Source organism: Pseudomonas sp. CFBP 13711 (assembly GCF_014842265.1).
In the GTDB taxonomy this organism is placed as follows: domain Bacteria; phylum Pseudomonadota; class Gammaproteobacteria; order Pseudomonadales; family Pseudomonadaceae; genus Aquipseudomonas.
This window is the reverse complement of the sequence record NZ_JACYVI010000013.1, coordinates 114,006-171,676: the sequence shown is the minus strand read 5'-3', so window position 1 is coordinate 171,676 and position 57,671 is coordinate 114,006. Positions and strand designations below refer to the sequence as shown.

General features: G+C 60.6%; 44 protein-coding genes, 3 tRNA genes and 1 pseudogene (2 of these 48 cut by a window edge). 29 read left to right on the top strand and 19 right to left on the bottom strand.

Translation table 11 applies throughout. The features are described 5' to 3' along the window. From IFT47_RS22145 to IFT47_RS22135, 3 genes are all read left to right on the top strand, one after another. Positions 1-936 carry the 3' portion of an efflux transporter outer membrane subunit gene (locus IFT47_RS22145; protein ID WP_192174115.1) on the top strand. The gene continues 561 nt to the left of window position 1, outside the view, so only the last 936 of its 1,497 coding nucleotides appear in the window; its start codon lies off the left edge, out of view; it ends in the stop codon at positions 934-936. 10 nt (positions 937-946) lie between these two features. Then, on the top strand, positions 947-2,212 hold the full coding sequence (locus IFT47_RS22140; protein ID WP_192174114.1) for an efflux RND transporter periplasmic adaptor subunit: 1,266 nt from the start codon (positions 947-949) through the stop codon (positions 2,210-2,212). Positions 2,213-2,281: 69 nt separating this feature from the next. Then, positions 2,282-3,814 carry a DHA2 family efflux MFS transporter permease subunit gene (locus IFT47_RS22135; protein WP_192174113.1) on the top strand — a complete coding sequence of 511 codons (1,533 nt, stop codon included), beginning with the start codon at positions 2,282-2,284 and terminating at the stop codon, positions 3,812-3,814. A gap of 197 nt (positions 3,815-4,011) precedes the next feature. Here IFT47_RS22135 and IFT47_RS22130 read toward each other — a convergent pair whose 3' ends face one another. Next, the gene (locus IFT47_RS22130) at positions 4,012-4,737 is read right to left on the bottom strand and encodes a UDP-2,3-diacylglucosamine diphosphatase (protein ID WP_192174112.1); all 726 of its coding nucleotides are present in this window, start codon (positions 4,735-4,737) and stop codon (positions 4,012-4,014) included. Further along, positions 4,734-5,237, bottom strand: coding sequence for a peptidylprolyl isomerase (locus tag IFT47_RS22125; RefSeq protein ID WP_192174111.1), 504 nt, complete (start codon positions 5,235-5,237; stop codon positions 4,734-4,736). Before IFT47_RS22125 ends, IFT47_RS22130 begins: the two co-directional genes overlap by 4 nt. 275 nt (positions 5,238-5,512) lie before the next feature. Here IFT47_RS22125 and IFT47_RS22120 point away from each other — a divergent pair, with 275 nt between their 5' ends. Continuing rightward, positions 5,513-7,210, top strand: a complete 1,698-nt coding sequence (locus IFT47_RS22120) for a glutamine--tRNA ligase/YqeY domain fusion protein (protein ID WP_192174110.1) — start codon at positions 5,513-5,515, stop codon at positions 7,208-7,210. Positions 7,211-7,220: 10 nt separating this feature from the next. Further along, a complete protein-coding gene (gene cysS / locus IFT47_RS22115) occupies positions 7,221-8,603 on the top strand; it encodes a cysteine--tRNA ligase (protein WP_192174109.1) in 1,383 nt (460 codons plus the stop codon). Between the two features lie 253 nt (positions 8,604-8,856). Here cysS and IFT47_RS22110 read toward each other — a convergent pair whose 3' ends face one another. From IFT47_RS22110 to IFT47_RS22100, 3 genes are all read right to left on the bottom strand, one after another. Next, the gene (locus tag IFT47_RS22110; RefSeq protein ID WP_074892086.1) at positions 8,857-9,234 is read right to left on the bottom strand and encodes a type II toxin-antitoxin system VapC family toxin; all 378 of its coding nucleotides are present in this window, start codon (positions 9,232-9,234) and stop codon (positions 8,857-8,859) included. Then, positions 9,231-9,470 (bottom strand): type II toxin-antitoxin system Phd/YefM family antitoxin, encoded by a 240-nt coding sequence (locus IFT47_RS22105; protein ID WP_065986546.1) that lies wholly within the window; start codon positions 9,468-9,470, stop codon positions 9,231-9,233. Before IFT47_RS22105 ends, IFT47_RS22110 begins: the two co-directional genes overlap by 4 nt. A 170-nt stretch (positions 9,471-9,640) precedes the next feature. After that, complete coding sequence (locus tag IFT47_RS22100) at positions 9,641-11,503, bottom strand: sigma-54-dependent Fis family transcriptional regulator (protein ID WP_192174108.1); 1,863 nt, start codon at positions 11,501-11,503, stop codon at positions 9,641-9,643. A 355-nt stretch (positions 11,504-11,858) separates the two neighbouring features. On the opposite strand from IFT47_RS22100, the gene IFT47_RS22095 reads away from it, so the two are divergent. From IFT47_RS22095 to IFT47_RS22070, 6 genes are read left to right on the top strand one after another with little or no spacing between them, the layout of a single operon-like run. Then, entirely contained in the window at positions 11,859-12,953 is a 1,095-nt protein-coding gene (locus IFT47_RS22095; RefSeq protein WP_192174107.1) for an ABC transporter ATP-binding protein, read from the top strand. Further along, complete coding sequence (locus IFT47_RS22090) at positions 12,953-14,083, top strand: ABC transporter ATP-binding protein (RefSeq protein WP_192174106.1); 1,131 nt, start codon at positions 12,953-12,955, stop codon at positions 14,081-14,083. Before IFT47_RS22095 ends, IFT47_RS22090 begins: the two co-directional genes overlap by 1 nt. Further along, the gene (locus tag IFT47_RS22085; protein WP_122537610.1) at positions 14,076-14,942 is read left to right on the top strand and encodes a carbohydrate ABC transporter permease; all 867 of its coding nucleotides are present in this window, start codon (positions 14,076-14,078) and stop codon (positions 14,940-14,942) included. The genes IFT47_RS22090 and IFT47_RS22085 overlap by 8 nt, the downstream gene beginning before the upstream one ends. Before the next feature lie 27 nt (positions 14,943-14,969). Then, positions 14,970-15,770: a carbohydrate ABC transporter permease gene (locus IFT47_RS22080; RefSeq protein ID WP_074892149.1), complete on the top strand. Its 801-nt coding sequence runs from the start codon at positions 14,970-14,972 to the stop codon at positions 15,768-15,770. An 11-nt stretch (positions 15,771-15,781) separates the two neighbouring features. Then, positions 15,782-16,054, top strand: a complete 273-nt coding sequence (locus IFT47_RS22075; RefSeq protein ID WP_065986436.1) for a DUF2160 domain-containing protein — start codon at positions 15,782-15,784, stop codon at positions 16,052-16,054. Positions 16,055-16,113: 59 nt separating this feature from the next. After that, positions 16,114-17,919, top strand: a complete 1,806-nt coding sequence (locus IFT47_RS22070; RefSeq protein ID WP_192174105.1) for an ABC transporter substrate-binding protein — start codon at positions 16,114-16,116, stop codon at positions 17,917-17,919. A 90-nt stretch (positions 17,920-18,009) separates the two neighbouring features. Here the strand turns inward: IFT47_RS22070 and folD are convergent, their stop codons facing one another. After that, on the bottom strand, positions 18,010-18,864 hold the full coding sequence (gene folD, locus IFT47_RS22065) for a bifunctional methylenetetrahydrofolate dehydrogenase/methenyltetrahydrofolate cyclohydrolase FolD (protein WP_133776580.1): 855 nt from the start codon (positions 18,862-18,864) through the stop codon (positions 18,010-18,012). A 310-nt stretch (positions 18,865-19,174) separates the two neighbouring features. Here folD and IFT47_RS22060 point away from each other — a divergent pair. From IFT47_RS22060 to IFT47_RS22020, 9 genes are all read left to right on the top strand, one after another. After that, positions 19,175-19,251, top strand: a tRNA-Arg gene (locus IFT47_RS22060). Between the two features lie 58 nt (positions 19,252-19,309). Then, positions 19,310-19,385 (top strand) — tRNA-His (locus IFT47_RS22055). A gap of 56 nt (positions 19,386-19,441) precedes the next feature. Next, a tRNA-Leu gene (locus IFT47_RS22050) sits at positions 19,442-19,526 on the top strand. Between the two features lie 369 nt (positions 19,527-19,895). Next, on the top strand, positions 19,896-21,206 hold the full coding sequence (gene tig, locus IFT47_RS22045) for a trigger factor (RefSeq protein WP_192174104.1): 1,311 nt from the start codon (positions 19,896-19,898) through the stop codon (positions 21,204-21,206). A gap of 91 nt (positions 21,207-21,297) precedes the next feature. Further along, positions 21,298-21,939 (top strand): ATP-dependent Clp endopeptidase proteolytic subunit ClpP, encoded by a 642-nt coding sequence (clpP, locus tag IFT47_RS22040; protein WP_122537614.1) that lies wholly within the window; start codon positions 21,298-21,300, stop codon positions 21,937-21,939. Between the two features lie 115 nt (positions 21,940-22,054). Next, the gene (gene clpX / locus IFT47_RS22035; RefSeq protein ID WP_037013640.1) at positions 22,055-23,338 is read left to right on the top strand and encodes an ATP-dependent Clp protease ATP-binding subunit ClpX; all 1,284 of its coding nucleotides are present in this window, start codon (positions 22,055-22,057) and stop codon (positions 23,336-23,338) included. 201 nt (positions 23,339-23,539) lie between these two features. Further along, positions 23,540-25,936, top strand: a complete 2,397-nt coding sequence (lon, locus tag IFT47_RS22030) for an endopeptidase La (RefSeq protein WP_192174103.1) — start codon at positions 23,540-23,542, stop codon at positions 25,934-25,936. 121 nt (positions 25,937-26,057) lie between these two features. Beyond that, positions 26,058-26,345: an HU family DNA-binding protein gene (locus IFT47_RS22025; protein WP_272631174.1), complete on the top strand. Its 288-nt coding sequence runs from the start codon at positions 26,058-26,060 to the stop codon at positions 26,343-26,345. 239 nt (positions 26,346-26,584) lie between these two features. Continuing rightward, positions 26,585-28,459 carry a SurA N-terminal domain-containing protein gene (locus IFT47_RS22020; RefSeq protein WP_192174102.1) on the top strand — a complete coding sequence of 625 codons (1,875 nt, stop codon included), beginning with the start codon at positions 26,585-26,587 and terminating at the stop codon, positions 28,457-28,459. Between the two features lie 238 nt (positions 28,460-28,697). Here the strand turns inward: IFT47_RS22020 and fabI are convergent, their stop codons facing one another. The 9 genes and pseudogenes from fabI to gloB form a co-directional block, all read right to left on the bottom strand. Then, positions 28,698-29,492: an enoyl-ACP reductase FabI gene (gene fabI, locus IFT47_RS22015; RefSeq protein WP_037013635.1), complete on the bottom strand. Its 795-nt coding sequence runs from the start codon at positions 29,490-29,492 to the stop codon at positions 28,698-28,700. Positions 29,493-29,511: 19 nt separating this feature from the next. Continuing rightward, the gene (locus IFT47_RS22010) at positions 29,512-31,122 is read right to left on the bottom strand and encodes an ABC transporter ATP-binding protein (protein ID WP_192174101.1); all 1,611 of its coding nucleotides are present in this window, start codon (positions 31,120-31,122) and stop codon (positions 29,512-29,514) included. Position 31,123: 1 nt separating this feature from the next. Further along, on the bottom strand, positions 31,124-32,143 hold the full coding sequence (locus IFT47_RS22005; protein WP_074891214.1) for an ABC transporter permease: 1,020 nt from the start codon (positions 32,141-32,143) through the stop codon (positions 31,124-31,126). 1 nt (position 32,144) lies between these two features. After that, positions 32,145-33,218, bottom strand: a complete 1,074-nt coding sequence (locus IFT47_RS22000; protein WP_122624745.1) for a microcin C ABC transporter permease YejB — start codon at positions 33,216-33,218, stop codon at positions 32,145-32,147. 1 nt (position 33,219) lies between these two features. Continuing rightward, positions 33,220-35,115: an extracellular solute-binding protein gene (locus IFT47_RS21995; protein WP_192174100.1), complete on the bottom strand. Its 1,896-nt coding sequence runs from the start codon at positions 35,113-35,115 to the stop codon at positions 33,220-33,222. Then, a complete protein-coding gene (locus tag IFT47_RS21990) occupies positions 35,112-36,941 on the bottom strand; it encodes an extracellular solute-binding protein (protein ID WP_192174099.1) in 1,830 nt (609 codons plus the stop codon). The genes IFT47_RS21995 and IFT47_RS21990 overlap by 4 nt, the downstream gene beginning before the upstream one ends. A gap of 146 nt (positions 36,942-37,087) precedes the next feature. Continuing rightward, positions 37,088-38,524: a lytic transglycosylase gene (locus IFT47_RS21985; RefSeq protein WP_407073254.1), complete on the bottom strand. Its 1,437-nt coding sequence runs from the start codon at positions 38,522-38,524 to the stop codon at positions 37,088-37,090. A gap of 68 nt (positions 38,525-38,592) precedes the next feature. Next, positions 38,593-38,701 (bottom strand): annotated as a pseudogene (locus IFT47_RS28290) (lytic transglycosylase domain-containing protein); the annotation flags it as partial. A 99-nt stretch (positions 38,702-38,800) separates the two neighbouring features. Then, positions 38,801-39,580, bottom strand: coding sequence for a hydroxyacylglutathione hydrolase (gloB, locus tag IFT47_RS21980; RefSeq protein ID WP_192174097.1), 780 nt, complete (start codon positions 39,578-39,580; stop codon positions 38,801-38,803). 99 nt (positions 39,581-39,679) lie between these two features. Here gloB and IFT47_RS21975 point away from each other — a divergent pair, with 99 nt between their 5' ends. From IFT47_RS21975 to IFT47_RS21960, 4 genes are all read left to right on the top strand, one after another. Beyond that, positions 39,680-40,438 carry a class I SAM-dependent methyltransferase gene (locus tag IFT47_RS21975; protein ID WP_065986459.1) on the top strand — a complete coding sequence of 253 codons (759 nt, stop codon included), beginning with the start codon at positions 39,680-39,682 and terminating at the stop codon, positions 40,436-40,438. Between the two features lie 46 nt (positions 40,439-40,484). Next, a complete protein-coding gene (gene rnhA / locus IFT47_RS21970; RefSeq protein WP_192174096.1) occupies positions 40,485-40,937 on the top strand; it encodes a ribonuclease HI in 453 nt (150 codons plus the stop codon). A gap of 258 nt (positions 40,938-41,195) precedes the next feature. Then, positions 41,196-41,942: a DNA polymerase III subunit epsilon gene (gene dnaQ, locus IFT47_RS21965; RefSeq protein WP_192174125.1), complete on the top strand. Its 747-nt coding sequence runs from the start codon at positions 41,196-41,198 to the stop codon at positions 41,940-41,942. Positions 41,943-42,033: 91 nt separating this feature from the next. After that, positions 42,034-42,600 (top strand): GNAT family N-acetyltransferase, encoded by a 567-nt coding sequence (locus tag IFT47_RS21960; RefSeq protein WP_192174095.1) that lies wholly within the window; start codon positions 42,034-42,036, stop codon positions 42,598-42,600. 81 nt (positions 42,601-42,681) lie between these two features. Here IFT47_RS21960 and IFT47_RS21955 read toward each other — a convergent pair whose 3' ends face one another. Continuing rightward, on the bottom strand, positions 42,682-42,894 hold the full coding sequence (locus IFT47_RS21955; RefSeq protein WP_192174094.1) for a hypothetical protein: 213 nt from the start codon (positions 42,892-42,894) through the stop codon (positions 42,682-42,684). Between the two features lie 331 nt (positions 42,895-43,225). On the opposite strand from IFT47_RS21955, the gene IFT47_RS21950 reads away from it, so the two are divergent. After that, positions 43,226-43,789, top strand: a complete 564-nt coding sequence (locus IFT47_RS21950) for an NADPH-dependent FMN reductase (protein ID WP_192174093.1) — start codon at positions 43,226-43,228, stop codon at positions 43,787-43,789. A 227-nt stretch (positions 43,790-44,016) separates the two neighbouring features. Then, positions 44,017-49,314 carry a dermonecrotic toxin domain-containing protein gene (locus IFT47_RS21945; RefSeq protein ID WP_192176543.1) on the top strand — a complete coding sequence of 1,766 codons (5,298 nt, stop codon included), beginning with the start codon at positions 44,017-44,019 and terminating at the stop codon, positions 49,312-49,314. Positions 49,315-49,371: 57 nt separating this feature from the next. On the opposite strand, the gene IFT47_RS21940 is transcribed toward IFT47_RS21945, so the two are convergent. The 3 genes from IFT47_RS21940 to egtB form a co-directional block, all read right to left on the bottom strand. Continuing rightward, positions 49,372-50,523, bottom strand: a complete 1,152-nt coding sequence (locus IFT47_RS21940; protein WP_192176542.1) for an acyl-CoA dehydrogenase family protein — start codon at positions 50,521-50,523, stop codon at positions 49,372-49,374. Between the two features lie 3 nt (positions 50,524-50,526). After that, positions 50,527-51,624: an enoyl-CoA hydratase/isomerase family protein gene (locus IFT47_RS21935; protein ID WP_192174091.1), complete on the bottom strand. Its 1,098-nt coding sequence runs from the start codon at positions 51,622-51,624 to the stop codon at positions 50,527-50,529. A gap of 358 nt (positions 51,625-51,982) precedes the next feature. Further along, positions 51,983-54,130, bottom strand: a complete 2,148-nt coding sequence (egtB, locus tag IFT47_RS21930) for an ergothioneine biosynthesis protein EgtB (protein WP_192174090.1) — start codon at positions 54,128-54,130, stop codon at positions 51,983-51,985. Between the two features lie 459 nt (positions 54,131-54,589). Between egtB and IFT47_RS21925 the strand changes: the two genes are divergently transcribed. The 3 genes from IFT47_RS21925 to IFT47_RS21915 form a co-directional block, all read left to right on the top strand. Next, positions 54,590-55,762 (top strand): XdhC family protein, encoded by a 1,173-nt coding sequence (locus IFT47_RS21925; protein WP_192174089.1) that lies wholly within the window; start codon positions 54,590-54,592, stop codon positions 55,760-55,762. 94 nt (positions 55,763-55,856) lie between these two features. After that, a complete protein-coding gene (locus IFT47_RS21920; protein ID WP_192174088.1) occupies positions 55,857-57,536 on the top strand; it encodes an MFS transporter in 1,680 nt (559 codons plus the stop codon). A 119-nt stretch (positions 57,537-57,655) separates the two neighbouring features. Further along, on the top strand, positions 57,656-57,671 hold the 5' portion of the coding sequence (locus IFT47_RS21915) for an HlyD family secretion protein (RefSeq protein WP_244656017.1). Its footprint extends 1,100 nt past the window's final position; 16 of the gene's 1,116 nt are visible here — the first part of the coding sequence; it begins with the start codon at positions 57,656-57,658; the stop codon falls past the right edge of the window.

Below are 57,671 nucleotides of genomic sequence, written 5' to 3'. Positions count from 1 at the left end.
GCCCGCGCTTACAGCGACCTGGGCCAGGCCTACATCGTCCGTGACCTGGCGGCTGAAGACCTCAAGCGCACGAGTCAATTGCTTGACCTGGGATCGCGGCGCTTCAAGTCGGGCATCGACAGCGAGTACCAGTACGAGCAGACACAGAGCCTGGAAGCCAACTCCCGCGAGTCGTTGGCAGACGCGGAAAAAAGCCTGCGCAGCGCCAAGATTCAGCTGGCCGTGCTGATGGGCAAAGGCCCGGACCGCGGCGAACAACTGAGCCGGCCTGCGGTGCTGCAGCCTGCTGTCGTGGCCCTGCCTTCGGTGGTGCCTGCGGAATTGCTGGGCCGTCGCCCGGATCTGGTGGCCGCGCGCTGGCGGGTTGAGGCGGCGAGCAAGAACATCGACGTCAGCAAGACCAACTTCTACCCGAACCTCAACCTGAGCGCGTCGGCAGGGGTGGAGTCGCTGCTGGGTGATGCGATGTTCGGCTCGGCCAGTCGCTTCTTCAACGTCGCGCCGACGGTGTCGCTGCCGATCTTCGACGGCGGCCGTCGCCGTGCCGATCTGGATGCGCGGGACGCCGACTATGACCTCGCCGTGGCGCAGTACAACAAGACGCTGGTCCGGGCGCTGGGGGATGTCAGCGATGGCATCGGTCAGTTGCGCGACATCCGCCGTCAGATCGAAGCGCGCCAGCAGGCGACCGACGTGATTCAGAAATCCTACGACACCGTCGTTCAGCGCTACTCCTCGGGGATCGGCAACTACCTGGACGTACTGAGCGTCGAGCAACAACTGCTGCAATCGCAACGCCAACAGGCTGATCTCAACGCGGAACGAATCGATCTTTCGATCCAGTTGATGCAGGCCCTCGGGGGAGGCTTCGAAGACAGCAAGCCCGGCGACAACGCCGCCCCGGTCGTCCCGTCAACTGCTTCGCTGACTCATTAAGGTAATCGTCATGGCCGCTGCCACTACCGACAACAACGCTACAAACGAAGAAAAGGACGTCAACGCCTCCGCGCCTGACAAGGCCGCTGACAAGGGCGCCGAGCAGACCAAACCGACCAAGAACCCGCGCAAGCGCAAGCTGCTGTTGCTCGGCCTGCTGCTGGTCGTGGTGCTTGGCGTGCTTGGCGTCTGGGCCTGGTACGAAATGTACGGTCGCTGGAGCGAGAGCACCGACGATGCCTATGTAAACGGCAACGTCGTGGAGATCACCCCGCAAGTCACCGGCACCGTGGTCAGCATCGGCGCCGACGACGGCGATCTGGTCCGCGAGGGGCAGGTGCTGGTGCAGTTCGACCCGAATGATGCCGAAGTGGCGCTGCAAAGTGCCGAAGCCAATCTGGCAAAAGTAGTGCGTCAGGTGCGTGGTCTGTACAGCAACGTCGATGGCATGAAAGCGCAACTGGCGGCCCAGCGCGCCGAAGTGCAGAAGGCCCAGGACAACTACAACCGTCGTCGCAGTCTGGCGGCGGGCGGGGCGATTTCCCAGGAAGAGCTGTCCCACGCCAAGGATGACCTGACCAGCGCGCAGAATGCGTTGGCCAACATCCATCAGCAGCTGGCGACCAGTACCGCGCTGGTGGATGACACCCAGGTGTCCTCGCATCCGGACGTCAAATCGGCGGCCGCGCAACTGCGTCAGGCCTACCTGAGCAACGCGCGCAGCACGCTGATCGCGCCGGTCACCGGTTACGTCGCCAAGCGCACCGTGCAGCTGGGCCAGCGGGTTCAACCGGGCACTGCGCTGATGGCCGTGATTCCCCTCGACCAGCTGTGGATCGACGCCAACTTCAAGGAAACCCAGCTCGGCCAGATGCGCATCGGCCAGCCGGTGGACATCGAAGCCGACCTGTATGGCGGCGACGTCAAATACAGCGGCACCGTGGACAGCGTCGGCGCCGGTACCGGCAGTGCGTTTGCATTGTTGCCCGCACAGAACGCCACCGGTAACTGGATCAAGATCGTCCAGCGTATTCCGGTGCGGATTCACATCAACGCCGACGAGCTGGCCAAGCATCCGCTGCGCATCGGCCTGTCGACCACCGTTGACGTGAACCTGCACGACCAGAGCGGTCCGGTGCTGGCGCAGCAACCGCCGAAGCAGCCGCTGTTCACCACCGATGTCTACGCCAAACAACTGGCCGACGCCGACACGATGATTGCCCGCGTGATCCACGAGAACAGCGCGTCAACCAGCGGCAAGACGGCCCAGCGCTGATTCGCCAATCCATCTGCCTCGGCCTGCATCTGCCGGCCGGGGTGATCTTCGAGTGTCAAAGGATTCGCGATGAGTACTAACGCTCCCGCTTCTTTTACGCCGCCAAGCCTGTTGCTGACTACCATCGGCCTGTCGCTGGCGACTTTCATGCAAGTGCTCGACACGACCATCGCCAACGTGGCCTTGCCGACCATCTCCGGCAACCTCGGCGTGAGCTCGGAGCAGGGCACGTGGGTCATCACCTCCTTCGCGGTCAGTAACGCCATCGCGCTGCCGCTGACCGGCTGGCTGAGCCGGCGCTTCGGCGAGGTGAAGCTGTTTCTGTGGGCCACGCTGCTGTTTGTCACCGCCTCGTTTCTCTGTGGCATTTCCACCTCGATGCCTGAGCTGGTGGGCTTTCGAGTGTTGCAGGGCATGGTTGCCGGGCCGTTGTACCCGATGACGCAAACGCTGCTGATCGCCGTTTATCCCCCTGCGAAACGGGGGATGGCATTGGCATTGCTGGCGATGGTGACGGTCGTGGCGCCGATTGCCGGGCCGATTCTCGGCGGCTGGATCACCGACAGTTACAGCTGGCCGTGGATCTTCTTCATCAACGTGCCGATCGGACTGTTCGCGGCGTTCGTCGTGCGTCAGCAGATGGCTACCCGGCCGGTCAGCACCAGTCGCCAGCCCATGGATTACGTGGGTCTGATTACGCTGATCATCGGCGTGGGCGCGCTGCAGATCGTGCTCGACAAAGGCAATGACCTGGACTGGTTCGAGTCGAACTTCATCATTATCGGCTCGGTGATTTCGGCGATTGGCCTGGCGGCATTTGTCATCTGGGAAATGACGGATGATCACCCGGTGGTCAACCTGCGGCTGTTTGCGTTTCGCAACTTTCGCTACGGGACGATCTGCCTGGTAGCGGGCTACGCGGGGTTCTTCGGGATCAACCTGATTCTGCCCCAGTGGCTGCAAACGCAGATGGGTTACACGGCGACCTATGCAGGGCTGGCGGTGGCGCCACTCGGGGTGCTGCCAGTATTGATGTCGCCCTTCGTGGGACGTTATGCGCATAAATTCGACTTGCGCCTGCTCGCCGGCCTCGCGTTTCTGGGGATTGGCCTGAGTTGCTTCATGCGAGCAAGTTTCACCAGTCAGGTGGATTTCGAGCACATCGCCCTGGTGCAGTTGTTCATGGGTGCAGGCATTGCGCTGTTCTTCATGCCGACCTTGAGCATCCTGCTTTCCGACCTGCCGCCGTCGCAGATCGCCGACGGCTCGGGGCTGGCGACCTTCCTGCGTAACCTCGGTGGCAGCTTCGCGGCCTCCTTGACTACGTGGATCTGGATCCGCCGCGCCGATCAGCACCACGCCTATCTGAGCGAAAGCGTGAACGCCTACGAGCCGACGACGCGACATGTGCTGGAGACCCTGGGTGGGGCGAGCAATCAGGCGTATGCACAGCTCGATTCGATGGTCACCAGCCAGGCGTACATGATGTCCACGGTGGACTACTTCTACATGATGGGCTGGGTGTTCCTGTCGCTGATCCTGATCATCTGGCTGGCCAAACCGCCGTTTACCGCGAAGGCGGCGCCTGGGGGAGGGCATTGATTGACGCCGCGCTGTCGGCGTCAAACACAATACTTGTGGGAGTGAGCTTGCTCACGAAGAGGCCGGGACATTCAGCCACTTTCTCTGATGTCAGAAAGTAAGCCTTCGCGAGCAAGGTGGAGCGCCACCCCGGTCGCTCCCACAGGTTCTGCGTTCGACGATCATCGGTGTTCACTTCTGACGCACCGGTGATCTGGTCAGGCCTCAAACGCAAACGACTCCAGATGAAAGCCCGACTCATCGATCCGCAGCAACCATCCCTCGCGATCCCAATCCCCCAGCACGATGCGCTGCGCCATGGTCTCACCCAGTTGAAGGTCGTGAACCGCAGGCCGATGGGTGTGACCATGAATCAGCGTCTTCACGCCAGACTCCTTCATCACCCGTGGCACTTCGTCCGGCGTGACGTCGACAATGTCGCTGGCCTTCATCCGCGTCTGCGCACGGCTTTCGCTGCGTAGCTTGCGCGCCAGCTTGTGCCGTGTGCTCAACGGCAGATGCCGCAGCACCCACAGCGTCAGCGGATGGCGCAGGTAACGGCGCATACGCATGTAGGCTTCGTCCCGAGTACACAGGCTGTCGCCGTGCATCAGCAGCACCGGTTCGCCGTTGAAATTCACGACGCTCGGGTCCTTGAGCAGCGTGCAGCCCGCCGCTTTGCAAAACCCCTGGCCGATCATGAAGTCGCGATTGCCGTGCATCAGGAACACCCGCGTGCCGCTGTCGCTCAGTGCCCGCAGCGCCTGGCAAATCGAGCGCTGAAAGGGCGACATGGCGTCATCGCCGATCCAGGCTTCGAAGAAATCCCCAAGGATGTACAGCGATTCAGCCGCGCGCGCGCGCCCATTCAGCAGACCGAGAAACGCCCGGGTAATGTCCGGGCGTCCTTCTTCCAGGTGCAGATCGGAGATCAGCAATATCACTCAATGATCTCGGCTTTCTCGATGATCACGTCTTCGGCTGGCACGTCCTGGTGACCGGCCTTGGACGTGGTGGCGACGCCCTTGATCTTGTCGACCACATCAGTGCCTTCGACGACGTCAGCGAACACGGCGTAACCCCAACCCTGCACGGTCTTGGCGCTGTGATTGAGGAAGCTGTTGTCGGCGACGTTGATGAAGAACTGCGCCGAGGCTGAATGGGGCTCCATGGTGCGGGCCATGGCCACTGAGTACTTCTTGTTCGGCAGGCCGTTGTCGGCTTCGTTCTGGATGCTCGGGCGCTTGTCTTTCTTCTCTTTCATGCCAGGCTCGAAGCCGCCGCCCTGGATCATGAAATTGCCGATCACGCGGTGAAACACGGTGTTTTCGTAGTGGCCGGCTTTGACGTATTCGATGAAGTTGGCGACAGTCAGCGGCGCCTTTTCTGCGTTAAGTTGCAGAACGATTTCACCGTGATTGGTGGTCAGCTTTACTTTCGACATGGTCAGCTCGCTCTTTGAAGTCGCAATGGGAGGCAGTGATCGCGGCAGTCGGCCATCGGAATGCGCGGCCAGTCCTGCGGATTCACCCCAGGCGCGCAGTTTACAGAGGGTAGCCGTTGCGCGGGTAGTTGCGATTGAGCTGCAGGTTCCGACGCTGACCGGGCGCCCATCTCGGCAGTTTTGTCACAGCGCGCTGTCAGGGGCTTGACAGCTTCGGCTATGATAGGCGCTTTGATTTAACCGGCCTTCCTGGCCGCGACCCGTACAAGGATCCTATGAGCAAGCCCACTCAAGATGCCGCTGCGAATTCCAAGGCAGGCCCAGCCATTCCAACCAACTTCCTGCGCCCCATCGTGCAGGCTGACCTGGATTCGGGCAAGCACACCCAGATCGTGACCCGCTTCCCGCCGGAGCCCAATGGCTACCTGCACATCGGTCATGCCAAGTCGATTTGCGTCAACTTTGGTCTGGCTCAGGAATTCGGCGGCGTCACGCATCTGCGCTTCGACGACACCAACCCGGCGAAGGAAGACCAGGAATACATCGACGCCATTGAAGCCGATGTCAAATGGCTGGGCTTCGAGTGGTCCGGCGAAGTGCGTTATGCCTCGCAGTACTTCGACCAGCTGTACGCCTGGGCGGTCCATCTGATCGAAACGGGCAAGGCCTACGTCGATGACCTGACCCCCGAGCAGGCTCGCGAATACCGCGGCACCCTGACCGAACCGGGCAAGAACAGCCCGTTCCGCGATCGCAGCGTCGAAGAAAACCTCGACCTGTTCAGCCGCATGAAGGCCGGCGAGTTCGAAGACGGCGCCCGCGTCCTGCGCGCCAAGATCGACATGGCTTCGCCGAACATGAACCTGCGCGATCCGATCCTCTACCGCATTCGTCACGCCCATCACCACCAGACCGGTGACAAGTGGTGCATCTACCCGATCTACGATTTCACCCACGGTCAATCGGACGCCATCGAAGGCATCACCCATTCGATCTGCACCCTGGAATTCGAGAGCCATCGCCCGCTCTACGAGTGGTTCCTCGATAACCTGCCGGTGCCGTGCAAGCCGCGCCAGTACGAGTTCTCGCGTCTGAACCTGAACTACACCATCACCAGCAAGCGCAAGCTTAAGCAACTGGTCGATGAAAAGCACGTGCACGGCTGGGACGACCCGCGCATGTCGACGCTGTCGGGCTTCCGCCGTCGCGGTTACACCCCGGCGTCGATCCGCAATTTCTGCGAAATGATCGGCACCAACCGTTCCGACGGCGTGGTCGATTTCGGCATGCTGGAATTCAGCATCCGTCAGGACCTGGACCACAACGCCCCGCGCGCCATGTGCGTGCTGCGTCCATTGAAAGTCGTGATCACCAATTACCCGGAAGGCCAGGTTGACCACCTCGAACTGCCGCGCCATCCGCAGAAGGAAGAGCTCGGCGTGCGCAAGCTGCCGTTTTCCCGCGAGATCTACATCGACCGTGACGACTTCATGGAAGAGCCGCCGAAGGGCTATAAGCGCCTGGAGCCGAACGGTGAAGTGCGCCTGCGTGGCAGCTACGTGATTCGCGCCGACGAAGCGATCAAGGACGCCGACGGCAACATCGTCGAGCTGCGTTGCTCCTACGACCCGGAAACCCTGGGCAAGAACCCTGAAGGCCGCAAGGTCAAAGGCGTTGTGCACTGGGTACCGGCAGCCGAAAGCATCGAATGCGAAGTGCGTTTGTACGACCGTCTGTTCCTGTCGGCAAACCCTGAGAAGGCAGAAGAGGGCAAGACCTTCCTGGACAACATCAACCCAGGCTCCCTGCAGGTGTTGACCGGTTGTCGCGCTGAACCGTCGTTGGCTGACGCTCAGCCGGAAGACCGTTTCCAGTTCGAACGCGAAGGCTATTTCTGCGCGGATCTGAAGGACTCGAAACCCGGTCATCCGGTCTTTAACCGGACTGTGACGCTCCGCGATTCGTGGAGCTAAGGTAGGCAACGTGCTTTCTATCTACAACACGCTCAGCAAGAGCAAAGAAGTCTTCAAACCGCTGGATGGCAACAAGGTGCGCATGTACGTCTGCGGGATGACCGTGTACGACTACTGCCACCTGGGCCACGGCCGCAGCATGGTGGCGTTCGACGTGGTTACCCGCTGGCTGCGTTTCAGCGGCTACGACCTGACCTACGTGCGCAACATCACCGACATCGACGACAAGATCATCAACCGCGCCCGTGAAAACGGTGAAGCGTTCGATGCCCTGACCGCGCGCATGATCGACGCGATGCACGAGGACGAAGCGCGCCTGAACATCCTCAAGCCGGACATGGAGCCGCGCGCCACCGATTACATCGGCGGCATGCACGACATGATCCAGCGCCTGATCGACAAGGGCTATGCCTACGCACCGGGCAATGGCGACGTGTACTACCGCGTCGGCAAATTCCTCGGCTACGGCAAGCTGTCGCGCAAGAAAATCGAAGACCTGCGCATCGGTGCCCGGATCGAAGTCGATGAGGCCAAGGACGACCCGCTGGATTTCGTGCTGTGGAAAGGCGTCAAGCCGGGCGAACCGAGCTGGGAATCGCCGTGGGGCGCCGGGCGTCCGGGCTGGCACATCGAATGCTCGGTGATGTCCACCTGCTGCCTGGGTGAGACCTTCGACATTCATGGTGGCGGTAGCGATCTGGAATTCCCGCACCACGAAAACGAGATTGCCCAGAGCGAAGCCGCAACCGGCAAGACCTACGCCAACGCCTGGTTGCACTGCGGCATGATCCGCATCAATGGCGAGAAGATGTCCAAGTCCTTGAACAACTTCTTCACCATTCGCGACGTGCTGGATAAATACCACCCGGAAGTGGTGCGTTACCTGCTGGTGTCGAGCCACTACCGCAGCGCGATCAACTATTCCGAAGACAGTCTGAAGGAATCGAAAGGCGCGCTGGAGCGGTTCTATCACGCGCTCAAAGGCTTGCCGGTCGCTGAGCCTGCGGGGGGCGAGGCGTTCGTCGAGCGTTTTTCGAATGCCATGAACGACGACTTCGGGACCCCGGAAGCCTGCGCCGTGCTGTTCGAGATGGTCCGCGAGATCAACCGTCTGCGCGACAGCGATGTCAACGCAGCGGCAGGTCTGGCGGCTCGCTTGAAGGAGCTGGCCAGTGTGTTGGGCGTGTTGCAACTGGAAGCCGATGACTTCCTGCGCGCCGGCGCTGAAGGGCGGGTGGATGCCGCCGAAGTCGAAGCCTTGATCGCCGCACGCCTGCAGGCGCGCGCTGACAAGAACTGGGCTGAAGGCGACCGCATCCGCGATCAACTCACCGCCATGGGCGTGGTGCTGGAAGACAGCAAGGGCAGCACGACATGGCGGTTGGCGGATTGATCAGCCGCGCACACGGTTGATGTGGGAGCGACCGGGGTGGCGCTCCACCTTGCTCGCGAAGGCGGCGTTTCGAACGCTGAATATTTGGCGGATGTACTGGCCTCTTCGCGAGCAAGCTCGCTCCCACAGTTCATCTGTCACCCGTTACATCTGCGGTGATTGTTCCCGTTCTGGGTGGAACAATCAGTCTCACGGAGCTCGTTTGGCAAATTGTTGATGTCGACTGACCTGCTGCTTTTGGCGCCTAGGTGCTTTAGGCCAGAACAGCAAGTGACGTGTACCTGGCAACCATCGCGTCTGACGTAATTAGCTTCATCGGTTCAGTAATGGCGGCAGCAACGATTAGCCTATCGAATGGGTCGCGATGATGGTGTTCCAGATCTTTGACTGCGATTGCATGTTCAACGCTGACAGGGAGCTCGATAAAGCCGCTGTCTCGGCAGTACTCGCGAATCTCCTCGAGATCGGCCGTTAGTTTCCCCAAGCCAATCTTTATCGACATCTCCCAAAACGTGGCGGCGCTGATGTAAACCTCAGTAGCGGTTTCGATCAGTTTTTTTGCTTTAGGAGAAAGCTTCGGGTCGTCAGTCAGAGCCCACAGAAGAATATGAGTATCCAGCAGTATCCTCATGGGCGGCTGCCTTCGAAATCATCCAGCACAGAGTCAGAAAGCGGTGCATCGAAGTCGTCCGGTAGTTGGAGAATACCTTTCATAGCACCGATGCGTTTACCGGTGGGCCGCCCGATCGGGACGAGGCGCGCCATTGCGCGACCATGTTTAGCGATCGTGATAGTCTGGCCCGCCGCAGCGTCATCTACCAGTTTTGACAGATTGTCCTTGGCCTCACCGAGGGGGACGATAATCATGACGTATGCTCGCATTCGGAAATATTGGCCAAATATAGCCATATAATTCTTCTTGCCCAAGCCACCGTTACAATTCTGTGCTGATTGTGAAGACGCCCCGCGTGGGAATGCCTCGTCTGACACTCCGCCTCCCGGTTTTGCTGGCTCTGCGCACTAGCGACAAACCCCAATCAAAACCCCTGTTCCCGCAGTCGCTTGTACAGCGTATTCCGGCTCACCCCTAGCCGCTTCGCCAGCTGCGAGATATTTCCGCCTGCCGCCTGCAACAACTCGCTCAGTTCCTCAGGCGTATCCAGCGCAGCCTTGCGGTTGAGCACTGTCTCGGGCTCGACACGTTCGCAGCCCATCGCCAGGTCCGCAAAAAAGTCTTCCGGCAGATGCTCGGTGGAGATCGGCTGATCGTCGGCGAGCGCCAACGCCACTTGAATCACGTTGCTCAACTGCCGCAGATTTCCCGGCCACGGGTGCCGTTCAAACAGCTCCATCACCTGAGGCTCGAAGCCCGCTGTCTGCTGCGGTTCGCGGTGCTGTTCCCAGATGGCACGCACCAGCGCGGGTTTATCGCTACGATCGCGCAACGGCGGCAGCTCCAAGTTCAGGCCACTGATGCGGTAGTACAAATCCTGTCGAAACCGCCCGTTCTGCACATGCTCGCGCAGTGAACAATGGGTCGCGGAAATCACCCGGATGTCCACCGGGTACAACTCGCTGCTGCCCACCGGTTGCACGCACCGTTCCTGCAACACCCGCAGCAAGCGCGCTTGAACCGGCAGCGGCATGTCGCCGATCTCGTCGAGAAACAGCGTGCCTTTGTCCGCCTTGCGGATCAGCCCGATGCTGCCTTTATGGTGAGCCCCGGTGAACGCGCCTTTTTCGTAGCCAAACAGTTCCGCCTCGACCAGTTCCGACGGGATCGCTGCGCAGTTCACGGCAATCATCGGCTGATCGGCGCGGGAGCTGGCGCGGTGCAGGGCTTTGACGAACACTTCCTTGCCTACGCCCGTTTCGCCAAGGATCAACAGCGGGACGTTCTTCTCCAACAGTCGCTGACCCTGGCGCGCCGCTTTCTCAACCCGCTCATCCCCCAGCCCTGGCTCAATGGCGCCAACAGTGGCCGACCGGTACACAGGTGCTTGCACCGGAGTCGGCACGGGCACCGTTCTGAGCTTGAGCACCGGCGCCTTCGGCCGCTTCAGCACGCAATGAAAACGGTTGTGGCCCGAGGCCTGAAGCGGAAAGGGCTGGCCTTCCATTTGATCTAACAGGTCGGTGATCGGCGCCTTGAACAGATTTTCGATGTTGGCGTTGAGCAGGCTGACGCCCAGCAGGTTGTCGGCACGGCGGTTGGCGCAGAGTACCCGGCCGCTTTCGTCGAATACCAGCAGCCCGGCCCACTGGCTGTCGAGGTTGTTCAGGCCGGTGTTGAACACCAGTTGGAAATGGCTGTGCTGGAACTGGTCGAGGATCAGTCGGTTTTCGATGGTCTGGCCCATCATCTTGACCATCCCCAGGGTGTGGGAGGGCGGCAGGAAGCTGTCGCTGGACACATCGAGCACCGCGATCATCCGCCGCGACGCATCGAAAATCGGCGCTGCCGACCCGGTCATGAAACGGTTGGCCTTGAGAAAGTGTTCATCGTGTTCAATGTGAACAGCCTGTTCACAGGCCAGGGCCGTGCCGATGGCGTTGGTGCCCGCGCCTTGCTCCAGCCAGCTGGCCCCGGCGACGAAACCCGGCTGTTGATCCGGCTCGACGAAGCGCTTGTTGCCCCAGGAATTGAGCACCTGGCCCTGCTGATCGGCGAGCAGGATCAGGCAATTGGAATTGCTCAGGATGTTCTCGTAGAAGGGCAGCACCTGCTGGTGAGTGGTCTGCACCAGTGAATGATGGCGCTCGAGCAGTTGCGAAACCTGCTGATCGGGCAGGCGACCGAAGGACGGGCGTGACTGGTGGTCGAGGCCGAACTCGCGGCAACGGGCCCACGAGTCCTGAATGATGCTGTCGTGGCTGGGGGATGCGCCTGCTGTGGCCATGAAATGGCTCCGTCCGAGTACTTTTATTTATTGTTGTCGAGATGCCGCTAGGCAGAGCATCCCTGCTCGAAAACGTCCACCCATTGTTGTTCAGGATTGTTCAAAGTCAATGTTCATTTTGTTCAGGTGTTCAGCCTTTCCTGTTCATTTATGTTCATCAACGAATGCCAATCTGTGCGGCAAATTGTCGCAACCGCTCTAGTCCGCGTATTCCAGCCAGAAAGCGCCTGAGCAGGCCGGTTGGCACGATTGTCGCTATCCAACAAGCGGTCTGCACAATCGGTCAACGGATGTTACGACCTGCCATACGGCACACACGCAACACCCCGAACAAAACAAATAAAAAGGGCACGCCATGTCTCTCACGCTTGAGCACGTCAGCCGCTCCGTCGACGGTCAGATCTGGATCGACGATGCTTCGCTGAGCTTTGAACCCGGCTCATTCAACGTATTGCTGGGGCGCACCTTATCAGGCAAAACCAGCCTGATGCGCTTGATGGCCGGTCTGGACAAGCCAGACAGCGGCCGGGTACTGATGAATGGCAAAGATGTCACCCAGGTCGCGGTGCGTCATCGCAACGTCTCGATGGTTTATCAGCAGTTCATCAACTATCCGAGCATGACCGTCTACGACAACATCGCCTCGCCGCTGCGCCAGGCCAAGATGTCGAAGGACGAAATCGAGCGCCGGGTTCGCGAAACCGCGAAGATGCTGCGCATCGAAAAATTCCTCAGCCGTCATCCCCTCGAATTGTCCGGCGGCCAGCAGCAGCGCACGGCCATGGCGCGGGCGCTGGTCAAGGACGCCGAGCTGATTCTGTTCGATGAGCCGCTGGTCAACCTCGACTACAAGCTGCGTGAAGAGCTGCGTCAGGAAATGCGCCAGCTGTTCGAAACGCGCAATACCATCGCTATCTACGCCACCACCGAGCCGAACGAAGCGCTGGCGCTGGGCGGGACCACCACGATTCTGCACGAAGGCCGCGTGATCCAGAGCGGCCGGACGCCCGAGGTGTATCACCAGCCGAAAACCGTGCTGGCCGCCGAGTTGTTCTCCGAGCCGCCGATCAACCTGATGCCCGGTCGCATCGAAGGCAACGAAGTCAGCTTCGCCAACTTCGTGCACTTCCCGCTGAACGTCGACCTGCGCACCATCGGCGACGGCGAGTACCGCTTTGGCGTGCGCCCGAGCCACCTGAGTCTGGTGCCGTCCAACGACGACGACCTCGAGCTGGCGGTGACCGTCGAGCTTGCCGAGATCAGCGGTTCGGAAACCTTCCTGCACGTGCGCAACGAGCATTTCTCGCTGGTGCTGCATTTGCCGGGCGTCCATGAGTACGACGTGGACACGCCGATTCGCGTGTACATCCCGACTCACAAACTGTTCGTATTCGATCAGCAGGGCGGCCTGATTCAGGCGCCGGGCCTGCGCATGGCGAGGGTTGCCTGATGGCCGAGATCCGCTTGCAAAAACTCGCGCACAGCTACAGCGCCAATCCGACCGGCCCTGAAGACTATGCCATCCGGGAAATGACCCACATCTGGGAGCAGGGCGGTGCGTATGCCTTGCTCGGCCCGTCCGGCTGCGGCAAATCGACCCTGCTCAATATCATCTCCGGCCTGCTCAGCCCGTCCGAAGGCAAGGTCATGTTCGACACCACGGTGGTCAACGACATGTCGCCGGAGGAGCGCAACATCGCTCAGGTTTTCCAGTTTCCGGTGGTCTACGACACCATGACGGTGTACGACAACCTCGCGTTTCCGCTGCGCAATCAGGGCATGCCGGAAGCGAAAGTAAAGATCAAGGTGCAGGAAATCGCCGACGTGCTGGATCTGCAGCCGTTGTTGAGCAAGAAAGCCAAAGGCCTCACCGCTGACGAAAAACAGAAAGTCTCCATGGGCCGCGGACTGGTCCGCGATGACGTGTCGGCGATTCTGTTCGACGAACCGCTGACCGTGATCGACCCGCACCTGAAGTGGAAGCTGCGCCGCAAGCTCAAGCAGATTCATGAGCAGTTCAACATCACCATGGTCTACGTCACCCACGATCAGTTGGAGGCTTCGACCTTCGCCGACAAGATTGCGGTGATGTACGGCGGCCAGATCGTCCAGTTCGGCACCCCACGCGAACTGTTCGAAAAGCCGCACCACACCTTCGTCGGCTACTTCATCGGCAGCCCGGGTATGAACCTCATCGAGGTCAAGCCTGAAGCCGGCGGCGTGGGCTTTGGCGGCATTCATCTGCCGTTGTCCGAAGCCTTGCAGCAGCGCCTGGCCGCCACTCAGTGGAGCACGTTGAAAGTCGGGATTCGTCCCGAGTTCGTGCACGTCTGGGACGGCCCGGTTGATGACGCCATGCAGGCTGAAGTGACCTACGTCGAGGACCTGGGGACCTACAAGATCCTCACCCTGAAACTGGCCGGCCAGCTGTTGAAAGTGCGCGTGCAGGAAGACAAGCCGGTGCCCCAGGGCCAGGCCTGGATCAGTTTCCCCGCGCAATGGCTGATGCTCTACGCCGATGAATTTCTGCTGGAGGCCGCGGCGAACACACTGCCGGCCAGCGAGGTGTCCCATGACTAAAGTGCAAAACAACAAGGCCTGGTGGCTGGTGCTGCCGGTGTTCCTGCTGGTGGCGTTCAGCGCCATCATTCCGATGATGACCGTGGTCAACTATTCGGTGCAGGACATCTTCGACCAGTCCAGCCGTTATTTCGTCGGCGCCGACTGGTTCCGGCAAGTGCTGCAGGACCCGCGCCTGCATGACTCGCTGCTGCGTCAGTTCATCTACTCCGCCTGCGTGCTGCTGATCGAAATCCCGCTGGGCATCGGCATCGCCCTGACCATGCCGACCAAGGGACGCTGGTCGTCGGTGTGCCTGATCGTCATGACCATTCCGCTGCTGATCCCCTTCAACGTGGTCGGCACGATCTGGCAGATCTTCGGCCGTGGCGACATCGGTCTGCTGGGCTGGATCCTCAACGATGTGCTGGGCATCAGCTACAACTACGCGGCCAATGCGTCGGACGCCTGGGTGACCGTGCTGGTCATCGACGTCTGGCACTGGACCTCGCTGGTGGCGTTGCTGTGCTATTCGGGTCTGCGCGCCATTCCGGACGTGTACTACCAGGCGGCGCGGATTGATCGGGCATCCAACTGGGCGGTGTTCCGACACATCCAGCTGCCGAAGATGAAGAGCGTGCTGCTCATCGCGGTGATGCTGCGCTTCATGGACAGCTTCATGATCTACACCGAGCCGTTCGTGCTGACCGGTGGCGGTCCGGGCAACTCGACGACCTTCCTCAGCCAGACCCTGACGACCATGGCTCTCGGCCAGTTCGACCTGGGCCCTGCGGCGGCGTTCTCGCTGGTGTATTTCCTGATCATTCTGTTGGTGTCGTGGGTGTTCTACACCGCCATGACCCACAGCGAAAAGAACTGAGGAGCGCCCATGAACAAGCGCGAGAAAGTGTCGTTCAAAAAGCTCATACCGCTGTGGATCTACCTGCTGTTTCTGCTGGTGCCGATCTACTGGCTGGTCAACATGTCGTTCAAGACCAACACCGAAATCCTCGGCGGCCTGACCCTGTTCCCACAGGATTTCACGCTCGCGAACTACAAGGTGATCTTCACCGACGAAAGCTGGTACAGCGGCTACATCAACTCGCTGTACTACGTCTGCCTGAATATGGTGATATCGCTGAGCGTCGCATTGCCTGCGGCCTACGCGTTTTCACGCTATCGTTTCCTCGGCGACAAACACTTGTTCTTCTGGCTCCTGACCAACCGGATGGCGCCACCTGCGGTTTTCCTGCTGCCATTCTTCCAGCTGTATTCGTCCATCGGCCTGTTCGACACGCACATTGCGGTAGCGTTGGCGCACTGCCTGTTCAACGTGCCGCTGGCGGTGTGGATTCTGGAAGGCTTCATGTCCGGCGTTCCCAAGGAAATTGACGAAACGGCCTACATCGACGGCTATAGCTTTCCCAAGTTCTTCGGCAAGATTTTCATCCCGCTGATTGGCTCGGGCATCGGTGTGACGGCGTTCTTCTGCTTTATGTTCTCCTGGGTCGAGTTGCTGCTGGCGCGGACGCTGACCTCGGTTAACGCCAAGCCGATCGCGGCAGTCATGACCCGCACCGTTTCGGCGTCGGGGATCGATTGGGGGGTGCTGGCGGCGGCGGGGGTGTTGACCATTCTGCCGGGCATGCTGGTTATCTGGTTCGTTCGTAATCACGTGGTCAAGGGCTTCGCTCTTGGTCGTGTCTGAGGAGTCGAAAAATGGAGTGGATGTCCTGGACCCTGCCAACTGCTATTTTCTTTGCGTCCATCGCTGCGATTCTGGTTGCGATGACGGCCTGGGAACTGCGTTCGGCGAGCATTGAACGTCGTGGTTTTCTACCGATTGCCACCACACGCGGCGATCGTCTGTTCATCGGCCTGCTCGGAAGTGCCTACCTGCATCTGCTGGTCATCGGCGCGACGAGCTGGGATATCTGGGTGGCCTCCGGGCTTTCCCTGGTCTGGCTGTTGGTAGTGATGCGTTGGGGTTGAGAAGGTTTAAGCGAAGGTTGAAACGCGGGATCACATAAGAATCAACACAAGAGGTGTCTATGTTCAATAAGAAAAACAAGCTGCGACATAGTGTGACGGTAGCGACGATGGTAATGCTCAGTGGCTTGAGCGTGTCGGCCTGGGCCGACCAGTACGAGGATGCGGCCAAGAAGTGGGCCGACAGCGAGTTCAAGCCGAGCACGCTCTCCGATGCCGAGAAGCTCAAGGAACTGGAGTGGTTCATCAAGGCCGCCGAGCCGTTCCGCGGCATGGACATCAAGGTGGTTTCCGAAACCTTGACCACCCATGAATATGAATCCAAAACCCTGGCCAAGGCGTTCACCGAAATCACCGGCATCAAGGTCACCCACGACCTGCTGCAGGAAGGCGACGTGATCGAGAAGCTGCAGACCGCCATGCAGTCTAACCAGAGTATCTATGACGGCTGGGTCAACGACTCCGACCTGATCGGTACGCACTTCCGCTACGGCAAGGCGATGTCTCTGACAGACCTGATGGCCAGCCCGGAAGGGGCGAAAGTCACTTCTCCGACGCTCGACCTGAAGGACTTCATCGGTACCTCGTTCACCACGTCGCCTGAAGTCAAAGACGCGTCCGGCAAAGTCATCACGCCGGCCAAGCTGTATCAACTGCCTGATCAACAGTTCGCCAACCTGTACTGGTTCCGCGCCGACTGGTTCGAGCGTCCTGACCTGAAAGAGAAATTCAAGGCCAAATACGGCTACGAGCTGGGCGTTCCGGTGAACTGGTCCGCGTATGAAGACATCGCCAAGTTCTTCAGCGAAGACGTCAAAGAGCTCGACGGCAAGAAAGTCTACGGCCATATGGACTACGGCAAGAAAGACCCGTCCCTGGGCTGGCGCTTCACCGATGCCTGGTTCTCCATGGCCGGCAGCGGCGACAAAGGTTTGCCGAATGGTCTGCCGGTCGACGAGTGGGGCATTCGCGTAGAAGACTGCCACCCGGTCGGTTCGAGCATCACCCGTGGCGGCGACACCAACGGCCCGGCCGCTGTGTACGCCACTCAGAAGTACATCGACTGGCTCAAGGCCTACGCGCCGCCTGAAGCGGCGGGCATGACGTTCTCCGAGTCCGGCCCGGTGCCGTCCCAGGGTAACGTCGCTCAGCAGATCTTCTGGTACACCGCTTTCACCGCTGATATGACCAAGCCGGGTCTGCCGGTCATGAACGCCGATGGCACGCCGAAATGGCGGATGGCGCCATCGCCAAAAGGTCCTTACTGGAAAGAGGGCATGAAGCTGGGTTATCAGGACGTGGGCTCCTGGACCTTCCTCAAGTCCACCGAAGAGAAGAAACGCCTGGCCGCCTGGCTCTACGCGCAGTTCGTGACGTCGAAGTCCGTCTCGCTGAAGAAAACCATCGTGGGCCTGACGCCGATTCGCGAATCGGACATCAACTCCAAAGAGATGACCGCCCTGGCACCGAAACTCGGTGGTCTGGTCGAGTTCTATCGCAGCCCGGCCCGCGTGCAATGGTCGCCAACCGGCACCAACGTTCCGGACTATCCGAAGCTGGCTCAATTGTGGTGGAGTCATGTGGCTGAAGCCGTTACCGGCGAGAAAACCGCGCAGGCGGCCCTCGACGGTCTGGCCAAGGATCAGGATGCGATCATGACCCGCATCGAGCGCTCCAAGGTCCAGGAACCAAGCGGTTGCGCGCCGAAGATGAACCCGGAAACCTCGGCCGAAGAGTGGTACACCAAGGCCGAGAAGAGCAACGGTGCATTCCTCGCCCCACAACGCAAACTGGCCAACGAGAAACCGAAGGGCGAAACCATCGCTTACTCGGACCTCTTGAAGAGCTGGGAAGCTGCGAAGAAGTAACCTGCACGCTTCTACGTTCGGCGCATAAAAAAACGGCACCCTCGGGTGCCGTTATTCATGTGCGCGCTTTGGTACTCGGGGCTTGGGAAATCAGCCGTGAAGCGTCTCAGCCGCATACAGCGTGTTTTCCAGCAGGCAGGCGCGGGTCATCGGGCCGACGCCGCCTGGCACCGGCGTGATCCAGCCGGCGCGGGGCAGGGCGGTTTCGTACACCACGTCGCCCACCAGCTTGCCGTCATCCTGACGGTTGATGCCGACGTCGATGACGATGGCGCCTTCCTTGATCCACTCGCCCTTGACCAGGCCCGGCTTGCCCGCCGCCACGACCACCAGATCGGCGCGACCGACGTGTCCGGCCAGATCCTGGGTGAAACGATGGGTCACGGTTACGGTGCAGCCCGCCAGCAGCAGCTCCATCGCCATTGGACGACCGACGATGTTGGACGCGCCCACGACGACAGCGTCCTTGCCGTACAGATCGACACCGGTGCTTTCCAGCAGGGTCATGATGCCCTTGGGCGTGCATGGGCGCAGCAGCGGAATGCGCTGGGCCAGCCGGCCCACGTTGTAGGGGTGGAAGCCGTCGACGTCTTTATCCGGGCGGATGCGTTCCAGCAGGCTGGAGGATTCCAGATGCTCGGGCAGCGGCAGTTGCAGCAGGATGCCGTCGATGGCCGGGTCGTCATTGAGACGATCGATCAGATCGGTCAGTTCGGTCTGGGTGGTTTCACTGGGCAGGTCATAGGCCTGGGAGATGAAGCCGACCTCTTCGCAGTCTTTGCGTTTGTGCGAGACGTAAACCTGAGAGGCGGGGTCGCTGCCGACCAGGATCACCGCGAGGCCGGGCGTGCGCAGGCCTTGCTCGCGACGCTGGGCGACTCGTTGGGCGATCTGCTGGCGCAGGTTGGCTGCGATCGCTTTGCCGTCTATTAGTTTTGCAGTCATTACGCGTGATTAACCATCGGAAGGGGAGGGAAAAAGAGCGCGCATTCTCGCATGACCTGACGCATGGGCAAAGACGGTTGGTCCGCTTAATAAGCTAAGCCCTTTAATTAACTGAATTTTTTAGAAAAAAGTGTTGACGACCTTTTGGACCGTCTATAAGATTCGTCGCACTTGTCGGGCACAACCCCACACAGGATAAGCCGGAAGCGGCGGATCAAGTCGAAAGGTTGAATAAGTCAGGTAGAGTTAAGATCGGCTCAGCGTGATTGAAAGCTCTTAATTTGCAGTCTCACGAAGGCAAATGAAATAAGTGCCCGTAGCTCAGCTGGATAGAGCATCCGCCTTCTAAGCGGATGGTCGCAGGTTCGAGTCCTGCCGGGTGCGCCATTAGGCAGCTTTGGCACAAGTAGCATTCAGTTTGAATGCGTCGGTTACACGCAATATGGTGGGCGTAGCTCAGTTGGTAGAGCACGGGATTGTGACTCCCGTTGTCGAGGGTTCGATCCCCTTCGTCCACCCCATATTCGAAAAGGCGCCAGATTCATAATCTGGCGCCTTTGCTTTAAGCGCTTCAAACGCGGATGTGGTGGAATTGGTAGACACACTGGATTTAGGTTCCAGCGCCGAAAGGTGTGAGAGTTCGAGTCTCTCCGTCCGCACCAGTTAAAGCTCTCGCAACGGGGTGTTGAGGGATGAAAGAAAGCCGCCTTGTGCGGCTTTTTTTGTTTCAGCGTACTGCGTTTTAACGCAGTGCGAGCTTGATGGGCCCATGACACAGGGCTCGTCCGGTGTGCTTCCAGGGACTGGATCATGTTTCGGTCGTCCTTTTGCTTCCTTTATATAGGGGCGTATCAGGTGCGTTCCAGACACCTCCCGCAGGCTGAAACAGTCGTCTGTGATTCCCGGGCTGCATGCCACTTTATTTACCCTTGTTCAGTAGGGTGACTTCTTGAGTTTGACCCACTAGAATGCTTGCCCTTGATTCTGGGGTCGGAAACGGCCGGCTAACGTCTGTGCAACGAGGAATATCCATGCAAGTTTCTGTTGAAAACACTTCCGCTCTCGAGCGCCGCATGACCATTGGCGTGCCCGCTGAGCGCATCGAGACTGAAGTCAACAAGCGTCTGCAGCAGACCGCACGTAAAGCCAAGATCCCGGGCTTCCGCCCAGGCAAAGTGCCTATGAGCGTGATCCGCCAGCGTTACGAAGACGGTGCTCGTCAGGAAGCACTGGGCGACCTGATCCAGGCGACCTTCTACGAAGCCGTCGTCGAGCAAAAGCTGAACCCGGCTGGCGCACCTTCCGTCGAGCCAAAGACCTTCGAAAAGGGCAAGGACCTCGAGTACATCGCTACTTTCGAAGTGTTCCCTGAATTCACCGTTGCCGGTTTCGACTCTATTTCCGTCGAGCGTCTGTCGGCTGACGTCGCTGATTCCGATCTGGACAACATGCTGGAAATCCTGCGCAAGCAGAATGTCAGCTTCGAAGTCGTTGATCGTGCGGCACAAAACGAAGATCAGTTGAACATCGACTTCGTCGGCAAGATCGACGGTGAAGCATTCGCTGGCGGTTCGGCCACCGGTACTCAGCTGGTGCTGGGTTCGGGTCGCATGATCCCGGGCTTCGAAGACGGTCTGGTCGGCGCCAAAGCCGGTGAAGAGAGCGTTCTGAACCTGACCTTCCCTGAGGATTATCAGAATCTTGAACTGGCCGGCAAAACCGCCGAGTTCACCGTCACGGTCAACACCGTGTCGGCACCGACCCTGCCTGAGCTGAACGAAACGTTCTTCAAGCAGTTCGGCATCAAGGAAACCAACCTCGAAGGCTTCCGCACCGAAGTTCGCAAGAACATGGAGCGCGAGCTGCGTCAGGCCATCAAGTCCAAGGTCAAGAATCAGGTAATGGACGGTCTGCTGGCCGCCAACCCGATCGAAGTGCCTAAAGCGCTGCTGGAAAACGAAGTGAACCGTCTGCGCGTTCAGGCTGTTCAGCAGTTCGGCGGCAACATCAAGCCTGACCAACTGCCGGCAGAGCTGTTCGAGGAGCAGGCCAAGCGCCGCGTCGAACTGGGTCTGATCGTGGCTGAAGTCGTCAAGCAATTCGACCTCAAGCCTGACGACACCCGCGTTCGCGAGCTGATCCAGGAAATGGCTTCCGCTTACCAGGAGCCAGAGCAGGTTGTGGCCTGGTACTACAAGAACGAACAGCAAATGAACGAAGTTCGTTCGGTTGTGCTGGAAGAACAAGTTGTGGATACTGTTTTGCAGAAAGCGAGCGTGACCGACAAAGCGGTCTCGTACGAAGAGGCAGTCAAGCCGGTTGAAGCTCCACAAGCCGACTGATTTCCTTCTCTCGTTCGAAAACACCATAAGCCAGCCTTCGCGCTGGCTTATGCGTATTCAAGACATGACTATTTGGGAGTGAATGCGAGACATGTCCCGCAATTCTTATATTCAGCAGAACTCTGACATCCAGGCCGCTGGCGGCCTGGTCCCGATGGTTATTGAGCAGTCCGCCCGTGGCGAGCGCGCCTATGACATCTACTCCCGCCTGCTCAAGGAACGCGTCATTTTCCTGGTCGGTCCGGTTGAAGATTACATGGCCAACCTCATCTCGGCGCAGCTGCTGTTCCTTGAAGCGGAAAACCCGGACAAGGACATCCATCTTTACATCAACTCCCCAGGCGGTTCGGTGACTGCGGGCATGGCGATCTACGACACCATGCAGTTCATCAAGCCGGACGTTTCCACGACCGTCATGGGTCAGGCGTGCAGCATGGGCGCTTTCCTTTTGGCCGGTGGTGCCAAGGGCAAGCGTTTCGCACTGCCGAACTCCCGCGTCATGATTCACCAGCCGTTGGGCGGTTTTCAGGGCCAGGCGTCGGACATTGATATCCACGCGAAGGAAATCCTGTTCATCCGTCAACGTCTGAACGAACTGCTGGCGCACCACACCGGCCAGACGCTGGAAGCGATCGAGCGCGACACCAACCGCGACAACTTCATGAGCGCCGAACGCGCTGCTGAATACGGTTTGGTGGACTCGGTGATCGACCGGCGTCAAATGACCAAATGATTGCGTGAAGGGCAATAATCCCGGGCGGTTGATACATCCGTGCCGCCTGTGGACTTGAAAAATCGAGCAATTGCCCTCATCTTGTGTTGCAAGCCTACCGGATTGGATCGATCGAATGACTGACACCCGCAACGGCGAGGACAACGGCAAGCTGCTTTATTGCTCCTTCTGCGGCAAAAGCCAGCATGAAGTGCGCAAGTTGATTGCCGGCCCCTCGGTATTTGTTTGTGACGAGTGCGTCGACCTGTGCAACGACATCATCCGCGAGGAGGTGCAGGAAGCACAGGCCGAGAGCAGCGCGCATAAACTGCCATCGCCTAAAGAAATCAGCGGCATCCTTGACCAGTACGTCATTGGTCAGGAACGTGCCAAAAAGGTTCTCGCAGTAGCGGTGTACAACCACTACAAGCGGCTGAACCAGCGCGACAAGAAAAACGACGACGTTGAACTGGGCAAGAGCAACATCCTGCTGATCGGCCCGACGGGCTCCGGCAAGACTTTGCTGGCGGAGACGCTCGCTCGTTTGCTCAACGTTCCGTTCACCATTGCCGATGCCACCACCCTGACCGAAGCCGGTTATGTGGGTGAGGACGTCGAGAACATCATTCAAAAGCTGTTGCAGAAGTGCGATTACGATGTCGAGAAGGCCCAGATGGGTATCGTCTACATCGACGAAATCGACAAGATTTCGCGCAAGTCCGACAACCCTTCCATCACTCGTGATGTGTCGGGCGAAGGCGTACAGCAAGCCCTGCTGAAGCTGATCGAAGGCACCGTGGCTTCCGTACCGCCTCAAGGTGGTCGCAAGCACCCACAGCAGGAATTCCTGCAGGTGGACACGCGCAATATCCTCTTCATCTGTGGCGGTGCGTTCTCTGGCCTGGAAAAGGTCATCCAGAATCGCTCCACCAAAGGCGGCATCGGCTTTAACGCCGAAGTACGCAGCAAGGAAGAGGGCAAGAAGGTCGGCGAATCCCTGCGTGAAGTCGAGCCTGACGATCTGGTCAAGTTCGGTCTCATCCCGGAGTTCGTGGGTCGTCTGCCTGTTCTGGCGACGCTGGACGAGCTGGACGAAGCTGCTCTGATGCAGATTCTGACCGAGCCGAAGAACGCGCTGACCAAGCAATACGGCAAGCTGTTCGAGATGGAAGGCGTGGACCTTGAGTTCCGCCCGGATGCGCTGAAATCGGTTGCCCGTCGTGCGCTTGAGCGCAAGACCGGTGCTCGCGGTCTGCGCTCCATCCTCGAGGGCGTTCTGCTCGACACCATGTACGAGATCCCGTCGCAGTCCGACGTGAGCAAGGTGGTGATCGACGAGAGCGTGATCGAGGGCACCTCCAAGCCGCTGTTGATTTACGAAAACAGCGAGCCACCTGCCAAGGCGGCACCCGACGCGTAGCCTGCTGGCAACGCACAGGGCGACTGGAAACGAAAAGGGCCCTCGGGCCCTTTTCGCGTTTCCTTCAAAGCCGGTCTGCGTTTCCGAGTCCTTTCGCTTTAACTCAAGCCGGCGCTTGTTTTTTTAAGATTCAACCCCCATCTTGATTTTCAGCTTATTTATATCTGTCCATGGCCTGAAGGCCGCCGTAGAGGCGAAATCATGAAGACGACCATTGAACTGCCTCTCTTGCCACTGCGCGATGTTGTGGTTTACCCGCACATGGTTATCCCGCTGTTCGTGGGGCGCGAGAAGTCGATCGAAGCCCTTGAAGCGGCGATGTCCGGCGACAAGCAGATTCTGCTGCTGGCGCAACGGAACCCGGCCGATGACGATCCCGGTGAAGAGGCGCTGTACAACGTTGGCACCGTTGCCACCGTGCTGCAGTTGCTGAAGCTGCCGGACGGCACTGTGAAGGTTCTGGTCGAAGGCGAGCAGCGTGGCTCGGTCGAGCGCTTCATTGAGGTGGACGGCCACTGCCGCGCCGAGGTTGCGCTGATCGATGAGGTCGACGCGCCGGATCGTGAATCCGAAGTCTTCGTTCGCAGCCTGCTGGCTCAGTTCGAACAGTACGTGCAGCTGGGCAAAAAAGTCCCGGCCGAAGTGCTTTCCTCCCTCAACAGCATTGATGAGCCGGGTCGTCTGGTCGACACCATGGCTGCCCACATGGCGCTGAAGATCGAGCAGAAGCAGGAAATTCTCGAAATCATTGACCTGTCGGCCCGTGTTGAGCACGTGCTGGCGTTGCTGGATGCCGAAATAGACTTGCTGCAGGTCGAGAAGCGCATCCGCGGTCGCGTGAAAAAGCAGATGGAGCGCAGTCAGCGCGAGTACTACCTGAATGAGCAGATGAAGGCCATTCAGAAGGAGCTCGGAGACAGCGAGGAAGGCCATAACGAAATCGAGGAGCTGAAAAAGCGCATCGATGCCGCCGGCCTGCCCAAAGACGCGATGACCAAGGCCACCGCCGAGCTGAACAAGCTCAAGCAGATGTCGCCGATGTCTGCCGAGGCCACCGTCGTTCGCTCCTACATCGACTGGCTGGTCCAGGTGCCGTGGAAGGCACAGAGCAAGGTCCGTTTGGACCTCGCCCGTGCGGAAGACATCCTCGACGCCGATCACTATGGTCTGGACGAAGTCAAAGAGCGGATCCTCGAATACCTCGCCGTTCAAAAGCGCGTGAAGAAAATTCGTGGCCCGGTGCTGTGCCTGGTCGGTCCTCCTGGTGTGGGTAAAACTTCGCTGGCCGAGTCGATTGCTCACGCCACCAACCGCAAGTTCGTCCGCATGGCCCTTGGCGGCGTGCGCGATGAAGCTGAGATTCGCGGTCACCGTCGTACCTACATCGGTTCGATGCCAGGTCGTCTGATCCAGAAAATGACCAAGGTCGGTGTGCGTAACCCGCTGTTCCTGCTCGATGAAATCGACAAGATGGGCAGCGACATGCGCGGTGACCCGGCGTCGGCGTTGCTGGAAGTGCTCGACCCCGAGCAGAACCACAACTTCAACGACCATTACCTGGAAGTCGACTACGACCTGTCCGACGTGATGTTCCTGTGCACCGCCAACTCGATGAACATTCCGCCGGCGCTGCTCGACCGTATGGAAGTCATCCGTCTGCCCGGCTACACCGAAGACGAGAAGATCAACATCGCGACCAAGTACCTCTCGCCCAAGCAGATCGCTGCCAACGGCTTGAAGAAAGGCGAGATCGAGTTCGAAGTCGAGGCGATTCGCGACATCATCCGGTATTACACCCGTGAAGCCGGCGTGCGTAGTCTTGAGCGTCAAATCGCCAAGGTGTGCCGCAAGGCGGTCAAGGAACACGCTCACGAGAAGCGTTTTTCGGTGACCGTGACAGCGGACATGCTCGAGAACTTCCTTGGCGTGCGCAAATTCCGTTACGGCCTGGCCGAGCAGCAGGACCAGGTAGGTCAGGTGACCGGTCTGGCCTGGACGCAGGTCGGCGGCGAGCTGTTGACCATCGAAGCGGCGGTTGTTCCGGGCAAGGGTCAGTTGATCAAGACCGGTTCGCTGGGTGATGTGATGGTCGAGTCGATCACTGCCGCGCTGACGGTTGTGCGTAGCCGTGCGAAGAGCCTGGGCATCCCTCTGGACTTCCATGAGAAGCGCGACACGCACATCCATATGCCGGAAGGTGCGACGCCTAAAGACGGCCCGAGCGCAGGCGTAGGCATGTGCACGGCGCTGGTGTCGGCACTGACGGGGATTCCGGTCCGCGCCGACGTGGCCATGACGGGTGAAATCACCCTGCGCGGACAGGTACTGGCTATCGGTGGTCTCAAGGAGAAATTGCTGGCCGCTCACCGTGGTGGCATCAAGACCGTGATCATCCCCGAAGAGAACGTGCGAGATCTCAAAGAGATCCCGGACAACATCAAGGCCGACCTGCAGATCAAACCGGTTAAATGGATTGACGAGGTCCTCCAAATTGCGCTGCAATACGCGCCGGAGCCCTTGCCGGACGTGGCTCCCGAGATGGTTGCCAAGGATGAAAAGCGCGAGTCTGACGCCAAGGAGAGGATCAGCACGCATTAGTCTGGGAGGCCTTCCTTGACAGGTTTTTGGAGCCCTTGCTATAAAGCGGCTCTTCAAGCCTGTTCAGGCCGCTCAGTGTTCGTTTGGTTACACCAAAAAAAACTTAGAAATACTCAAATATATAAGGGGACTTAGAGTGAACAAGTCGGAACTGATTGATGCCATCGCCGCATCCGCTGACATCCCGAAAGCTGCTGCTGGCCGTGCGCTGGACGCTGTAATCGAATCCGTCACTGGCGCTCTCAAGGCTGGCGACTCTGTTGTACTGGTAGGCTTCGGCACTTTCTCCGTCACTGATCGTCCTGCCCGTACCGGCCGTAACCCTCAGACCGGTAAAACCCTGGAAATTCCAGCGGCCAAGAAACCAGGCTTCAAAGCCGGTAAAGCTCTGAAAGAAGCCGTCAACTAAGTTTCTTTTTACTTTGCCCGCCCAGGACAGCGTTATCTCTGTTCGGGGCGTGAAGCGGCAAGTGCGGTTGCTCAAGCGCTGGACTGTCACTCGGGGAACGCACATCGAACCCCGTCCGCTTTGCAAGTTACGAGAAGGCGCATCCTCGGATGCGCCTTTCTTCTATCCGGATTCAACCCACGCTCCGCGTTACCGTGTGCAGCAGCCTGGTGAGTCGAGTACAACCCTCTGGGGGATACATGCTGCAGAATATCAGGGACAATTCACAGGGATGGATTGCCAAAACCATCATCGGGGTCATCATCGCTCTGATGGCCCTGACCGGGTTCGATGCCATTTTCCGGGCCACCAGCCACTCGCAGGATGCTGCGAAGGTCAATGGCGAGGAAGTCACCCAGGCAGAACTGGGTCAAGCGGTTGAAATGCAACGCCGCCAGCTGATGCAACAGCTGGGCAAGGATTTTGACCCTGCAATGCTCAACGAAAAGATGCTGCGTGATTCGGCCCTCAAAGGCTTGATCGACCGCAAGCTGTTGTTGCAGGGCGCCGCTGATTCGAAGTTCGGTTTCTCCGAAGCCGCTCTGGATCAACAGATGTTGCTGACCCCTGAATTTCAGGTCGACGGTAAATTCAGCGCTGATCGCTTCGATCAGGTCATTCGCCAGCTCGGTTATTCCCGTCTGCAGTTCCGCCAGATTCTGGGTCAGGAAATGCTGATCGGCCAGATTCGTGCCGGTATCGGCGGCAGCGCATTCGTCACTGACGCTCAAGTCGACGCCTTCGCCCGCCTCGAAAAGCAGACCCGCGATTTCGCCACCCTGACGTTGCCGGCCGATCCGACCAGCGCGAAAGTCACCGACGACGAGGTCAAGGCGCACTACGATCAGCACGCGAAAGAGTTTTTGAGTCCTGAGCAAGTGGTGCTCGACTACATCGAACTGAAGAAGTCTTCGTTCTTCGACAAGGTGTCGGTGAAGGATGAAGACCTGCAGGCGGCTTATCAGAAAGAGATCGCCAACCTGGCCGAGCAGCGCCGCGCGGCGCACATCCTGATCGAAGTCAACGACAAGACCACGGACGCTCAGGCCAAAGCCAAGATTGAAGAAATCCAGCAGCGCGTGGCCAAAGGTGAAGATTTTGCTGCGCTGGCCAAGGAGTTGTCTCAGGATCCGGGCTCGTCGACCAAGGGCGGTGACCTGGGCTACGCCGGCAAGGGTGTCTATGACCCGGCCTTTGAAGACGCGCTGTACGCGCTGAACAAGGATCAGGTTTCCGCCCCTGTTCGCAGTCAGTTCGGCTGGCACTTGATCAAGCTGCTGGGCGTTGAAGCGCCGTCGGTACCGACGTTCGCCAGCCTGAAGGAGAAGCTGACCCACGAGCTGAAGTCTCAGCAGGTCGAGCAGAAGTTCGTCGATGCGAGCAAGAAGCTGGAAGATGCGGCGTTCGAAGCGTCCGATCTGTCTCAGCCGGCTCAGGACCTGGGTCTGAAAGTGCAGACGACTGCGCCGTTCGGTCGCGAGGGTGGCGAAGGCATTGCAGCCAACCGTGCGGTGATTCAGGCGGCTTTCAGTCCGGAAGTGATGGAAGAGGGTTCCAACAGTTCTGCGCTGGAGCTGGATCCTGAGACCGTGGTGGTGGTGCATGTCAAAGAGCACCGTCAGCCTGAGCAACTGCCACTGGAAGCGGTGTCGGCGCCGATTCGCGCGCAACTGGCGAAAGAACATGCCAGCGATGCGGTGAAGGCCAAGGGCGAGGCGCTGCTGGCATCCCTGCGTGACGGCAAGGTGCCGTATGCGGCGACCAAGCAGGAAGGTCAGAGCTGGAAGGTCGTGGAAGCGGCCTCACGCAGCCAGGAGGGTGTTGATCCTCAGGTGCTGCAGTCGGTGTTCCGTATGCCGAAGCCGGAAGGCAAGGACAAGCCGGTTTATGGCAGTCTGACGGCAGCGGATGGCAGCTTTGTGATTGTGCGTCTGAACGGCGTGAATCAGGCGGCTCCGGCGTCGGATGAGGAGAAGAGCCAGTACCGTCGTTTCCTGTCATCCCGTGAGGGGCAGCAGGATTTCGCGGCCTACCGTAAGCAGTTGGAAGCGGCGGCGAAGATCGAGAAGTATTGATCGACGCAGGATGCTGTTAACAGAAAGCCCCGATTCGCGAGAGTCGGGGCTTTTTTGTATTCGCTGGGGTAGGGCAAGATCAAGAGCTTCTGCCGTTAGGCAGAAACCAAGGCAAAAAAAACGGCAGATCATTAAGCCCCAGGGCCGTCTGATCCACCGCTTTCGCCAGCTAGCCGGCGCTTGCAGGTCTTGCGCCCGTCTTCAGAGCGTCATCACGCTGAAAACGGGCAGGCAACCATCAACCTTCCAGATCACCCATCGCCGTGGTGTTGAAACCACCGTCGACGTACATGATCTCGCCACTGACACCGGACGCCAGGTCAGAGCACAGGAACGCGCCTGCGTTACCCACTTCTTCGATGGTCACGTTGCGACGCAATGGAGTCTGCGCCTCGTTGGCCGCCAGCATTTTGCGGAAGTTCGAAATACCCGACGCCGCGAGGGTACGGATCGGGCCAGCCGATACCGCGTTGACGCGGGTACCTTCCGGGCCGAGGCTGCGGGCCAGGTAACGGACACCGGCTTCAAGGCTGGCCTTGGCCATACCCATCACGTTGTAGTTCGGCATGGTGCGCTCGGCGCCCAGGTACGACAGCGTCAACAGGCTGCCATTGCGGCCCTTCATCAGGTCGCGGCCAGCTTTGGCCAGGGCCACGAAGCTGTAGGCGCTGATGTCGTGAGCGATGCGGAAACCTTCACGGGTGGTGGCTTGGGTGAAGTCACCGTCCAGCTGGTCGCCCGGTGCGAAGCCCACGGAATGCACGATGCAGTCCAGGCCGTCCCACTTTTTGCTCAGTTCTTCGAAAACCTTGGCGATTTCTTCGTCGCTGGCGACGTCGCAAGGGAAGCACAGATCAGCGTTCGAACCCCAGCTCTCGGCGAATTCCTCGACGCGCTTCTTGAGTTTTTCGTTCTGATACGTGAAGGCAAGCTCAGCGCCCTCGCGGTGCATGGCGGCAGCGATACCGGATGCGATGGACAATTTGCTGGCGACACCGACGATCAGGACGCGCTTACCGGCGAGAAAACCCATTGTTTTGTTCCTCTTCAGGTTAATCGACAGCTGCCGGCGCCAAGAAGGCGGCCTCCAGCAGCTGCTGTGTATAAGGATGTTGCGGTGCGGCGAAGATGTCTTCTGCCACACCCTGTTCGACCACTTGGCCTTGTTTCACCACCATCAGTTGGTGGCTTAACGCCTTGACCACCGCCAGATCATGGCTGATGAACAAATACGTCAGGTTGTACTTGGTTTGCAGGGAGCGTAACAGCTCCACCACTTGACGCTGAACGGTGCGGTCGAGTGCCGACGTCGGCTCGTCCAGCAAAATCAGCGCCGGTTTTAACACTAATGCCCGGGCAATGGCGATCCTTTGCCGTTGTCCCCCGGAAAACTCATGGGGGTAGCGGTGCCGGGTCGCTGGATCAAGACCCACTTCCTTGAGCGCTTCGACCACCGCCGCTTCCTGCTCCACCGGCGTGCCCATCTTGTGGATCCGCAGGCCTTCGCCAACGATGTCACACACCGACATGCGCGGGCTAAGGCTGCCGAACGGGTCCTGAAACACCACCTGCATCTGCCGCCGCAGCGGCCTGACCTGATGCTGGTTCATCCCGCCCAGCGATTGCCCGTGGAAGCGTATCCCGCCTTCGCTGCGAATCAACCGCAGGATCGCCAGGCCCAGCGTCGATTTGCCCGAGCCGCTCTCGCCGACAATCCCAAGCGTCTGGCCCTTGGGCAGACTGAAGTGAATGCCGTCGACGGCCTTGACGTGATCGACTGTGCGTTTGAACACGCCTTTCTTGATCGGAAACCAGACCCGCAGGTCCTCGACTTCCAGCATCGGTGCGCCCGGCGGATTGTTCGCCGGCCCGCCTTTGGGCTCTGCGCTGAGCAGTTCACGGGTGTACGGATGCTGCGGCGCGCGGAACAGCTCTTCGCACGATGCCTGTTCGACGATGCAACCGCGCTGCATGACACATACTCGGTTGGCAATTTGCCTGACGACGTTCAAATCATGGCTGATCAGCAGCAAGGCCATGCCCAGCCGGGCCTGCAATTCCTTGAGCAGCTCGAGGATTTTCAGCTGCACGGTGACGTCCAGCGCGGTGGTCGGCTCATCGGCGATCAGCAGCTCGGGCTCGTTGGCCAAGGCCATCGCAATCATCACCCGCTGGCGCTGGCCGCCAGACAGCTCGTGGGGCAAGGCTTTCAGGCGCTTGGCCGGTTCCGGAATCCCCACCAGCTCCAGCAGCTCCAGCGTGCGCCGCGTCGCGGCTTTGCCGGTCAGGCCCTTGTGCAGGCCGAGCACTTCGTTGATCTGTTTTTCGATGGACTGCAGCGGGTTCAGCGAGGTCATCGGCTCCTGGAAGATCATCGCGATGCGATTGCCGCGAATGCCCCGCAGGCGTTTCTCACTGACTGTCAGCAGGTCATCACCGGCGTAGCGAATCGTCCCGGTCGGGTGGCGCGCCAGCGGGTAGGGCAGCAATCGCAGAATCGAATGGGCGGTGACTGACTTGCCCGATCCGCTTTCGCCGACCAGCGCCAGGGTTTCGCCCTTGCGGATGTCGAAGCTGATGCCTTCGACCACCCGCTGCACGTTGGTGCCGTTCACGAATTCGACGGAGAGGTCGCGGATCTCGACCAGATTGTCCTGATTCATCTCATTTCCTCGGGTCGAATGCGTCGCGGGCGGATTCGCCGATGAACACCAGCAGGCTCAACATGATCGCCAGCACGGCAAAGGCACTGATGCCCAGCCACGGCGCCTGCAGGTTGGATTTGCCTTGCGCCACCAGTTCGCCCAGCGAAGGCGAGCCCGCGGGCAGGCCGAAGCCGAGGAAGTCCAGCGCGGTCAGCGTGCCGATCGCGCCGGTGAGAATGAACGGCATGAAGGTCATGGTCGAGACCATTGCGTTGGGCAGGATGTGGCGGAACATGATTGCGCCGTTCTCCATGCCTAGCGCCCGGGCGGCGCGCACGTATTCCAGGTTGCGGCCGCGCAGGAACTCAGCGCGCACCACATCCACCAGGCTCATCCACGAAAACAGCAGCATGATTCCCAGCAGCCACCAGAAGTTGGGCTGGACGAAGCTGGCGAGGATGATCAGCAAATACAGCACCGGCAACCCGGACCATATCTCCAGGAAGCGCTGGCCGATCAGATCGACCCAGCCGCCGTAAAAGCCCTGCAGCGCCCCGGCGATCACGCCGATGATCGAGCTGAGGATCGTCAGCGTCAGGGCGAACAGCACCGACACGCGGAAGCCGTAGATCACCCGCGCCAGCACGTCACGGCCCTGATCGTCGGTGCCCAGCAGGTTCTCCCGCGAAGGCGGCGCAGGGGCCGGAACCTTCAGGTCGTAGTTGATGCTCTGGTAGCTGAACGGAATCGGTGCCCACAGCGTCCAGCCGTCTTTGGCCGCCAGCAGCTCCTTGATGTACGGGCTTTTGTAGTTGGCTTCCAGCGGGAATTCGCCGCCAAAGGTGGTTTCCGGGTAGCGCTTGAACACCGGGAAGTACCACTCGCCGTCGTAGCGCACGGCCAGCGGCTTGTCGTTGGCGATGAGCTCGGCGCCCAGGCTGGCGCCGAACAGGATCAGAAACAGCCACAGCGACCACCAGCCACGCTTGTTGGCCTTGAAGCGTTCGAAACGGCGTCGATTGAGAGGGGACAGCGTCATATCAATGATCCCTGCGGTCGAAGTCGATGCGTGGGTCAACGAGCGTGTAGGTCAGGTCGCCGATCAGTTTCACCACCAGCCCCAGCAGGGTGAAGATGAATAGGGTGCCGAACACCACCGGGTAATCGCGGTTGATCGCCGCTTCGAAGCTCATCAGGCCAAGGCCGTCGAGGGAAAAGATCACTTCCACCAGCAGGGAGCCGGTGAAGAAGATGCCAATGAACGCCGACGGGAAACCCGCGATCACCAGCAGCATGGCGTTACGGAACACGTGGCCGTAAAGCACACGGCGTTGGGTCAGGCCCTTGGCCTTGGCGGTGATCACGTACTGCTTGCCGATTTCATCGAGAAAGCTGTTTTTCGTCAGCAGGGTCATGGTGGCGAAGTTGCCGATGACCAGCGCGGTGATCGGCAGCACCAGGTGCCAGAAGTAGTCGCCCACTTTGCCCAGCCAGCTCATCTCATCAAAGTTGCTCGACGTTAATCCGCGCAACGGGAACCAGTCGAAATAGCTGCCGCCGGCGAATACCACGATCAGCAGGATGGCGAACAGGAACGCCGGGATGGCATAGCCGACGATAATCGCCGAGCTGGTCCAGACGTCGAAATGGCTGCCGTGTCGCGTGGCTTTGGCGATCCCCAGGGGGATCGACACCAGGTACATGATCAGCGTGCTCCACAGCCCGAGGGAGATCGACACCGGCATCTTCTCCACGATCAGGTCGATGACCTTGGCGTCGCGAAAGAAGCTGTCGCCGAAATCCAGATGGGCGTAGTTCTTGACCATGATCCACAAGCGTTCCGGCGCCGATTTGTCGAAGCCGTACATGTGCTCGATTTCCTTGATCAGGCTCGGGTCCAGGCCCTGTGCGCCGCGATAGGTCGAGCCGGCCACCGAGACTTCCGCGCCGCCGCCCGCGATGCGGCTCGTGGCGCCTTCGAAGCCTTCGAGCTTGGCGATCATCTGCTCCACCGGACCGCCCGGTGCCGCCTGAATGATGACGAAGTTGATCAGCAAAATGCCGAACAGGGTCGGGATGATCAGCAGCAAGCGCCGCAGGATGTAGGCCAGCATGTTATTGCTCCGTGCCTTTTGATGACTCGGCGTCGGCCGGCACTTGATCTGGCGCGACTTGCACGGGAATGGCCGGCGTCGCGTCGGGTTTGACCCACCAGGTCACGGTGCCGATGTCGTACAGCGGGGTTTTGCCCGGGTGGCCCAAGTGATCCCAGTACGCCACCCGCCAGGTCTTGATGTGCCAGTTCGGGATCACGTAGTAGCCCCACAGCAGCGCACGGTCGAGGGCGCGAGTGTGGTCGATCAGGCTCTGGCGCGAGTCGGCGTTGATCAAGCCGTTCACCAGCGTGTCGACCGCCGGGTCCTTGAGGCCGATCACGTTGTAGCTGCCCGGTTTGTCGGCGGCGGAGGAGTCCCAGTATTCGCGCTGTTCGTTACCCGGCGAGCTCGATTGCGGGAAACTGCCGACGATCATGTCGTAGTCCCGTGAGCGGCGGCGGGTGATGTACTGGGAGACGTCGACCCGACGGATTTCCAGGTCGATGCCGATGTCAGCCAGGTTGCGTTTGTACGGCAGCAGCACCCGCTCGAATTCGGTCTGGGCGAGCAAAAACTCGATGGTGACGGGCTTGCCTTCGGTGTCGACCATCTTGTCGCCGACGATCTTCCAGCCGGCCTCCTTGAGCAACTGGAACGCCTTGCGCTGTTGCTCGCGGATGATGCCGCTGCCATCGGTGACCGGCAGTTTGAATTCCTCGGTGAACACCGATTCCGGCAGCTTGCCGCGCAGAGGTTCGAGAATCTTCAGCTCGGCAGGCGTCGGCAGGCCTTTGGCGCCCATGTCGGAATTGTCGAAATAGCTTTTGGTACGGGTGTAGCTGCCGAAGAACAGCTGCTTGTTGGTCCACTCGAAGTCGAGCAACAGGCTGAGGGCCTGACGCACGCGCACGTCCTGAAACATCGGTTTGCGCAGATTGAAGATAAAGCCCTGCATGCCCTGGGGGTTGCCGTTGGGAATTTCTTCCTTGATCAGACGGCCCTGTCTGACAGCCGGAACGTCATAGGCCGTCGCCCAGTTCTTCGCCGCCATTTCCTGCCAGTAGTCGAAGGCGCCGGCTTTCAGTGCTTCGAGCGCCACCGTGTTGTCGCGGTAGTAGTCGGTGGACAACCGGTCGAAGTTGTAGAAGCCCTTGTTGATCGGCAGGTCCTTGCCCCAGTAATCCTTGACCCGCTCGTAGCGCACCGAGCGCCCGGCCTTGACCTCGACCACCTTGTACGGCCCGCTGCCCAGCGGAATTTCCAGGTTGCCCTTGCTGAAGTCGCGGGTAGCCCACCAATGTTTTGGCAGTACCGGCAACTGGCCGAGGATCAGCGGCAGTTCGCGGTTATCGTTGTGCTTAAACTTGAACAGCACCGTGGTCGGGTTTTCGGCGACGGCCTGATCAACGTCCGCGTAATAGCTGCGGTACAGCGGCGAGCCGTCCTTGATCAGGGTCTCGAAGCTGAACACCACGTCTTCGGCGCGAACCGGATGGCCGTCGTTGAATTTCGCTTCGGGGCGTAGATAGAAACGCACCCAGCTGTTGTCCGGGGCCTTTTCGATCTTGCCGGCAATCAGGCCGTATTCGGTGAACGGCTCGTCCAGGCCCTGGCGGGCGAGGGTGTCGTAGATCAGGCCGATGTCGTCGGCAGGCACGCCCTTGCTGATGAATGGGTTGAGGCTGTCGAAGCCGCCAAAACCGGCGCTGCGCAGAATCCCGCCTTTGGGCGCGTCCGGGTTCACGTAATCGAAATGCTTGAAGTCCGCCGGGTATTTCGGCGCTTCGTTGTACAGGGTGATGGCGTGTTGCGGGGCCGCGTGGGCTGCACCGGTCACGCCCAGCAGCAGCGGGGCCAGCACGAACGGACTCAGAAACAGGCCGCCGGCGCGGGTCAGGGAGCGCAGGGCAGTCATTGGGTTTTCTCCGAAGGCTTGAGCCACCACGCACGCAGGCCCAGGGTGTAGGGCGGGGTGGTGACCATGGCGAACCGGTTGCGGTACGCCAGACGATGATTATTGAGGTACCAGTTGGGGATCATGTAGTGCTGCCACAGCAACACGCGATCCAGGGCGCGGGTGGCCGCCACCTGGTCATCCCGGGTTTTTGCCGCCAGCAACTGGTTGAGCAGGTTGTCGACCACCGGGTTGGCAACCCCCGCGTAATTTTTGCTGCCTTTGATGTTGGCCTGGCTGGAATGGAAATACTGCCATTGCTCCAGCCCCGGACTGAGGGTCTGGTTCAGGGTCATCAGAATCATGTCGAAATCGAACTGGTCCAGCCGCTGTTTGTATTGGGCGCGGTCGACGGTGCGCAGGTGCGCGTCGACGCCGATCCGCGTGAGGTCTTCGATGTAAGGCTGCAGGATTCGTTCTAGGTTGGGATTGACCAGAAGTATTTCGAAACGCAACGGCTGCCCTGCGCTGTTGGTCAAGCCGCGCTCGGTGAATGTCCAGCCCGCGTCGGCCAGCAGCCCCAGCGCCTTGCGAATGGAATCCCGGGGCACGCCGCCGCCGTCGGTTTTCGACACTTCGAAGGGCTGGGTGAACAGCCTGGTCGGCAACTGCTCGCGGTAGGGCGCGAGCATGAGGAATTCGCGGCCGGCGGGCAGTCCGCTGGAAGTGAATTCGCTGTTGGGGTAGTAGCTCGTCGAGCGCATGTAGGCGTCGTTGAACAGCGTGCGGTTGGTCCACTCGAAGTTGAACATCAGCCCCAGGGCTTCGCGCACGCGGATGTCGGCGAACGCGCCGCGACGGGTGTTCATGAACAGCCCTTGGGTCTGGGTGGGGATCTGGTGCGGGATTTGCGCCTTGATCACCTTGCCCTCGGTCACCGCCGGGAAGTCATAACCGGTGAGCCAGTTCTTCGCCTGATGCTCGATGTAGATGTCGAACTCACCGGCCTTGAACGCTTCGAACGCCACGTCGGCGTCGCGGTAGAACTCCACCTCGACGCGGTTGAAGTTGTACTTGCCGCGATTGACCGGCAGGTCCTTGCCCCAGTAATCCTTCACGCGTTCAAACACCAGACTGCGCCCCGGCCGCACCTGGGTGATGCGATAGGGGCCGCTGCCCAACGGAGGCTCGAAGGAGGTGGCCTTGAAGTCGCGGTTCTTCCAGTAATGCTGCGGCAGAACCGGCAGCTCGCCGAGGCGCAGAATCAGTAATGGATTGCCGGAGCGCTTGAACACGAAACGAATGCGATGGCGGTTGAGGATGTCCACCCGCTGCACTTCCTGCAACGCGGTGCGGTACTGCGGATGACCGTCCTTCAGCAGCGTTCTGTAGGAAAACGCCACGTCGTAGGCGGTAATTGGCTTGCCGTCGTGAAAGCGCGCTTCGGGGCGCAGGTTGAAAACGACCCAGCTGCGGTCGTCGCTGTATTCGACGGTTTTGGCGATCAGGCCATAACTGGAGGTCGGTTCATCACCGGAGGGGTCGTATTGGCCGGTGCCGACCATCAGCGGTTCGTTCAGCTCGCTGACGCCATACTGGCCGAAGTTGGGCGTCGAAATCGGGCTGCTGCCCTTGAAGGTGTAGGGGTTGAGGGTATCGAACGTGCCGTTGGCCATGATTCGCAGGGTGCCAGCCTTCGGCGCCTCAGGATTGACCCAGTCGAAATGCGTGAAGCTGGCAGGGTACTTGAGGACGCCGAATTGTGCGTAACCATGGCTTTCGCTGATGGTCGCGGCGGCTGTCGTGCTCAAGACCAGGCTGAAAGTCAGCAGCAGGTGACGTATCAAGTCGGCGGTCGATCCAGGCAGCGGTCGGTCACAGTAACAGCTTGTATCGGCTGGAAAAAGGGTGGTGCGGGCGGCTGGAGGGTGCCGACATGGGCGAGAGCCTGGGGGAGCGCGCTGGCTCCCACCAGAGCGCGGCGGGCGCTAGATCAATGGGGCAAATAAACCGTCAACGTCTGCCCTGGCTTGAGCGCCTGGCCGCTGCGCGGATTCCAGCGCTTGAGGTGCTGCATTTCGACGTTGAAGCGCTTGGCGACGAGGTACATCGAATCGCCTTTCTGAATCTTGTACTGCATCGACTTCTTGCCGGCGTCCTCGCCCCTGGCGCTGCTGTCGGCCTTGGCCACGGCACGGGAGCTGGCTTTCGCCGGTTTGCTGTTGTCCTGCATGACCAGCGTCTGGCCGACCTTAAGGTTCTGGCCGGACAGCTTGTTCCAGTGCTGCAAATCCTTGACGTCGACCTTATTGATACGCGCGATCTGCACCAGGTTGTCGCCCTTTTTCACCCTGTAGCTGCGGGTGCGCGCGGGCTTCTCGTCCACCTCGGCGACTTCCTCAAACACCGGCATCGCGTACTGCATGCCCGGTTGCACCGGAATCGTCAGCGCCTGGCCGCGTTTTACCTGGTTGCCGGACAGCTTGTTGATGTCCTTGAGGGTGCTGGTCGAGACCTTGTAGCGGCTGGCGATGCTGGCCAGGCTGTCGCCCGAGCGTACGCGGTATTGCTGCCAGTCGACCAGCTCTTCGGGCTTCATGTTCGACAGGTTCGCCGTCAGCAATTGGGATTTCGACGTCGGCACCAGCAAGTGCTGAGGGCCGTCGATGGTCAGGCGCTTCTTGAACGCAGGGTTGAGCTGGACCAGCTCGTCTTCGTCGATGTTCGCCATGGCGGCGACTTTCGACAGGTCCATGCGCTGATTCAGCTCGACCACCTGGAAGTACGGCTTGTTGTCGATCGGGTTGAGGTTGACGCCATAGGCGTCCGGCGACATGACCACCTGGGAGAGCGCCAGCAGTTTCGGCACGTAGTCGCGGGTTTCCTGCGGCAGCGGCAGGTTCCAGTAATCGGTGGGCAGGTTGAGCTTTTCGTTGCGTTCAATGGCGCGGCTGACTGTGCCTTCGCCGGCGTTATAGGCTGCCAGTGCCAGCAGCCAGTCGCCGTTGAACATGTCGTGCAGCTTGGTCAGGTAATCCAGCGCTGCCGTGGTGGACGCCGTGATGTCGCGGCGGCCATCGTAGAAATTGGTCTGGCGCAGGTTGAAGTAGCGGCCGGTGGACGGAATGAACTGCCAGATCCCCGCCGCATCGCTGCGCGACAAGGCCATCGGGTTGTACGCGCTCTCGATCACCGGCAGCAGCGCCAGCTCGAGGGGCATGTTGCGCTCTTCCAGTCGCTCGACGATGTAGTGCATGTACAAGCTGCCGCGGTTCCCGGCCGTTTCGAGAAACGACGGGTTGTTCGCGTACCAGAGGCGTTGCTGATCGATGCGCGGGTTGAGGTCGTTGCCGTCTTGCAGCTGGAAACCCTGACGCATGCGCTCCCAGACATCATGGGGCGGGGCCAGCGGCACGGGTTTGCGCGCGATATAAACAGGTTTCGGTTTGGTGCTGGCGACGGGGTGAGCGGCGCTGGCGCCGCTGCCGGATTCCAGGCCGCCGGTGCTCTGGCAGCCTGCCAGTGTCGCGCTCGCGACCACCGCGATTGCCTGGGCCAACCGAGTCAATGTGTCGGAATTGAAGGTTTTACGTATAGATGACGACATTGGCTGGGGGATAGTTCCAGGCGAAAATGTCGGGCGATTCTAGAAAGTGGCTGCTGAACGGTCAACCTTTCAGAATTTCCGTGCTGATTCGCCGCCTGTTTAGAACTTATCTTTCCATGCCCGCAGCACCGCAAAGACCTCTGTGGGCGTTGCGTTGTGGGTTCCGCTCCGTTCGTCTGCTTTTTGTTTCACGGAGATGACGGAGGCTCGCAGAAACGGATTGGTCTTGCGCTCGAGCGCCAGCGTCGACGGCACGCTGATGCGATTTTGCGCACGCCATTGCGTCACTTGCTCGAAGCGTTCCACTACGTCGGCATTCTCCGGCTCGACCGCGACGGCAAAGCGCAGATTGCTCAGTGTGTATTCGTGGGCGCAGTAGACAAGGGTGCTGTCGGGCAGCTCGGCGAGCCGGCTCAGGGAGTGATGCATCTGCTGCGGGGTGCCTTCGAACAACCGCCCGCAACCCGCCGCGAACAGCGTGTCGCCGCAGAACAGCAGCGGCTGTTGCGCGTCGGCGTGGTAAAAGGCGATGTGGCCCAGGGTGTGGCCGGGGACTGCATGGACGGCAAATGTCAGGCCGAGTACGGTGAGCTGGTCGTTGTCGGACAGGGCCACGTCCCGCGCCGGAATGTTCTCATTGACCGGGCCGTAGACCTTGGCGCCGGTGAGCGTTTTAAGTTGCGCGACGCCGCCGGTGTGGTCCGCGTGGTGATGGGTGATGAGAATGTCGGTCAGGCGCCAGTCCGGGTTGCGTTCCAGCCAGGCAATGACGGGGGCAGCATCACCCGGGTCAACCACGGCGCAGCGCTTGACGGCATTGTCTTGTAACAACCAGATGTAGTTATCGCTGAAAGCGGGCAGGGCATCGACCTGTATCATGGCGCGGTTCGCTTGGCTGGAAACATAGAGAAGCATCTTAGGGTCTGAACAGACTCGAGGCGAGTCTCTATCGCAATGACCCTCTCATGGAGACCGGAAATGACCGATGAAGCGTTCGCCCAGGCCGATCCTGAATGGCTTGAGCTGATCAGCGCCGCCCGCGACTGGCTGTCCGGGCCCTTGGGGCAGTTGTTGCTGGAAGAAGAAAGCCGCGTGCTGGAGCAAGAGCTCGAACGTTTTTTTGGCGGCTATCTGGTGCATTACGGCCCGTCGGCACAAACGCCGCCAGCGGCGAAACAAGTTCAGCGCAATGTGCGGCTGGGCGCGCCGTTGCCGGGCGTTGAAATTGTCTGCGAAGAGCAGGCCTGGCCGTTGAGCGAACACGCCGCGGATGTGGTGGTCATGCAGCATGGCCTGGATTTCTGCCTGTCGCCCCACGGCCTGTTGCGCGAAGCCGCCAGCAGCGTGCGTCCCGGCGGGCACTTGGTGATCGTCGGGATCAATCCCTGGAGCACCTGGGGCATTCGTCATTTCTTTGCCAACGATGCCTTGCGCAGGGCCCGCTGCATCTCGCCTTCACGGGTCGGCGACTGGCTCAACCTGCTGGGCTTCGCGCTGGAGAAACGCCGCTTCGGGTGCTATCGTCCGCCGCTCGCTTCGCCCAAGTGGCAGGCCCGTCTGGCCGGACTCGAACGTCTCGGCGATGGCTGGCAAAGTCCCGGCGGCGGCTTCTATCTATTGATCGCGCGCAAGATGAGTGTCGGATTGCGGCCTGTGCGCATGCCGCGTCGCGAGCCGATGGGCAAACTGCTGCCGTTGCCCATGGCCAAGGTCAATCGGCGCACGCCCGAGCCTTGATTGTCCGGCCGGCGCCACGCTTTCTCAATTTTCTGGAAACATCGTAATGAGCGATACCGTAGAACTCTTCACCGATGGCGCCTGCAAGGGCAACCCGGGCCCTGGCGGCTGGGGTGCGTTGCTGGTGTGCAAAGGCGTTGAAAAAGAACTCTGGGGCGGTGAAGCCAACACCACCAATAACCGTATGGAGCTGCTCGGCGCCATTCGCGGGCTCGAAGAGCTGAAGCGGCCGTGTGAAGTGATCCTGGTGACCGACTCGCAGTACGTGATGAAAGGCATCACCGAGTGGATGACCAACTGGAAGAAGCGCGGCTGGAAGACAGCGGCGAAGGAACCGGTTAAAAACGCCGATCTGTGGAAGCAGCTGGACGAGCAGGTCAGCCGGCACAACGTGAGCTGGAAGTGGGTGCGCGGGCATATCGGCCATCCCGGCAACGAACGCGCCGACCAGTTGGCGAACCGTGGGGTGGATGAAGTGCGCGGTATCAAGCACGGCTGATGGCTGAGTCCTGCGCGGGATCTCCGTCGTCCAGATGCTGCGCGGTCGTGGAGCAAACACGGACCCTGTGGGAGTGAGCTTGCTCACGAATGCGGCATTCCGGCTGCTAGAGATTGAGTGGAGGCACTGACCTCTTCGCGAGCAAGCTCACTCCCACACTGGCAGGTGCGGTCTGGCAAGGCCGCCCACATCCCAAAACCCCCATGCTAATATCCGCGCCTGAAGCTGAGGCGGTAGGCAATGACTGTACAAAACATCATCACTGAACGAAGGGTTGTCCTCGATACCGAGACCACCGGTATGCCCGTCACCGATGGCCATCGGGTCATCGAAATCGGCTGCGTCGAGCTGGTTGGCCGGCGTCTGACCGGGCGGCATTTCCACGTTTACCTGCAACCGGACCGGGAGAGTGACGAGGGCGCCATCGGCGTTCACGGCATCACCGACCAGTTCCTGATCGGCAAACCGCGTTTTGCCGAAGTCGCCGACGAATTCTTCGAGTTCATCAAAGGCGCTCAGCTGATCATCCACAACGCGGCGTTCGACGTCGGCTTTCTGAACAACGAATTCGCCCTGATCGGCCAGCACGATCGCGCCAACCTCAGCAGCTACTGCACCATCCTCGACACGTTGGCCATGGCCCGCGAGCGGCATCCGGGCCAGCGCAATAGCCTCGACGCCCTGTGCAAACGCTACGACGTCGACAACTCCGGCCGCGAACTGCACGGCGCCTTGCTCGACTCCGAGATTCTCGCGGAAGTCTATCTGGCGATGACCGGTGGCCAGACGACCCTGTCGCTGGCCGGCAACAACGATGGAGAGGGCGGCGCTGATCGTCCTTCCGAGATCCGCCGGATCGCCAACCGCACGCCGGGCCGCATCATCGTCGCCAGCGAGGCCGAGCTGGCGGAGCACGAAGCGCGTCTGGCCGTGATCGCCAAATCCGCCGGTGCCCCGGCCCTGTGGACTCAGTTGCTCGAGGCGCAGACTCAGGCCGAAGCCTGACGATGGCAGCGGCGTTCAAGGCCCTGCTTGCGCCAGGCAGCGGCCTTGAGAGAAGGTGATGTCGATCCGGTAATGGTGCAGGAGGCCCATGGTGAACACGTCCAGCCCGACTTTCAGCATTCGTGTCGCTGACGAGTGCTTCGAGGATTACATCCTCAACAGCGAATTCACGTTCACCGTTACCGGTTATGCCCGGGTGCAGATCGGCGAGCCCGTGGCGCAGTGGCCCGTCGAACCTGTCGAGCCCTACCTGAAAAACTACGGTATCGATTCCGAAGAGTTCTGCCATTATCGGGACGCCGCCGACAGCACTGTGCTGGTGGCCTGGCTCGATGAACAGCCGGTCGGGCATGTGGTGGTCAGCCAGCACTGGAACGGTTTCGCCCACATCGATGAGCTGGCAGTCGACAACGGCGCGCGGCGCAATGGCGTGGCGCAAAAGCTGCTGGACGTGGCGCAGTTCTGGAGCCGCAAGCGTGGTCTGCCGGGCATTACCCTGGAAACCCAGAACAATAATCTGGCGGCGTGTCGGTTATATGAGCGCTACGGATTTGTGGTCGGCGGGGTGGATCATCTGCGTTATCGCGCGATAGATCCGGGTACGCAAGAGGCGGCGATTTTCTGGTATCTGCTGTTCGACGGGCCTGTCGTCGATTGAAGCTGCAAGCCCGTATGGCCTGACTCGTGGCCGCGCGACGTGAGCGGCCTGTGTGTAAGGAGCCGGGCTTGCAGCAGCGCCTCAGCGCTCTCTTGTCAGTACGACCTTGCTTTGAATCAACTCGAATTCCTCTCCGCTCAAGTGCTTGACGCGGTCGCCAATGGCCAGGCGATAAGTTGAAACGGGCTCCTTGCCATCAGCCTCATCAGGCTGTGATTCACGGAATTCATGCACCGAGTAAACGCGTCCCTCCGCGTCCCGCGCATGAAATTGCCCAACTAGAACTGAAGCCATTTGCTTTGTAACCTCTGGAAATAACTGCTCGTTTTCGCTCGCATCCTAACACCGCGAGTGAATAAACCGTGTCCGCTTGTAAGGTAATTCCCAAATTTCTATCAGGACCTTATTCGCCTAAGGCAGTCAGACCGCGGTTTTCAGGGGGAGTTTTCGGCGCCCGGAAAAATAGTCGCGAGCGCAGGTTGCGCGCCCCGCGCGACGCACATGCGCCGATAACCCACGCTACAGCATCGAACCCTTCGATGATTAGCAACGGAAAAACAACACAGAATTGCGCACATGTTTCATCTATAACTGTTATCTCCTCCAACAGCAGAAGGTCCGTTTCATGAGCCAGGTTCATTCGATTGCAGTCATCGTCGGCAGCTTGAGGAAAGATTCCATCAACCGCAAAGTGGCCCGTGCACTGGCCGAACTGGCGCCGCCAAGCCTGAAACTGAGCATCGTCGAAATTGGCGACCTGCCGCTCTATAACGAAGACATCGACCATGATTCGCCGCCCGCGGCTTACACCGCATTTCGTGAAGCCTTGCAGGGTGCCGACGGCTTCCTGTTCGTCACCCCGGAATACAACCGCTCGGTGCCGGGCGCGCTGAAGAACGCCATTGACGTTGGCTCGCGTCCCTACGGCAAAAGCGCCTGGGGCAGTGCGAAACCGGCAGCGGTGGTCAGTGCGTCGCCGGGTGCAATCGGTGGCTTTGGCGCCAACCAGCATTTGCGCCAGTGCTTCGTGTTCCTTGACGTGCTGTGCATGCAGCAGCCGGAAGCGTACCTGGGCAACGCGGGCACCTTCTTTGACGAACAGGGCAAGCTGAACGAGAAAACCCGTCCGTTCCTGCAGAACATCATCGACGCCTTCGCCGGTCACGTTGAGCGCACGTCGAAAGCCTGATCGGCTGGATTGTCTTCCGATGAAAGGGCCTGCACGCCACTCAACGTGCAGGCCTTTCGCATTCATGGCCGGACGTCGCCGCGTCTTCGCCATTCAATCCTGAATTTCCCTCCCCGTGTACAGCGTTATGTACCGCAGTTGCGGTGGATTTCTTCCCTACGCTCCCAGCCTTTCCTGCCCCTGCCTGGCCGATGCCAGCCGCGGGCGTTTGTGCTCAAGGAGCTGCAATGCCTACCGTTACCACCACGTACTTCAACAGCGCGTCACTGCGACAGCGCTTTCTCGACGAAGTCGACCGCGCCGTTGCTGCCGGCGTGCTCCGCTCATCTGAACAGACCTGGCTTAAACGCGCGGCAGGCGCGATGGCCGCCGATGATCCCGATCCGGTCAGGGTCGATCGGTTGCTGCTCAATGACGGCCTGCCTACTTCGCTGGAACTCAGTGCTGCGCTGATGTTCAGCCACGGCCAGACCAGCGACCCACGGATATTTCTGTTCACGCTGGCGTCCGGCGTCGAGGCCTTCGACGGTCGCCAGCAGTTGCTGGAGGCATTGCTCGGCCGGTTTGCAAACAACGACCCTTCGGCGGCGTTCGAGTACGAGAAAATCGACGACAACGTTTTTCAGGCCCAGATGCAGGCCATCGTCGAATATCAGGCAAATTCGGTCAGGCAGTTCACCGAGCGACTGAAGCTGACGCCAGACTTGGTCGGCGCTGTCACCTCCGCGTTGGCCCTGCAACTGCGTCGGCTCTTGCCGGATCAGCAGATTGATCCGGCGAGGCACCTCATGCGGATGGTGCAACCGGCTTTCGGTGCCGGCGACGAGCTTGTGCTGATGACCCAGACCCTGTCTCAAACGGCGTTTGAAGCGTTTTGCCATGCCGAGCAGGCGCCGGGCGTGACGCCGCAATTCCTGGATGCACAGGGCCGAGTGGTGAGCGAACGCGACGCACAATTGTTCGCTCAGGCCATAACCGACACGATGTCTGCGCTGCCGGACCAATTCGCCTGGCTGCTGCGTGATTACTGGAGCCAGCAACGCGGGACCGGTTCCTGCCGCGACGTGGCGGTCCAGGTCTACGCGACCAGCCTGTGCCATGAACTCTACCGTTACGGCCACGAGGGTAATCTCAGTCGGCAGGAGCACGAAATGCTGAGGCCGTTGCTCATGTCCGGACCGCACTACATTTCGTCGGAAGCTCAGCTGCGCTGCAGACGTCTTGTGCTGCACGTGGCCGACGGAACAGCCACACAACTGGCCGGTACACTGGTGTTCGATTTCTCCCCGGCCGAGCTGCCGCTGCTGTGGTTTACCCCGGAGCACGGCCTGCGCCGATTTGCCAACCTGACAGCGCTGAGTGCTTTTTGCTCGACCCCGGAAGGGCGCGAGATGTTGCGCCCAACACTGGCGCTGGCGGACCAGCCGCTGTTGCTGCGTGAAGGTCATTTGACCCTTACGCTGGATAGCATCGACGGGCCCTTGTTCCGCGAACGGGTGGACTCCGTCCTTGCGCTCCAGCTGCGTAACCTGCAGTACGTGACGGGGTTGTCGGCTGAGCCCGTGAAGGTCTCAGCGATGTATGACGATGCGCTGGACGTGCGTTACCTGATCGACCCGCGTCAGATGCATTTCACGGCGGGGCGCTGGCGGCACGATCAGCCGATGGACTTCGCTGCCGTCTGGTGCAGCAGCGCCAACGATGACCTGATTCAGGTCGTCCCGGCGCCAGAGCCTGAGAGCGGCGTCTTTGAAACCTCCGCCTCCGGACCTTCCCGGCCCACTGCGCTACAGCCGTCGCCCCCGTCGTGGCTGGAGAGAACCCAGGTATCCGATGCCAGTGCGGCCCACCTGCGCCAGTTGGACAACTTTCTGGTCAGCTACGCCGAGCAGGCACTGCAATGCTATCTATGCGCGGCTTCGGCACGCGGCCTGCGCGCGAGTGAGATACGGGTGCGCTGGCTGGAATCGCTGCCGGTTGCCGCCTCCGATGTCGAGCCGAGTTCTGTCGCCATCAGTGAGTCCTTGCGCGCCACGTCAATGGATCTGGTGGCGCTGTTGCTTGAGCGCGTCAGTGGGCACCGTCCTGATCCCCTCTCGCACACGGCGCAGGTGCTGCTCACTTCTCAAGCTGCAGGGGCGCACCTTGATGTCGAACTGATTAACGTCATGCTCGAGCGCGTTGCTTCGGACTTCGTCGAGCGCTACCTCGACCGATTTGGACGATCGCGCACGGCCCTTGCGCGTCTGGGCGACAGGCAGCTGCAACCGGTTGCCATGGCGTTGGTGCTCAGGGAAGACGCGTTGCGCCTGGACCTGGCGCTGAGGCAGCGAATGGAGGTGGTCCCGAGCGAGGCGGCGCACATGGTCATGCAAGTGCTCAACGCGCCTGTCCGTGCGCAGAGATCAGAATCGGGCCTGTCGATGACCGAGGTGTTTTCGCTGTCGGTGGTATATGGATCCGGCGCCGAGGCCACCCTCAGCGATTCAATGGTGCTCTGGCAACCGCGGCGGACCGGTGCAGGTTTGATGTTCTGGAGCAGCGTGCAGGGCTGGGAGCATTTCGAATCCGTGCAGGCATTGACCGACAAACTAGGCAGTCGATTGCGCAGCGTGCACAGCGAGCGCTGGTTGGCTCTGGTGGGGGAGCGCGACCGTACGCTGTTGCGCAACCACCTGCGGGCGCAACCGGCGGAGCAGGTCCGCTTTGATTTCAGTCGCTGCAATGGCCATGCGATCGAGGCGTTGCAACAGACTGTGTTTAACCGCCAGTTACAGAACCTCCAGCAACTGTGCGCCCGTGCCCGGCGGTGTCGTTTTGAAGCCGGGCTGTTCACTCGCGTTGCCCGCGCCACCGAACTGGATGCGCAATTGGTCGACATGCTCGACGCTCTGGCGGTCCGAATCGACAACACATTGTTTGAAGAGCTGTTGCCGGACTGGTTCAAGTCTGCATCGGCCAGCGACATTCGTGCGTATAACGAGATATGGCGTCGTTTTTTTCTCGCCAGCGAAGGTGACGAGGATTTTCTCTTTGACCTCCCGACGCTGACTGAATACGCGCGCAGCAGGTTGTTCGATCAGCTGCGCAAGGATTTCCCCGAGCGCGATCTGGACCCTGACCAGATCACCGTTACCCAGCGTCGTTATGTCGCCGCGCCATCCGGCGTTGGGCAGATCCCGTCAGCGATTCCCGCCGCCACCCTTGAGCACAGTGAGTCTCTCACTGATTACGCCATCAATCGCTTCGTTGATTTTCCAGAAGCGGCGTTGAGTATCCACTCCGCCGAATACCCCGATATCGGCCGCCTGATGACCCCGGACTATGTGCGCAGGACTGCCCGTGGGCTGGACGTCGGCGCAGGGTTCCGAACCCTGTTGCGGCAGACGTTGACTCCAGCGGACGTCAACTGGGGAAAGCGCAACACGCTGTTTGTCAATCAACTGCCACCGATGATGCAGGCGGTGGCAATGCAGCAGAAGCTGCAAGGAAAGCTGAGTCCCCGAGCCTGCGAATTCATCTCGCAGGTGGTTGAAATGCCCGACGGTATTGCCCGCGAACCGTTGGACGGTGAGCGCACGATCATCAGTACCCTGCGGCTGGTCGCCGATGAGGGAATGACGCCCGATGCTGTCAAGGGCGTTTACCTGATCTGTGCCGAGCACCCTGACAGCGGCCCGGTGATTTTGCACGCGGTGTTCCACCCGGATTTAGTCTTCCGCGAGTACGCCAGCCTGTCTGCGCTGCTGGCCGATCTGCGCAGTGACGCAACGCTGCAACACCTGGTGCTCGAGCGACTGGACCCGGAGGTGCGCAAGCGATATGAGCACGGCGGGTTCATCGAGCCTCATCTGCCGTTCTTTGACCAGGGGCCGGGCGATGTGCCCACTCACACACCGGGGCCGGTCACGGTTTCGCTGGCTGAAGAAAAAGGCAACTCGCTGCAGTTCATGTTCACCGACACCGTGAGCCTGCTGGTGGACATTGGCGCGTCCGATACGGTCACCACCGAAGAGGCCGATCAGGCGTCGCGCAAGTTTTTGGCTTCGCTGGGGTTGGAGCAGGCGCTGAGCATTGTGCCCGGCAAGTTCGCCGCCATGGTCGCGTTTTGGCAGAGCCATACGCTGTTTCGTGCATCGGCTGCGTCGGCGGCCGGGCGTCACTGGGGCGAGGCTATTTCCGAATTTTCTGCCGCGTTGGGCGTGATGGTGACGGCCAGGGAACAGGCCGAGAAGGACGAGCTGATCGGGGGCGATCTGGTCACGGACGAGGAGTTGACGCCGCCAGAGTTTTCCTGGGGCGGCGTCACACTCACCGCCGAGCAACTGAAGCGTTTGCAGGCGCTGGAAGCCCGAAACATCTCGCTGAAAGACCTGCGTCGCGATGAATTGCTGAGTCTGTTTATGGACCCCGCCAACGGAAAGGCCTATGCGGCGGTCGCCGGACGGGTCTATGAGGTGCGCCGCCAGGCCAAGGATGGCAGATGGATGATCATTGGCGCTGACCGCACACTCGGCCCGCGCCTCAGGCTGGATGACAATCAGCGCTGGCAGTTGGACATCGAGTCCGGTCTGAAGGGCGGGGGCGGCGCAATGACCAAGCTGCGCACACACGCGGCGGACGTCAGCGCCGATGACGTGTTGCTCATCGAAGCCAGTGGCATGCCCGAGATACGCAAGTTTTTTCGGGAACGCGCGCAGCATATCGGCGAGGCTCATCTGCAGGCCAAACGCTACCTTGAAAACGCTCTGGATAACCTGAACGTGCATGAGCCTGGGACTCCACTGCACCCGCGCGTCTCGCAGATCATCAGTGATTTTTTCGGTGTCAGTACGCCCGATCACGAGTTGCTGGTTGATACCGAACGCGCGATCAAGACGCTGTTCGATGAGGTCATGGATGCGTCGTTGTCGCCTTACTCATCGCCCCGGTTTGTGGTGGGCACCAACCGCGCGGGCCACGCAGCCACCATGGGCTTTGTGATCAAAAGAGACCCGAAAAAGCGCGTGTTCCTGACTGACCGGTATTTCGATGCGCCGCAGTTTCCGCTCACGCCCGAGGCGGCCACCCAAGGCTTCGATTGCCCGGCCCATTACCGCGCCGCGACGCTGATCCACGAACTCTCGCACCTGGCGCTCGATACCCACGACATTGCCTATCTGGAAAGCACGGCACCGTATCCGGACCTGTTGCAGGAAAACAACGCCAACAACATCAAGCTGAAAGCGGATATCCAGCTCATGCAAACCCATGGCCTGTCGCATCTGAGCGCAAGAGATGAGCTGTTTTTGCATTTGAAGGAGGGCGAATGGCGTGATTTCGATGAGGAAGAGGGCTTCGAGCATGATGCAATCCTGAAGCTCACCCGCAGCAAAACCATGGATGAAGCCCGTGAGGCGTTTCTCGGCGATGCACGCAAACGCAGTCGAGTTCTCCTGGCCAATGCCGATTCGGTGACCCTGCTTGTCCTCCAGTTGGGAAGACGCAGCTTTGTCGCGCCAAGCCCCGCGCCGGGCGGGCGCTGAGTGACAGACGCCGAGCCCTGAGGGGCTCGCGGTTTCTGGGGGGGAGGGGCGTGACCCTTACAGCGCGTAGTGCCGCAGCTCGCGGGCGATCAGCAAACGCTGGATTTCGCTGGAGCCTTCGTAGATCTGGGTGATCCGCGCGTCCCGGTAGTATTTCTCCACCGGATAATCCTCCAGATAGCCATAGCCGCCGTGGATTTGTATCGCTTTGGAGCAGACCCACTCGGCCATTTCCGAGGCGAACAGCTTGGCCTGGGACGCTTCGGACAGACAGGGTTTGCCGGCCGTTCTCAACCGCGCGGCGTGCAGGACCAAGAGGCGAGAAGCATTGATGCGGGTGTGCATGTCGGCCAGCAGATTGGCGATGCTCTGGTGCTCGATGATCGGCTTGTCGAACTGCACGCGGTCACGGGCGTAACCCAGTGCCGCTTCGAATGCCGCGCGAGCGATGCCCAGGGCCTGGGCAGCGATGCCGATGCGTCCGCCTTCCAGGTTTGAAAGGGCGATGGACAGTCCTTTGCCCCGTTCACCCAACAGGTTTTCCGCCGGAATCCGGCAATCGCTCAGGGTCACGGCGCAGGTGTCGGAGGCGCGGATGCCCATCTTGTGTTCCATCCGGTCGACGCGATAACCGGGGTTGTCGGTGGGCACCAGAAACGCTGACAGGCCGCGCTTGCCCAGGTCCGGGTCGGTGACGGCGAAGACAATTGCCAGCTGCGCGCGCTTGCCGTTGCTGACGAACTGCTTGGCGCCGTTGAGCACCCATTCGCCGTCTTTCAATTCGGCACGGGTGCGCAGGTTGTGGGCTTCGGAGCCGGCCTGGGGTTCGGTCAGGCAGAAGCAGCCGATGGCCTTTCCGCTGGCGAGCTTTTCCAGCCACTGTTGTTTCTGCCCGTCGCTGCCGTAGTTGAGCACCGGCCCGCAGCCCACTGAACTGTGCACGCTCATCAGCGTACCGGTGGCGCCGTCGGCGGCGGAGATTTCTTCGACCGCCAGCGCGTAGGCGACGTAGTCGATGTAGCTGCCGCCCCATTCATCCGGAACGATCATGCCGAGCAGGCCCAGTTCGCCCATCTTCGCCACCAGCGCGTCGTCGATCCAGCCGGCTTGTTCCCAGGCCTGAGCATGGGGCGCGATTTCATTGCGCGCGAAGTCCCGCGCCATGTCGCGGATCATCACTTGCTCTTCGGTCAGTTCAAGATCTTGCATAGGTCACCCCTCATGACCGCTGAAGAAGCTTGCCACGTGCTCGGCATCCAATGCCTGCACGCTGGAAGGGCTCCAGTGCGGTTTCTTGTCTTTGTCGACGATCAAGGCACGAACGCCTTCGATCAAGTCACCCCGTTCAAACCACTGGCGGTCCAGATGCAGCTCCAGGGCGAAACAACGCTCCAGCGGCAGATGCCGGCCGCGGCGCAGCAGCTCCAGAGTGACCGCCATCGCCAGCGGTGAACGGGTTTGCATCAGATGCGCCGTGTCGAGGGCCCAGGCATGGGTGTCGTAGACGCTGACTTCTAGCAATTGTTCGATGATGCTCGGGACGTCCGGCAGGCCGAAGAAATGATCGATGGCCGGGCGCAGTTTTGCCAGCGGCGGCGCAGGCAAGTGCTGCACGCCGAGTTTCGCCAGCGCGCCCTGCAAATCCTTGAGCGGGGTCAGGCTCCACTTCAGGTTATTGAGCTGCAGATCGAGGTCATTGAGGCGTTCGCTGTTGAGGTACCAGTCCGCCATCCCGCAATACAGCGCATCGGCGGCCTGGATCTGCACGCCCGTAACGCCCAGATAAATCCCCAACTCGCCGGGCACACGGGGCAGAAAGTAGCTGCCGCCCACGTCAGGGAAATAACCGATCGCCACTTCCGGCATCGCCAGACGGCTGCGCTCAGTGACCACGCGAAGGTCCGCGCCCTGGGCCAGGCCCATTCCACCGCCGAGCACGAAGCCGTCCATCAAGGCGACGACGGGTTTGCGGTAATGATGAAGGGTGAGGTCCAGCGCGTATTCTTCGACGAAGAAATCCAGGTGCTCGGTCCGACCGGCCTGAAAGCTGTCGTACAGCGAGCGGATGTCGCCGCCGGCGCAGAAGGCCTTTTCGCCGGCACCGCGCAGGACCACGGCGTAAACGTTGTCATCCTTTGCCCAGGCGTCGAGCTGGTACTGCAGCTGCCGGACCATGTGCAGGTCGATGGCATTGAGGCCCTGGGGGCGGTTGAGGGTGAGGTGACCAATGTGATTGCGTACGTCGGACAGAACGCTCGCGCAGGCGGATTGCTGCGCCGCGTATTCGGCAGGTATGACCTGAGCCGTCATCGCTGACTCCCTGTTGATTATTGTTGTACTCAATCCCCGGCTGTACCGCCGGGGTCCGTGAGGGTGCTAACGGATGCTACCAGCGCCATTTTGCAAATGACAATGAAGTTTCCGGCAGGGATGAGCACATCAGCGCTGTCACGCCTGCAAGCTGAACAACGCCATCGCTGGCTGACCACCGACTTGTGGGAGCGAGCTTGCTCGCGAAGAGGCCCTTACACCCGATATATCTTTAGCGCCTGAGATGCCGCCTTCGTGAGCAAGCTCACTCCCACGGGGTCCGCGTCTGCTGCGCCATCTGTGGTAGCCGAGCCACATTGGGAAATCCTGGAAGTTGGAGGATTTCCGTTGCCCCCTGTCACGCCTGCAAGCTGAACAACGCCGTTTGTGGCGCGTCGCTGATCCAGCATTCGCTGACGGTCCAGCCCGCACGCGCGGCCAGTTCGGTGAACGATTCAACCGTGAATTTGTGGGAGTTCTCGGTGTGCAGGCGTTCCCCGGCGGCGAAGCGGAAGGTGTGTCCGGCGACCGTGACGCTTTGCTGTTTGCGGCTGACCAGGTGCATTTCCATGCAGGCCTGTTCGGCGTTCCACACGGCCAGATGATCGAAGGCAGACACGTCGAAGTCGGCGTGCAGCTCGCGATTGATGCGGGTCAGCAGGTTCTTGTTGAACTGCGCGGTCACGCCGTCGGCGTCGTCGTAAGCGGCCACCAGCGTCTGCTCATCCTTGACCAGATCGACACCGACGATGAAGTGGGCGTTTTCCCCCAGCACATCGTGGGCGCTGTGGAGGAAATCAACGGCCTGCTCGTGGCTGAAGTTGCCGATGGTGGAACCCGGAAAGAAACCCACGCGGGTGTGGCCGTCGGCTTCTTCAGGCAGGGTGAGCACCCGGGTGAAGTCGTCGACTTGTGGCGCGACGATCAGCGCCGGGTAACGCTGGCGCAATGACCGCGCGGCCTTGTTCAGTGCTGTCGCACTGATGTCGATCGGCACGTACACCGCGATGTGCGGCGCGGCATCCAGCACCAGACGGGTCTTCTCGCTGGCGCCACTGCCAAATTCCACCAGTGCTGCGCCCGCCGGAATGGTCGCAGCGATCTCGCCGGCGATGCGTTTCAGCAACCCGGTTTCGGCGCGCGTCGGGTAGTACTCAGGCGTTTCGCAGATGGCTTCGAACAGGTCGGAACCCGCAGCGTCATAGAAATACTTGGGCGACAGGGTTTTCTGAGCGGCGCCGAGACCGGCCACCACGTCGCGGGCGAATTCGCTGTCGTTCGGGTCAACCACGCCGGGTTGACGGCTATCCCGGGCCAGGCGCAGGCCCGAGACCATCCAGCGTTTGTCGGCGTGGAAAAAGTTGCGGTAGGTCAGGCGGCAATGATCGGGCGACGTGACGCTGGCACCGCCGCGCAGAACCATCTGATTGACCATGAACTTGCCGTTGTACTCACCGACTGCGCCCACTGAGGGCTTGAAGCCGGGGTAGGCGCTGTAGGCACTTTGCGTCCACTGCCAGGCGACGTCGTCCACTTGCTCCAGCAAACCGGCGCGGGCTGCGGCTTCCCATTCGGCTTCGGTGGGCAGGCGCGCATCGGCCCACTGAGCAAAGGCGGCGGCTTCGTAGTAACTGATGTGCGTGACCGGCGCCGAAGGGTCGATCGACTCAAGGCCGCGCAGGCTCATGCGCTTCCAGCCGTTCTCGTCGTGCTGCCAGTACATGGGTGAATTCCAGCCGTTTTCCTGCACAAGGGTCCAGCCTTCGGACAGCCACAAGGCAGCGGTGTGATAGCCGCCGTCAGCAATAAAGCTCAGCCACTCGCCGTTGGTCACCAGCCGGTCGCTGATTTCGAAGGACTGCAGATAGGTGGTGTGGCGCGGGCCTTCGTTGTCGAACGAAAAGCCGTCGCCGTCGTGGCCGATTTCGGTCAGGCCGGCGCTCAGCGGCTTGAAATGACCGCGACGGCCCGACAGGTCTTTCGGCCAGCGCGGGCTGTAGGCCGGTTTCAGCGACGACAGGCTGAACAAATGAAGGATGTCCATCAGCAGCAGTTCCTGATGCTGCTCTTCGTGGGCCAGGCCGAGTTCGATCAGGCTGGTCATCTCGTCGCTGAGCGGCGTCATCAGCAGCGTCGTCATGTTTTCGTCGACGTGCCTGCGATAGGCCAGGACCTGATCGACGCTCGGCCGGGTCATCAGGCCGCGCTGCGGACGCGGATGACGCGGGCCGACAGCTTCGTAATAAGAGTTGAACAGGTAGCCGAACGTCGGATCGAACGCTTCGTAGGCCGGCAGGTTCGGCGCCAGCAGAAAGGTTTCGAAGAACCATGTGGTGTGCGCCATGTGCCATTTGGCCGGGCTGGCATCGGGCATCGACTGCACCACCATGTCCTCGGCGCTCAAGGGCTCGACCAGAAATTCGGTACGGTCGCGCACGCTCTGAAAGCGCTGGCACAGGGTGTGGGTGGAGGATGTTTCGCGAAGCTGGCGTAATTGGCGCGTCATCAGGTGCTCTCCGGCGTAGCCGATGCCCGGTGGACCCGGTGGAGTGATTCCACGCAGCCAGGCGGTACGGCGATTCAGGGTTTGAGGCGTGCGTTGTGCGGAATGTTCAACCGAAATATCCAAATGAAGGACGGCCACTTCCCACGAGTACGTTGATGCCTTGGATCATCAGCGTTTTGCATGGATTTAACGGCACGCACCGAGTGTAGTCCCGGCACGGGCTGATTCGCGCAGTCGGTGACCGATGGCCAATCTGCGCGCCGTCTGCGGTAACCTGCTGGCCATTCGCTGCAAGTGCACTGCGCACAACACGTGTTTCGCGGGCAAAAGCTGAACCTGCGCGGCGACTCACAGTCTGCACAACAGCACTTGCGTCACAGATAGCAGTGGCTTTTCAGGGTATGTGTCAGGTGACAAATGAATCACGCCAGATGAATGAACCGGTTTTTGGGGACGCGCATGAATGATCTATCCAGTCTGCTGGGGGCGCTTGATGAAGCGCAGACCGGGCAGCAGGAAGTGGTGATCGCCACGGTGGTCAAGGTCGAGGGTTCGGCTTACCGACGCCCGGGTGCGCGGATGGTGATCGCGCCGATGGGCGAGGCGACCGGCACCGTCAGCGGCGGCTGCCTCGAAAGCGACGTCAGCAAAAAGGCCTGGTGGCTGACCGCCAATGGCAAGCCGTCCCTGCGCACGTACAGCACCGGCGAGGACGACGACGAACTCGAAGACGCCGAACTCAGCTTCGGCCTGGGCTGCAACGGTACGGTGCACATCCTCTTCGAACGGATAGATCCCCAGGCGGCAAGTCTGGTGGCTGACGTGTTGCGCGAGGTCAAGGCCAGCGGTGTTGGCGCTGCGCTGGCGACGGTGATCGGCACACAAAGCGAACGTCATACGGCGCTGGGCGAGCGGGTGGCGATTCGTTCATCCGGGCAGGTGCAAATCGACATGCGTGAGCGCTGGCTGGCGACGGCGGTGGCCGAGGACCTGAGAACGGTGCTCGCTGCCCGCCGCTCCGCCACCCGTACCTACGACAGCGCGGACGGCGCCGTTGAAGTGCTGCTGGAGTACATCGCAGCGCCGCGCCGGCTGGTGATCTTCGGTGCCGGGCATGACGCGATGCCCTTGGTCAGCATGGCGCGGCTGCAGGGCTGGCACATCACGGTGATCGATGCGCGCTCGCATTTCGCCCGTCCTCAGCGTTTTCCGGAGGCCGATCAGGTGCTGTCGGCGCCGCTGCAGCCAATGCCCGAACTCCACGCGATGGTCGCCGACGCTGCCGTGGTGGTGATGACCCACAGCCTGAGCCAGGACCGCCACTGGCTGGGGCAGGTTCTCGAGTCAACGCCGCGCTACATCGGCCAGCTCGGGCCACGCAGCCGCACCGAGCGTTTGCTCGACGAACTGCCGGATCAGGCCCGTGAAGCCGCTGCGCAGGCCAGCCTGCATTACCCGGTCGGGCTGGACCTGGGCGGTGACGCGCCCCACAGCGTGGCGTTGTCGATCCTCGCCGAGATCAACGCGGTGTTCAACGGCCGCAGCGGCGGGATGCTCAAGCACCGGCAGGCGAGCATTCATGCGGTGGATGTCACACTGGAGCAGGCGCGGGAGCTGAGAATGATTAGCTGAGCATGATCAGCTAGCCTTCACAGGCGGCCGCTTTCATAGCGGCTGGCCCCATCGCTTTTCAGTGGCTCGGCACGGCATTCATCAGGTCCGCTCAATGAACGACAAGTACAGACCCCACGACTGGGCTCCCCACGAGCGACCGACGTTGCCGGGCTCGCCGTCGACGCCCTTGCACGCAACGCCCAAGCGCTGGGCCTATGCCATCGTCGGGGTGATCGTGGCGTTGACCGGCGGGCTGGGCAACGCGCTGGTGGTCGCCAACCTTCAATATCTGCAAGGCTCGCTGGGCGCTACCCAGGCCGAGATCGCCTGGCTGCCCGCCGCGTATGTCATGACCAACGTGTCGATGAACCTGCTGCTGGTGAAGTTTCGCCAGCAGTTTGGTCTGCGCGCGTTCACCGAAGTATTTCTGGTGCTGTACGCGCTGGTCACCTTCGCGCACCTGTTCGTCAACGACATCGAATCGGCCATCGCGGTTCGCGCTGCCCACGGCATGGTCGGCGCGGCACTGAGTTCGCTGGGCCTGTACTACATGATTCAGGCCTTCCCGCAGAAGTGGCGCATGAAAGCCTTGGTGCTGGGCCTCGGCACCGCTCAACTGGCCACGCCGCTGGCGCGACTGGTTTCCGAAGACCTGCTGCAGATTGCCGAATGGCGCGGGCTTTACCTGTTCGAACTGGGCATGTGCCTGCTGTCCCTGGGTTGCGTGCTGATTCTGAAACTGCCCCCAGGCGACCGCTTCAAAGCCTTCGAGAAACTCGACTTCCTGACCTTCGCCTTGCTCGCTTCAGGCTTCGCTGCGCTCTGTGCGGCGTTGTCGCTGGGGCGGATTGAATGGTGGCTTGAAGAGCCCTGGATCGGCATCGCCCTGGCGTCGTCCATCGTGCTGATCCTTGCCGGGCTGTGTATCGAGCACAATCGCACCCGACCGTTGTTGATCACCCGCTGGCTGGGCAGTGGCCGGATGATCCGCTTCGCCTTCGGCGTGCTGCTGACGCGGATCGTGCTGTCGGAGCAATCCACCGGCGCGGTCGGTTTTCTTCAGGGGATGAATCAGGGCACCGAGCAGCTGCACACGCTGTACCTGTTCATGCTGTTGGGCAGCGTCGCGGGCCTGGCGGTCAGCGCGCTGACGATTGATCCGCAGCACCTGTTCAAGCCGCTGATCATCTCCCTAGCGCTGATGGCGATCGGTTCGAGCATGGACAGCTTTTCCACCAGCCTCACCCGTGAACCGCAGATGTATTTCAGCCAGTTTTTGCTGGCGTTCGGCGGCACCTTCTTTCTAGGGCCAACCCTGGTGCTGGGGATCAGCGGGGTGATCAGCAACCCGCGCAACATGGTCAGTTTTTCGGTGATGTTCGGGATCACCCAGAACGTCGGCAGCCTGATCGGCTCGGCGCTGCTGGGCACCTTTCAGGTCTGGCGCGAGAAATTTCATTCGGCGCACATCGTCGAGCACGTCACGCTGATCGACGCTCAGGTGCAATCGCGCCTGCAAAGCGCGAGCGGTGCGTATATTTCGGCCATCGCCGACCCGGCCGCGCGTACCAGCCTGGGCATTCGCTCGCTGGCAACCGCCGCCACCCGTGAGGCCAATACCCTGGCCTACAACGACGTATTTATGCTGATCGCAGTCATCGCGGTGCTGACCATGATCTGGATCACCAGCCGCGCCACCTGGCTGTGGATCACCACCGAGCCGGTCGCGCCGTTTACGCCGGCCACACCTGCGGCATCTCCCTTAACACCTTCTGGCGCTCAACCTTCATGACAGAACCTGGCAAACCTTCTGGCACCCCTCCAAACAGCGCTTCAGGCGGCTCTTCTGGCAATGCGGCGTCCAACGCCGCCCCGTCACAGGCAACTTCCGCAGCGCCCGCGCCGGCGGTCATGCCGGCCACCACGC

What these genes read in the sequence shown, in the direction of transcription:
- IFT47_RS22140 (WP_192174114.1), top strand. Translation starts at nt 947, where the DNA reads ATGGCCGCTGCCACTACCGACAACAACGCTACAAACGAAGAAAAGGAC.
- IFT47_RS22135 (WP_192174113.1), top strand. Translation starts at nt 2,282, where the DNA reads ATGAGTACTAACGCTCCCGCTTCTTTTACGCCGCCAAGCCTGTTGCTG.
- IFT47_RS22125 (WP_192174111.1), bottom strand. Translation starts at nt 5,237, where the DNA reads ATGTCGAAAGTAAAGCTGACCACCAATCACGGTGAAATCGTTCTGCAA.
- IFT47_RS22120 (WP_192174110.1), top strand. Translation starts at nt 5,513, where the DNA reads ATGAGCAAGCCCACTCAAGATGCCGCTGCGAATTCCAAGGCAGGCCCA.
- IFT47_RS22110 (WP_074892086.1), bottom strand. Translation starts at nt 9,234, where the DNA reads ATGAGGATACTGCTGGATACTCATATTCTTCTGTGGGCTCTGACTGAC.
- IFT47_RS22105 (WP_065986546.1), bottom strand. Translation starts at nt 9,470, where the DNA reads ATGATTATCGTCCCCCTCGGTGAGGCCAAGGACAATCTGTCAAAACTG.
- IFT47_RS22100 (WP_192174108.1), bottom strand. Translation starts at nt 11,503, where the DNA reads ATGGCCACAGCAGGCGCATCCCCCAGCCACGACAGCATCATTCAGGAC.
- IFT47_RS22095 (WP_192174107.1), top strand. Translation starts at nt 11,859, where the DNA reads ATGTCTCTCACGCTTGAGCACGTCAGCCGCTCCGTCGACGGTCAGATC.
- IFT47_RS22090 (WP_192174106.1), top strand. Translation starts at nt 12,953, where the DNA reads ATGGCCGAGATCCGCTTGCAAAAACTCGCGCACAGCTACAGCGCCAAT.
- IFT47_RS22085 (WP_122537610.1), top strand. Translation starts at nt 14,076, where the DNA reads ATGACTAAAGTGCAAAACAACAAGGCCTGGTGGCTGGTGCTGCCGGTG.
- IFT47_RS22075 (WP_065986436.1), top strand. Translation starts at nt 15,782, where the DNA reads ATGGAGTGGATGTCCTGGACCCTGCCAACTGCTATTTTCTTTGCGTCC.
- IFT47_RS22070 (WP_192174105.1), top strand. Translation starts at nt 16,114, where the DNA reads ATGTTCAATAAGAAAAACAAGCTGCGACATAGTGTGACGGTAGCGACG.
- folD (WP_133776580.1), bottom strand. Translation starts at nt 18,864, where the DNA reads ATGACTGCAAAACTAATAGACGGCAAAGCGATCGCAGCCAACCTGCGC.
- tig (WP_192174104.1), top strand. Translation starts at nt 19,896, where the DNA reads ATGCAAGTTTCTGTTGAAAACACTTCCGCTCTCGAGCGCCGCATGACC.
- clpP (WP_122537614.1), top strand. Translation starts at nt 21,298, where the DNA reads ATGTCCCGCAATTCTTATATTCAGCAGAACTCTGACATCCAGGCCGCT.
- clpX (WP_037013640.1), top strand. Translation starts at nt 22,055, where the DNA reads ATGACTGACACCCGCAACGGCGAGGACAACGGCAAGCTGCTTTATTGC.
- lon (WP_192174103.1), top strand. Translation starts at nt 23,540, where the DNA reads ATGAAGACGACCATTGAACTGCCTCTCTTGCCACTGCGCGATGTTGTG.
- IFT47_RS22020 (WP_192174102.1), top strand. Translation starts at nt 26,585, where the DNA reads ATGCTGCAGAATATCAGGGACAATTCACAGGGATGGATTGCCAAAACC.
- fabI (WP_037013635.1), bottom strand. Translation starts at nt 29,492, where the DNA reads ATGGGTTTTCTCGCCGGTAAGCGCGTCCTGATCGTCGGTGTCGCCAGC.
- IFT47_RS22010 (WP_192174101.1), bottom strand. Translation starts at nt 31,122, where the DNA reads ATGAATCAGGACAATCTGGTCGAGATCCGCGACCTCTCCGTCGAATTC.
- IFT47_RS22005 (WP_074891214.1), bottom strand. Translation starts at nt 32,143, where the DNA reads ATGACGCTGTCCCCTCTCAATCGACGCCGTTTCGAACGCTTCAAGGCC.
- IFT47_RS22000 (WP_122624745.1), bottom strand. Translation starts at nt 33,218, where the DNA reads ATGCTGGCCTACATCCTGCGGCGCTTGCTGCTGATCATCCCGACCCTG.
- IFT47_RS21995 (WP_192174100.1), bottom strand. Translation starts at nt 35,115, where the DNA reads ATGACTGCCCTGCGCTCCCTGACCCGCGCCGGCGGCCTGTTTCTGAGT.
- gloB (WP_192174097.1), bottom strand. Translation starts at nt 39,580, where the DNA reads ATGATACAGGTCGATGCCCTGCCCGCTTTCAGCGATAACTACATCTGG.
- IFT47_RS21975 (WP_065986459.1), top strand. Translation starts at nt 39,680, where the DNA reads ATGACCGATGAAGCGTTCGCCCAGGCCGATCCTGAATGGCTTGAGCTG.
- rnhA (WP_192174096.1), top strand. Translation starts at nt 40,485, where the DNA reads ATGAGCGATACCGTAGAACTCTTCACCGATGGCGCCTGCAAGGGCAAC.
- IFT47_RS21955 (WP_192174094.1), bottom strand. Translation starts at nt 42,894, where the DNA reads ATGGCTTCAGTTCTAGTTGGGCAATTTCATGCGCGGGACGCGGAGGGA.
- IFT47_RS21950 (WP_192174093.1), top strand. Translation starts at nt 43,226, where the DNA reads ATGAGCCAGGTTCATTCGATTGCAGTCATCGTCGGCAGCTTGAGGAAA.
- IFT47_RS21945 (WP_192176543.1), top strand. Translation starts at nt 44,017, where the DNA reads ATGCCTACCGTTACCACCACGTACTTCAACAGCGCGTCACTGCGACAG.
- IFT47_RS21940 (WP_192176542.1), bottom strand. Translation starts at nt 50,523, where the DNA reads ATGCAAGATCTTGAACTGACCGAAGAGCAAGTGATGATCCGCGACATG.
- IFT47_RS21935 (WP_192174091.1), bottom strand. Translation starts at nt 51,624, where the DNA reads ATGACGGCTCAGGTCATACCTGCCGAATACGCGGCGCAGCAATCCGCC.
- egtB (WP_192174090.1), bottom strand. Translation starts at nt 54,130, where the DNA reads ATGACGCGCCAATTACGCCAGCTTCGCGAAACATCCTCCACCCACACC.
- IFT47_RS21925 (WP_192174089.1), top strand. Translation starts at nt 54,590, where the DNA reads ATGAATGATCTATCCAGTCTGCTGGGGGCGCTTGATGAAGCGCAGACC.
- IFT47_RS21920 (WP_192174088.1), top strand. Translation starts at nt 55,857, where the DNA reads ATGAACGACAAGTACAGACCCCACGACTGGGCTCCCCACGAGCGACCG.